The sequence below is a fragment of the Rhodococcus maanshanensis NBRC 100610 genome (assembly GCF_001894865.1).
Taxonomy (GTDB): Bacteria; Actinomycetota; Actinomycetes; order Mycobacteriales; family Mycobacteriaceae; genus Rhodococcus_G; species Rhodococcus_G maanshanensis.
Genome location: NZ_BCXA01000025.1, coordinates 57672 through 115342 on the forward strand (window position 1 = coordinate 57672; position 57671 = coordinate 115342).

The 57671-nt window shown below is 66.5% G+C and carries 37 protein-coding genes (2 of these 37 cut by a window edge); 17 read left to right on the plus strand and 20 right to left on the minus strand.

What is annotated here, in order from left to right:
- Positions 1–3327, minus strand: the beginning of a protein-coding gene (locus RM1_RS13365) for a non-ribosomal peptide synthetase (protein WP_072751834.1). It extends 18585 nt beyond the left edge of the window; only the first 3327 of its 21912 coding nucleotides appear in the window; its start codon is at positions 3325–3327; its stop codon lies beyond the left edge, outside the window.
- A gap of 270 nt (positions 3328–3597) precedes the next feature.
- On the opposite strand from RM1_RS13365, the gene RM1_RS13370 reads away from it, so the two are divergent.
- From RM1_RS13370 to RM1_RS13400, 7 genes are all read left to right on the plus strand, one after another.
- A complete protein-coding gene (locus RM1_RS13370) occupies positions 3598–4077 on the plus strand; it encodes a nucleoside deaminase (protein WP_245816296.1) in 480 nt (159 codons plus the stop codon).
- Between the two features lie 141 nt (positions 4078–4218).
- Positions 4219–5691, plus strand: coding sequence for a wax ester/triacylglycerol synthase domain-containing protein (locus RM1_RS13375; protein WP_072751837.1), 1473 nt, complete (start codon positions 4219–4221; stop codon positions 5689–5691).
- A complete protein-coding gene (locus tag RM1_RS13380; RefSeq protein WP_072751839.1) occupies positions 5688–7979 on the plus strand; it encodes a glycerol-3-phosphate 1-O-acyltransferase in 2292 nt (763 codons plus the stop codon). Before RM1_RS13375 ends, RM1_RS13380 begins: the two co-directional genes overlap by 4 nt.
- Entirely contained in the window at positions 7976–9409 is a 1434-nt protein-coding gene (locus tag RM1_RS13385; RefSeq protein WP_072751841.1) for an HAD-IB family hydrolase, read from the plus strand. The genes RM1_RS13380 and RM1_RS13385 overlap by 4 nt, the downstream gene beginning before the upstream one ends.
- 150 nt (positions 9410–9559) lie before the next feature.
- Positions 9560–10558 carry an alpha/beta hydrolase gene (locus tag RM1_RS13390; RefSeq protein ID WP_072751843.1) on the plus strand — a complete coding sequence of 333 codons (999 nt, stop codon included), beginning with the start codon at positions 9560–9562 and terminating at the stop codon, positions 10556–10558.
- A 147-nt stretch (positions 10559–10705) separates the two neighbouring features.
- Positions 10706–11848 (plus strand): UDP-N-acetylglucosamine--N-acetylmuramyl-(pentapeptide) pyrophosphoryl-undecaprenol N-acetylglucosamine transferase, encoded by a 1143-nt coding sequence (locus tag RM1_RS13395; protein WP_072751845.1) that lies wholly within the window; start codon positions 10706–10708, stop codon positions 11846–11848.
- 26 nt (positions 11849–11874) lie between these two features.
- The gene (locus RM1_RS13400) at positions 11875–12858 is read left to right on the plus strand and encodes a GDP-mannose 4,6-dehydratase (RefSeq protein WP_218019702.1); all 984 of its coding nucleotides are present in this window, start codon (positions 11875–11877) and stop codon (positions 12856–12858) included.
- Between the two features lie 24 nt (positions 12859–12882).
- On the opposite strand, the gene RM1_RS27240 is transcribed toward RM1_RS13400, so the two are convergent.
- Together RM1_RS27240 and RM1_RS13410 are read right to left on the minus strand one after the other, a co-directional pair.
- On the minus strand, positions 12883–13359 hold the full coding sequence (locus tag RM1_RS27240; RefSeq protein ID WP_425528693.1) for a transposase: 477 nt from the start codon (positions 13357–13359) through the stop codon (positions 12883–12885).
- Positions 13272–14816: an HNH endonuclease signature motif containing protein gene (locus tag RM1_RS13410; RefSeq protein WP_072751850.1), complete on the minus strand. Its 1545-nt coding sequence runs from the start codon at positions 14814–14816 to the stop codon at positions 13272–13274. The genes RM1_RS27240 and RM1_RS13410 overlap by 88 nt, the downstream gene beginning before the upstream one ends.
- A gap of 111 nt (positions 14817–14927) precedes the next feature.
- Here RM1_RS13410 and RM1_RS13415 point away from each other — a divergent pair, with 111 nt between their 5' ends.
- Together RM1_RS13415 and RM1_RS13420 are read left to right on the plus strand one after the other, a co-directional pair.
- Positions 14928–15545, plus strand: a complete 618-nt coding sequence (locus RM1_RS13415; RefSeq protein ID WP_072751851.1) for a DUF4232 domain-containing protein — start codon at positions 14928–14930, stop codon at positions 15543–15545.
- 71 nt (positions 15546–15616) lie between these two features.
- Positions 15617–16987 (plus strand): FAD-binding oxidoreductase, encoded by a 1371-nt coding sequence (locus tag RM1_RS13420; RefSeq protein ID WP_072751853.1) that lies wholly within the window; start codon positions 15617–15619, stop codon positions 16985–16987.
- Between the two features lie 9 nt (positions 16988–16996).
- On the opposite strand, the gene RM1_RS13425 is transcribed toward RM1_RS13420, so the two are convergent.
- The 7 genes from RM1_RS13425 to RM1_RS13455 all read right to left on the minus strand — a co-directional run bounded on the left by RM1_RS13425 (position 16997) and on the right by RM1_RS13455 (position 21441).
- The gene (locus tag RM1_RS13425) at positions 16997–17374 is read right to left on the minus strand and encodes a hypothetical protein (protein WP_072751855.1); all 378 of its coding nucleotides are present in this window, start codon (positions 17372–17374) and stop codon (positions 16997–16999) included.
- Between the two features lie 24 nt (positions 17375–17398).
- The gene (locus tag RM1_RS13430; protein ID WP_245816298.1) at positions 17399–17935 is read right to left on the minus strand and encodes a DUF3558 domain-containing protein; all 537 of its coding nucleotides are present in this window, start codon (positions 17933–17935) and stop codon (positions 17399–17401) included.
- Between the two features lie 119 nt (positions 17936–18054).
- Complete coding sequence (locus RM1_RS13435) at positions 18055–18834, minus strand: hypothetical protein (RefSeq protein ID WP_072751857.1); 780 nt, start codon at positions 18832–18834, stop codon at positions 18055–18057.
- Between the two features lie 43 nt (positions 18835–18877).
- Positions 18878–20047: a hypothetical protein gene (locus tag RM1_RS26425; protein ID WP_072751859.1), complete on the minus strand. Its 1170-nt coding sequence runs from the start codon at positions 20045–20047 to the stop codon at positions 18878–18880.
- 3 nt (positions 20048–20050) lie between these two features.
- The gene (locus RM1_RS13445; RefSeq protein ID WP_072751861.1) at positions 20051–20332 is read right to left on the minus strand and encodes a hypothetical protein; all 282 of its coding nucleotides are present in this window, start codon (positions 20330–20332) and stop codon (positions 20051–20053) included.
- Between the two features lie 102 nt (positions 20333–20434).
- Complete coding sequence (locus RM1_RS13450) at positions 20435–20812, minus strand: hypothetical protein (protein ID WP_072751863.1); 378 nt, start codon at positions 20810–20812, stop codon at positions 20435–20437.
- 26 nt (positions 20813–20838) lie between these two features.
- The gene (locus RM1_RS13455; protein WP_083576711.1) at positions 20839–21441 is read right to left on the minus strand and encodes a DUF3558 family protein; all 603 of its coding nucleotides are present in this window, start codon (positions 21439–21441) and stop codon (positions 20839–20841) included.
- A gap of 119 nt (positions 21442–21560) precedes the next feature.
- Between RM1_RS13455 and RM1_RS13460 the strand changes: the two genes are divergently transcribed.
- On the plus strand, positions 21561–22619 hold the full coding sequence (locus RM1_RS13460) for a TY-Chap domain-containing protein (protein ID WP_072751867.1): 1059 nt from the start codon (positions 21561–21563) through the stop codon (positions 22617–22619).
- A 44-nt stretch (positions 22620–22663) separates the two neighbouring features.
- Complete coding sequence (locus RM1_RS13465) at positions 22664–23617, plus strand: RelA/SpoT-related domain-containing protein (RefSeq protein ID WP_072751869.1); 954 nt, start codon at positions 22664–22666, stop codon at positions 23615–23617.
- Positions 23618–23644: 27 nt separating this feature from the next.
- Here RM1_RS13465 and RM1_RS13470 read toward each other — a convergent pair whose 3' ends face one another.
- On the minus strand, positions 23645–24802 hold the full coding sequence (locus tag RM1_RS13470) for a patatin-like phospholipase family protein (RefSeq protein WP_072751918.1): 1158 nt from the start codon (positions 24800–24802) through the stop codon (positions 23645–23647).
- 139 nt (positions 24803–24941) lie between these two features.
- On the opposite strand from RM1_RS13470, the gene RM1_RS13475 reads away from it, so the two are divergent.
- A complete protein-coding gene (locus RM1_RS13475; protein WP_072751871.1) occupies positions 24942–28181 on the plus strand; it encodes a DEAD/DEAH box helicase in 3240 nt (1079 codons plus the stop codon).
- On the opposite strand, the gene RM1_RS13480 is transcribed toward RM1_RS13475, so the two are convergent.
- Positions 28178–28795: a TetR/AcrR family transcriptional regulator gene (locus RM1_RS13480; RefSeq protein ID WP_072751873.1), complete on the minus strand. Its 618-nt coding sequence runs from the start codon at positions 28793–28795 to the stop codon at positions 28178–28180. The two genes, RM1_RS13475 and RM1_RS13480, sit on opposite strands and share 4 nt — an antisense overlap.
- A 62-nt stretch (positions 28796–28857) precedes the next feature.
- Between RM1_RS13480 and RM1_RS13485 the strand changes: the two genes are divergently transcribed.
- Both RM1_RS13485 and RM1_RS13490 read left to right on the plus strand, forming a co-directional pair.
- Positions 28858–29793: an NAD-dependent epimerase/dehydratase family protein gene (locus tag RM1_RS13485; protein WP_072751875.1), complete on the plus strand. Its 936-nt coding sequence runs from the start codon at positions 28858–28860 to the stop codon at positions 29791–29793.
- Between the two features lie 65 nt (positions 29794–29858).
- A complete protein-coding gene (locus tag RM1_RS13490; RefSeq protein ID WP_072751877.1) occupies positions 29859–30140 on the plus strand; it encodes a GNAT family N-acetyltransferase in 282 nt (93 codons plus the stop codon).
- Between the two features lie 382 nt (positions 30141–30522).
- Here the strand turns inward: RM1_RS13490 and RM1_RS13495 are convergent, their stop codons facing one another.
- The 7 genes from RM1_RS13495 to drmD all read right to left on the minus strand — a co-directional run bounded on the left by RM1_RS13495 (position 30523) and on the right by drmD (position 47764).
- Positions 30523–32055, minus strand: a complete 1533-nt coding sequence (locus RM1_RS13495) for a UvrD-helicase domain-containing protein (RefSeq protein ID WP_072751879.1) — start codon at positions 32053–32055, stop codon at positions 30523–30525.
- A complete protein-coding gene (locus RM1_RS13500) occupies positions 32052–33638 on the minus strand; it encodes an ATP-dependent nuclease (protein ID WP_169922319.1) in 1587 nt (528 codons plus the stop codon). Before RM1_RS13500 ends, RM1_RS13495 begins: the two co-directional genes overlap by 4 nt.
- A 397-nt stretch (positions 33639–34035) precedes the next feature.
- On the minus strand, positions 34036–34743 hold the full coding sequence (gene drmC / locus RM1_RS13505) for a DISARM system phospholipase D-like protein DrmC (protein WP_072751883.1): 708 nt from the start codon (positions 34741–34743) through the stop codon (positions 34036–34038).
- Positions 34733–36799, minus strand: a complete 2067-nt coding sequence (gene drmB, locus RM1_RS13510; RefSeq protein ID WP_245816300.1) for a DUF1998 domain-containing protein — start codon at positions 36797–36799, stop codon at positions 34733–34735. The genes drmC and drmB overlap by 11 nt, the downstream gene beginning before the upstream one ends.
- Positions 36799–40512: a DISARM system helicase DrmA gene (gene drmA / locus RM1_RS13515; RefSeq protein WP_072751885.1), complete on the minus strand. Its 3714-nt coding sequence runs from the start codon at positions 40510–40512 to the stop codon at positions 36799–36801. The genes drmB and drmA overlap by 1 nt, the downstream gene beginning before the upstream one ends.
- Positions 40512–44600: an Eco57I restriction-modification methylase domain-containing protein gene (locus tag RM1_RS13520; RefSeq protein ID WP_072751887.1), complete on the minus strand. Its 4089-nt coding sequence runs from the start codon at positions 44598–44600 to the stop codon at positions 40512–40514. The genes drmA and RM1_RS13520 overlap by 1 nt, the downstream gene beginning before the upstream one ends.
- Complete coding sequence (gene drmD, locus RM1_RS13525; protein ID WP_072751889.1) at positions 44600–47764, minus strand: DISARM system SNF2-like helicase DrmD; 3165 nt, start codon at positions 47762–47764, stop codon at positions 44600–44602. Before drmD ends, RM1_RS13520 begins: the two co-directional genes overlap by 1 nt.
- Positions 47765–48346: 582 nt before the next feature.
- Between drmD and RM1_RS13535 the strand changes: the two genes are divergently transcribed.
- The 3 genes from RM1_RS13535 (at position 48347) to RM1_RS13545 (ending at position 53614) form a co-directional block, all read left to right on the plus strand.
- A complete protein-coding gene (locus RM1_RS13535; protein WP_072751893.1) occupies positions 48347–50437 on the plus strand; it encodes a UvrD-helicase domain-containing protein in 2091 nt (696 codons plus the stop codon).
- A gap of 39 nt (positions 50438–50476) precedes the next feature.
- The gene (locus RM1_RS13540; protein ID WP_072751895.1) at positions 50477–52732 is read left to right on the plus strand and encodes a GmrSD restriction endonuclease domain-containing protein; all 2256 of its coding nucleotides are present in this window, start codon (positions 50477–50479) and stop codon (positions 52730–52732) included.
- A 555-nt stretch (positions 52733–53287) separates the two neighbouring features.
- Positions 53288–53614 (plus strand): hypothetical protein, encoded by a 327-nt coding sequence (locus RM1_RS13545; RefSeq protein WP_072751897.1) that lies wholly within the window; start codon positions 53288–53290, stop codon positions 53612–53614.
- Between the two features lie 72 nt (positions 53615–53686).
- Here the strand turns inward: RM1_RS13545 and RM1_RS13550 are convergent, their stop codons facing one another.
- Positions 53687–57671: the 3' portion of a DUF3320 domain-containing protein gene (locus RM1_RS13550; protein WP_072751899.1), read on the minus strand. 1496 nt of this gene lie beyond the right edge of the window; only the last 3985 of its 5481 coding nucleotides appear in the window; its start codon lies off the right edge, out of view; it ends in the stop codon at positions 53687–53689.

Consider the following 57671-nt stretch of genomic DNA (forward strand, 5'->3'; position numbering starts at 1 on the left):
CAGCGCCCGGCCGAGCCGGTCGCCGTCGACCTGCTCGGGCAGGGTCAGCAGCACCGACTGGTAGAAGGCGTCGAAATCGCCGCGATCGAGGATCGAGGCCACGATCGGGGTCAGCGCGACGGTTCCGACTCCCCCGCCCTCGAGCTCGGTGAGCACGGGCGCTGGTGCCGCGGTCACCGGCACCGCGATCTTGGCGATCTCGGCAACGGTCTTGCGTTCGAACACTTCCCGCGCGGTGAAGCTCAGTCCCAGCGCACGGGCGCGGGCCACGATCTGCATCGCGATGATGCTGTCCGCGCCGACCGCGAACACCGACTCGTCCACGCTCAGCCGGTCCAGCCCGAGCGTCTCCTCTACGACGCCCGCGATGAGCCGCTCCGCGTCGGTGCTCGGCGCCCGGTACTGCTGGTCGCGCGAGCCGAAGACCGGCTCGGGCAGTGCCCGCCGATCGAGCTTGCCCGCCGAGGTGAGCGGCACCTGCTCGAGCGTCATCACCGCAGCGGGCACCATGTGCGCGGGCAGGAACTCGGCCAGCCGCGCGGTGACGGCGGCCGGGTCGATGTCGGTGCCCGGCTCGGGCCGCACGTAGGACACCAGGGCCGTACTGCCGCTGGCGGTCTCGTAGGCGATGGTCACGGCGAAGTCGATGCCGTCCTGGGCGAGCAGGGCGGCGTCGATCTCGCCGAGCTCGATGCGGAAGCCGCGGATCTTGACCTGGAAGTCGGACCGGCCGACGAAGTCGAGCTGGTGATCGGCGGTCCAGCGGACCTCGTCGCCGCTGCGGTACATCCGGGAGCCGGGCGCACCGAAGGGGTTGGCCACGAACCGGTCCGCGGTCAGCTCAGGGCGGCGGTGGTAGCCGCGGGCCAGCCCGGTGCCCGCCAGATAGAGCTCACCAACGACGCCGACCGGCACCGGCCGCAGCTTGCGGTCCAGCACCAGCGCCTCGGCCCCCTGGATCGGGCGGCCGATGGTGATCGGCGCGGCGCCGTCGAGGGGATCGCCGACCGTGATGACGATGGTGGTTTCCGTCGGGCCGTAGCTGTTGGTGAACCGGCAGACGTCCGCGAAACGCGCGACCAGGTCGGGGGTGCAGACGTCGCCGCCCACCACCACCGCCTCGAGGTGTTCGAGGCCCTTCGGGTCGACCGTGCTGAGCAGGGTCGGCGCCGACATGATGTGGGTGACCCGCTGCTCGCGCAGCAGTTCGGCGAGCTCGTCGCCGCCGAACATCTGCTCGGGCGCGACGACCATCGTCGCGCCTGCACTGAACGCCTGGATCATCTCGAAGACTGAGGCGTCGAAGCTGGCGGAGGAGAACCGCAGCACCCGCGAGGCGGCGGAGATCCGCAGCTCGTCCCTTGAGGCCGCGTCGAAGTCGACCAGCGCCGCGTGGGTGACCAGCACGCCCTTCGGCACGCCGGTGGAGCCGGAGGTGTAGATCATGTAGGCGGTGTTCTCCACCGCGAGCGGCGCCACTCGGTCGGCGTCGGAAATTCTTGCCGCCGAACGCGACTCGCACCGGCGCCGGACCGCGGTCTCGTCGAGAACGATCCAGTCGACGAAGTCCGGCAGCAGCGAGACCTGGTCGGCGCCGGTGAGTCCGAGCAGCACGCCCGAGTCGTCGAGCATGTGGCGGATCCGGTCGGCGGGCAGCTTCGGATCGATCGGGACGAAGGCCGCCCCGGTCTTCGCGACCGCCCAGCACGCGACCAGCGCGTCGGCCGAGCGCGAGAACGCCAGCGCGACAAAGGTCTCGGGCCCGGCGCCCGCGTCGATCAGCAACCGCGCCAACTGGTTCGACTTGGCCTCGAGCTCCCGGTAGCTGACCTCGGTCTCCGATGTCCAGATCGCGACGCCGTCCGGGCTGGCGGCCACGCCGGCGGTCAGCAGGTCCGGCAGCGTGCGGGCCGGCAGCGCCGCCGGGCCGCGGAACGGCACCAGCTCGGCGTACTCGTCCGGGTGCAGCACCTCGAGGGCCGTGACGGCAGCGTCGGGCTCGGCCGAGGCGAAGGCCGCGAAGAACTCGAGGAAGCGCGCGTGGTGCCCACGCAGCTCCTCCGCCGAGTACAGGTTGGGGTTGGCCTCGAAGTCGATGTGCGCGCGGCTGCCCGCGACGCTCGGGTAGATGTTGACCGAGATGTCCTCGACCGGCCCGGTGGTGAGCACGTTGAGGCGGCCGATCAGCTCGCCGAGCCGGATCTCGCTGTGGAACATCATGATGTTGATCGCGGGACCGAAGAAGCCGCGCCTTGCCCCGCCCGACCCGGCGTCACGCCTGATGTCCTCGTGCCGGTACCGCTGATGCCGCAGCGCGCCGGTCAGCTCGAGTGCGACCTCGCCGATCAGGTCGGCGGAGGTGGTGTCGTCGGCCACGGCCAGCCGCAGCGGCACGACATTGGAAACCATGCCGCCGGAGCGGCGGAGCTTGGCGGTGGTGCGCGCGGACACCGGCAGGCTCAGCGCGATGTCGTCCTCGCCCGTGAGCCGGGACAGGTAGGCGGCGACGGCAGCGACGGCGACCGTGGCCAGCGAGGCTCCGGGCTGACGCTCCGCGAGGCGCGCCACGGCGGCCTCGGCCGCGGCAGGCAGCGGACCGCTGACCACCAGCGAGGAGGAGCCGACGGGGCCGGTGCGGCCGGAGAGGCTGATCGCGGGCGGCAGGTCGCGCGCCCGCTCCGCCCAGTGCTCGCGGTCTTTCTCGAACCGGCTGGAGGCGCGGTACGTCGCCTCCTCGGCACTGATGTCGGGCAGCGCGCTGGCCTTGAGCTCGTCGGGCTCGCGGCCCTCGACGGCCGCGGTGTACCGCTCGGCGGCGCGGCCCATGAACGTCATCGCGCCGAAGCCGTCGAGCGCGATGTGGTGGATGCGGGAGTACCAGTAGTAGTGGTCGTCGGCGACGCGCAGGGTTGCCGACTCGATCAGCCGGTCCGAGAGCAGGTCCATCGGCGCGCTGTACTCGGCGCGCATCCAGGCCTCGGCCGCGGCGTGCGGATCCTCGGCACCGCGGAAGTCGACATGCGCCATCCGGTCACGGAGGGAATGGTCGATCTGCTGGAACGGCTCGGCGTCCACCTCGACGATGCGGAGCATGCCGGTGCCCATCTCGCGGGCGGCCGTCGCACCGGCATTCGCGAGGGCCTCGACGTCGAGGTCGCCGACGATCTCGACGTACTGTGCGATCGCGATCGGGACGTCCCCGAGCAGGTGCTGCGCAAACCAGATACCACGCTGAGCTGCAGAAAGAGGAAACAGCTCCCCCCTCGAGGCTGAGCGCTCCTCGGTGAATCCAGCGGTACCGTGACCCCCGACGGGTCCGCGTTCCAACGACAAAATCCGACCCCTCAATAGAGCAACAACTCGTGCAGGTTAGGCGATCCGGGTGTCGCCGCGCTGGCAGTTCGGATGAACGTCCGACCAATTCAGATGCCGAGCATGTTCGCCCGGGACCTCCCCGCGCTCACAAATTTCGACTTTTCCCGCATTCCCCCAGGTCACCGCGAGTGTGACGTACATCACATAGCGTTAAACATGTGGCCGACCGGACTGGAACGCGCGGGCGTTGACAGCGGTGCGCGCGTGCACTGAGGTGTGGACATGAACCGAACGACGACCGGGGCGATGCCGCGAGAGTTCGCCGCGAACCTGCTCGAGGTGGCGATCGCCGAGGCCGAAGCGGGGCTGGTCGCGGGCGGCATCCCGATCGGCGCGGCACTCTTCGACGCCGACGGCGCCCTGCTCGGCCGCGGCCACAACCGACGCGTCCAGGACGAGGACCCCTCGGTGCACGCCGAGACCGCCGCGTTCCGCGCCGCGGGCCGCCAGCGCGACTACCGCTCCACGATCATGGTGACCACGCTGTCGCCCTGCTGGTACTGCAGCGGCCTGGTGCGCCAGTTCGGCATCGGCACCCTCGTGGTGGGCGAGAGCGTCACGTTCACCGGCGGCCACGACTGGCTGGCCGAGCATGGCGTCCGGGTCGCGGTGCTCGACGACGCCCGGTGCGTCGAGATGATGACCCGCTTCATCCGGGAGCGACCCGCGCTCTGGAACGAGGACATCGGGGTCACCGAGTAGCCATCCGCCCCAGTGGTCACCGGGGCCCCGAAACCCTGTGCGTGCCCCACCCGACGGGTCCACACTGGCTTTGTGGGCGCTCCGCCGGGCTCCGCGCCTGGGATCGACGTCCACGGACTCGACGACCGAGGGAGTGCGGGCATGACCGACGGCGTTCCGCAGATACCACCGAGCGCGGTCGACGTCGACCTCTCCGCCGTCGCGGACGGCTGGGATCGGTCGATGTCCGACCTCGAGACCGGCATGTGGCGGATGGAGGAATCCCAGCCGCTCCTGCGCACGCCCATCGTCGCGGTCGACCTCCTCGACCGCCCGCCGGACTGGGACCGCCTGGTCCGGGCGCACGAGTGGGCCTCGCACATCGTGCCCCGCATCCGGATGCGCGCGGTGGAGCCCGCGTTCGGTCTCGGCAACCCGGTGTGGTCCGTTGACCCCGAGTTCGACCTCCACTATCACCTGCGGCGCATCCGGCTGCCGGAGCCGGCCGACTTCAACCACGCGCTGCGGATCTGCAGGCACCTGGGCACCGAGCCGTTCGACAAGGCGCGGCCGCCGTGGGTGGCGATGCTCATCGAGGGCCTCGACGACGGCCGCGCGGTATATGTCGTCAAGACGCACCACAGCATGACCGACGGCATGGGCGGCATCCGGATGATGACGCTGCTGCACAGCCGCAGGTCCGCGCCGAGCCCCAACAAGCCGGACCGGCTGCCCGCACCGCCCGAGCACCTGACCAACTTCGAGGCGCTCGGCCAGGACGTGCTGGAGGAGGTGCGCAAGACCCCCGGCCGGATCACCGGACTCATCGCGGGCGCGGCAAGGGCCGCGGTCGGCGCCGTGGCCGACCCGATCGGGACCGCGAGCGACGCCCTCGGCTACGCCAATTCGCTTCGCCGCATCGTCACCCCTCCCCCGGCGACGGGACTGCCGCTGCTGCGCGGCCGCGGGCTCGGTCGCTGGTTCGGCGTGCTCGAGGTGGGCCTGCCCGAGTTCAAGGCCGCCGCCCGCGCCGCGCACGGCTCGCTCAACGACGCGTACGTCGCCGCGCTGCTCGGCGGTTTCCGCCGCTACGCGCAGGCCCACGGTCAGCAGATCGGCCCGATCCCGATGGGCATGCCGGTGAACATGCGGCCCGCCTCCGACACCTCGGGCGGCAACCGGTTCGCGGCCGTCCGGTTCGCCGGGCCCGCCGCCGAGGCGGATCCGGTCGAGCGGATCAAGAAGGTGCGCGCCATCGTCCTCGGACTGCGCGAGGAACCGGCGATCGACGCGATCGACCTCGCCGCGCCGCTGCTCAAACGGCTGCCGAACTGGCTGCTAGCGGACTGGTACCTGTCCCAGTCCACCGGCCTGGACCTGCAGGCAAGCAACGTCGCGGGCGTCCCGGTCCCGGTGTATCTCGCCGGGGCCCGGATCGAGCGGATGTTCCCGTTCGGGCCCGCGCCCGGCTGCGCGGTGATGGCCACCCTGGTCTCGCACGTCGGCACCTGCTGCATCGGGGTCAACCTCGACACCGCCGCGGTCACCGCTCCGAAACTGTTCATGCGCTGCCTGCAGGAGAGCCTGGACGAGGTTGTCGCGCTGGCCGGCCCGACCGAAGGGACGCAACGATGACGAGCACGCACCACCCTCGGGTCTATCTCACCGAGACCGTGACGGCCGCCGAGGACGACGTGTTGCGGTCGTGGCTCAGCCGCCGCCCCACCGAGGCCGGGCAGGCCGCGACCGCGGTGCCGATCGGCGGCCAGTCGCTCGCCGAGCTCACCCGCAGGCAGGACGACCCGCTGCTCACCCCCGTGCGCGTGGTGTGGCTGCCACCGCCGGACAACGGGCACCGCCACGGGCTGCGGGACGCGCTGGCCCCGCGGGATCCGCTGCATCCGGGCCGCAGCGCACAGCGGCGGATGCTGCGCAGCGACCCGGCGCGCTGCCAGGTGATCGAGGGCGAGCCCGCCCCCCTGAGCGACCTCAAGCGCAGGCTCGACGAGAGCGGCGGCGGCTCGCTGCCGGAATACATCCGCAGGCAGGCCGCCCTCGCGCTGGAACGGGCCGAGCGCACCCTGCTCGGCAATCAGTACAAGGTGTCGCGATTCGTGGTCGAGGAGATCACCGACACCGCCCGCTTCCACGCAGGCGTCAGCGAACTGTCGCTGCGGCTGAACGTCCCGCTGGCGGAGGTCGACAAGCGGTCGAGAGAGGCGCTGGGCGAGATGGTGGCCGCGCAGAGCAGGCGCGCGATCGCCCTGTGGGATCGACTGGGCCGCTACTTCTCCCGCGCCTATCGCCTCGACGTGGACACCACGCGCTTCGAGGAGCTGCGCACGCTGAACCGGGAGCACTCGCTGGTGTTCCTGCCGAGTCACCGCTCGTACCTGGACCCGCTGGTGCTGCGGCCCGCACTGTTGGCGAACGACCTGCCGCTCAACCACGTGATGGGTGGGCTGAACGTCAGCTTCTGGCCGATCGGACCGATCAGCAGGCGCAGCGGCACCGTCTTCATCCGCCGCAAGTTCGACGGCGACGAGGTCTACAAGTGGAACCTGCGCGAGTACATGCGTTACCTGCTCACCAAACGGTTCAACCTCGAGTGGTACATCGAGGGCGGGCGCAGCCGCACCGGAAAGCTGCGGCCCCCGCGCTTCGGGCTGCTCACCTACCTGACCAAGGCCTACCAGTCCAGCGGGGTCTCGGACGTCTACCTGGTGCCGGTCTCGCTCACCTACGACGAGCTCTACGAGGTGAGCGCGATGGCCGCCGAGGCGCACGGCGAGGCGAAGACGAAGGAGAGCCTGCTCTGGATGGTCGGGTACGTGCGCGCCCAGGGCAAGCGGCACGGCGTCGCGCACGTGACCGTCGGCAGGCCGCTCTCGCTCGCCGAGTCGCTCAGCGGCGAGAAGGACCTGCGGCTGGCCATCCAGAAGACCGCGTTCGAGGTGTGCCATCGGATCAACGAGGTCACCCCGATCACGGTGTCGTCACTGATCATGCTCGCCGTCCTCGGCATCGAGGACCGCGCGCTCACCGTCGCCGAGCTGGCCTTCATCCTCACCCCGCTGGTCGACTACATCTCCGCCCGCTCGCTGCCGACCGCGGGCGGTGTGGACCTGCAGAACCCGCAGGTGTACCGCAAGGCCCTGGACACCCACGTGGAATCCGGTGTGCTGCAGCGCTTCGACAGGGGCGGCACCCGCGTCTACTACCTCGGCAAGGACCAGCACCTGGTGGCGGCGTTCTACCGCAACAACACCATCCACTTCTTCGTGGTCCGGGCGATCACCGAGCTGGTGCTCCGGGCCGGCATCGAGGAGGGGTACACCGACCTGGTGACCGAGGGCTGGATCGAGGCGAAACGGATCCGGGACCTGCTCAAGTTCGAGTTCTTCTTCAGCGATCGGGACACCTTCGAGCGCGACATGCGCCGGGAGATGACGCTGATCTACCCGTCGTGGGAGAGCAACCGCGACGATCCGAACCTGGCCGAGACCATGCTCGACCGGATTCGCCCCTACCTGGCGCACCGGGTCCTTCAACCGTTCCTGGAGGCCTACGGGGTGGTGGCCGATCAGCTGGTCCACACCCCGCTGTCCGGGAAGTTCGACGAGAAGCAGTTCACCACGACCTGTCTCGCGCTGGCCGAGCAGCGGCGGCTGCGCCAGCAGATCGCCAGCAGCGAGTCCATCTCGGGCGAGCTGTTCGGCACCGCGCTGAAGCTGGCGCGCAACCGCAACCTGCTCGAGCCCGCCGACGGAGATGCCGCAGGCGACCTGGCGCGCAGGCGGACGGCGTTCGCCGCCGAGATCCGCACCCTGGTCACCCGGATACGGCACATCCGCGGCCTCACCCAGGAGCGCCTCGACCAGTTCCGGGAGGCAGGCATCACGCCCGAGGAGCGTGATCTGTGAGCGATGTGGACGCGTTGCACAAAGCCATCGCCGCGGCCGAGCCCGGCCCGCGGACCCTCGCCGCATTCGACCTCGACGGCACCCTGATCAGCGGGTACTCCGCGAGCGTGGTGTATCGGGATCGTCTGCGCCGCTTCGACATCAGCCTCGCCGAGCTGCTGCGCACCACAGGGGCGGCGATCGACACCCAGTTCCGCGGCGCCGACGTCGGCGGGCTGATGCGGATCGGGGTCCAGTCCCTGGCCGGGCGGATGGACGACGAGCTGCGCGAGTGGGGCCAGCGGCTGTTCCGGCAGGAGATCGCCGGGATGATCTACCCGGAGGTCCGCGGGGTGCTCGCCGCGCACCGGAGCGCCGGGCACACCATCGTGATGGCCACCTCCGCCACCCCGTACCAGGCCCAGTGGGTGGCGGCGGACCTCGACATCACCGACGTGCTGTCGACGGAGCCGGAGGTGGTGGACGGAATGCTCACCGGCGAGCTGACGACGCCGCCGCTGTGGGGGCAGGCGAAGGCCGACGCGCTGCGTTCCTACGCCGAAAGGAAGGACGCCGATCTGTCCCGCAGCTTCGCGTATTCCAATGGCGGCGAGGATGTCCCGATGCTGGAGTCGGTGGGGCACCCGGTGGCGCTGAACCCGGACCGCAAGCTGACCGGGGTCGCCAAGCGGAAGGGCTGGCCTGCGGTGAACCTGCGCAAGCCGCAGCTCGGTGCCGACCCGCTGTCGGTGGTGCGGACCTCCACCGCGGTGGGCGCGCTGATGGCGACCGCCGTGGCAGGCGGCGCGGCCGGACTGGTCCTGCGCAACCGGCAGAGCGCCGCGAACCTCGTCGGGACGTTCGGTCCGGATCTAGCCCTGGCGATCTGCGGGATCTCGGTGAAGATCAACGGCAAGGACAACGCGTGGAGCGATCGGCCCGCGGTGTTCATGTTCAACCACACCAGTTCGCTGGACATGCTGATCGTCGGCGGCGTGATCCGCCGCGACGTGACCGGGGTCGCGAAGGTGGAGGCGTCCCACGATCCGCGGTTCGTGCCGATCGGTGCGCTGCTCGACGTCGCGTACATCGACCGGTCGGACAGCGAGAAGGCGAAGGCCGCGTTGGGGCCCGCCGTGGACAAGCTGAAGTCGGGCATCTCGATCGCGATCTCGCCGGAGGGGACGCGGACCCCGACGCCGCGCCTGGGCAGGTTCAAGAAGGGCGGCTTCCACCTGGCGATCCAGGCGGCGGTGCCGATCGTGCCGATCGTCATCCACAACGCGGGCGAGCTGATGTGGCGCAATTCACTTGTCGCACACCCGGGAACGGTGTACGTGGACGTGTTGGAGCCGGTCAGCACCGAGAACTGGACCGTTGAGACGCTGGACGAGCACATCGACGAGGTGCGGGCGTTGTTCGACGAATGCCTGCACGCCGGGCATCAGTAGGCCGCGCTCCTCCTTTCTTACGGAATTCTTACCGTTCGCTAATGATCCGTGCGTACCTTCGGTGCCCGATGCGGGTCGGGGCGGCACCACTCTCCACTGGGGCGGCCAGCTGCGCATCGGACCCGAACAGGATGGAATTACGTAGTTTTGATGTGCATTTCTCGACCTCAAACGCCCAATCGGCTCCTCCAACGCCTGCTCACCGTCACCGCATCGCTGCTCGCGTGCGTGATGCTCGCGGGCATCTCAGGGCAGGCGACCGCGGGGGCCGCGCCCCTCGCGCATCGCGCGCCATGGGGCGGATACGAGGAGGTGTGGGTCCCCTCGGAAATGGGCCCGATCAAGGTGCAGATCCAGTGGGCATCCCGCGGGGGCAACGCCGCGCTGTACCTGCTCGACGGCCTGCGGGCGCGAAACGACCGCAACGCGTGGACGTTCGAGACCAACGCGCTCGACCAGTTCCGCAACGACAACGTCACCCTGGTGATGCCGGTCGGTGGCGAATCCAGCTTCTACACCGACTGGATGGCTCCGTCGAACTTCAACGGACAGCAGACCACCTACAAGTGGGAGACGTTCCTGACCCGCGACCTCCCGAACTACCTCGAGACCCGCGGTGTCTCCCGTCACAACAACGGCGTCCTCGGCCTGTCGATGGGCGGATCCGCGGCGATGACGCTCGCCGCGCACCATCGCGACCAGTTCAAGTTCGCCGGCTCCCTGTCGGGCTACCTCAACCTGTCCGCGCCGGGCATGCGTGAGGCCATCCGCGTCTCGATGCTCGACGCCGGTCGCTACAACGTCGACTCCATGTGGGGCCCGCCCTGGTCGCCCCTGTGGCTGCGCAACGACCCGTTCGTCGTGGCTCCACAACTGGCCGGCCTGTCCTTGTATGTCTATGCGGCGAGCGGTCTTCCTGGTCCCTTCGATCAGCCGAACGCTCCCATCGAGTACTTCAACACGGCGACAGGCATGGGGCTGGAGGCATTGGCACTGGCCAACACCCGCGCCTTCGAATTCAAGTTGAACTCGTTGGGCATCCCGGCCACCTTCAGCTTCCCGGCCCACGGCACCCATTCGTGGCCGTACTGGTCCGCGGAACTGTGGAAGGCACGCCCCCAGATCCTGAACACATTGAACGCGTGGTGAGACCGTCCATTCGTTTCGAGAAGCGCCCGGTGGCATGGAAGTTCCATGCCACCGGGCGTTTTCGCTGCTCAACCCGGAGATGATGCCCGCGACCCGCCCGATTCGCGGTCTAACGGAGCTCTAATCTCGGTCACGCACAGTGTGGATATGACATTCGAACCGCGACCGGCGCTCCGCGTCGCCATCGGCGCGGGCGGCACCGGTGGACATATCTATCCGGGCCTTGCCGTCGCCGAGGCCCTGCGCGAACACGCCGATATTCAGATCGAATTCTTTGGCGCCAAAGGCAGACTGGAAGAGAAACTCGTGCCGGCGGCAGGTTACCGACTGCACACCGCCGAGGTCGACGGACTGACCGGAGTGCGCGGCAGTGGGAGGGCAGCAGCCCGACTCCGACGCGCCAGCGTGCACTGTGCACGGCAGATCCGTGAACTCGGTATCGATGTCGTCTTCGGCACCGGCGGATATCCGAGTCTGCCGATTGTGCTGGGCGCCCGCCTCGCGGGAATCCCGACACTGATCCATGAATCCAACGCCGTGCCGGGACGGGCAAACCGCCTGGGCGCGCTCTTGTCGTCCCGGGTGGCAGTGGCATTCCCGGAGACGACGCGGGCATTCACCCGCAACGAGGTTCGGGTGGTCGGCACACCGCTGATGCGGGAGATCGCGAGACTCGACAAGTGGGCGCTTCGCGATCAGGCACGCACCGTCTTCGGCGCGGAGCCGCGTCAGAAACTCGTCTTCGTGTGCGGCGGCAGCCTCGGATCTCGCCGGCTGACCGATACCGCGCTGTCGCTGGCGCGCGAATGGCGCGACCGCGACGACGTTCGTCTGGTCGTGAAGACGGGGCCCGAGCACTTCTCGGCGGCGTCGGCCGCGGTCGAAGACCTCGGCAACGTGCTGGTGCTGCCCTATCTGGACAGGATGGACCTGGTGTACGCGGGCGCCGATATCTTTGTCGGACGGGCAGGCGCGATCACGGTCGCCGAGCTATCCCATGTCGGCGTGCCCAGCGTCCTGGTGCCGTACCCGCACGCGCCCGGTGACCATCAGCGACACAACGCGCAGGCGCTCGTGACCCGCGGCGCCGCGAGGATGCTGGGAGACGGCGACCTGAGCCCGGCAAGCCTGGCGCGCTCGATTGACGACCTTCTCGGCGACACCACTGAGCGCGCGACGATCGCGGACACCGCCCATCCGAGACTGAACGATTCCGCACGAACAGTGGCGAACTGGCTGCGGCAACTCGGTGGCCACAAGTCCGCGGCATATGACGTCGTCAACGCATGAACCCATCGAACAAAAGAGGTGCAATCGTGAATGAATTCTGGTCCGGCAGAAAAGTCTTGGTCACCGGCGGTGAGGGCTTCATCGGCAGCAGCCTGGTCGAACAGTTGCTCGCGCAAGGCGCGCAGGTACGGGTGCTGGCGCATTACAAGCCCTATGCGTCGGCCGGCTTTCTTTCAGATCACCTCGACGATATCGAGATGATCGCGGGAGATGTTCGCGACAGCGGACAGGTGCTCGATGCCGCGGAGGGTATCGACACCATTCTCCACCTCGCGGCACTGATCGGAATTCCCTACAGCTACCAGGCTCCCCACACATATCTCCAGACGAATGTGCTGGGCACCCAGAACATCGTCGACGCCGCGCACCGACACGGGGTGCGACGGGTTGTTCACACGTCGACGAGCGAGGTGTATGGAACCGCGAGAGAAGTGCCGATTTCCGAGGCGCACCCGCTGCAACCCCAGTCGCCCTACTCCGCATCGAAAATCGCCGCGGACATGGTCGCGCTGTCGTACTTTCACTCTTTCGACACGCCGGTTTCGGTCTGCCGTCCGTTCAACACATTCGGCCCGCGGCAATCGACGCGCGCCGTGATTCCCGCGATCCTGCACCAGTTGCACTCCGGCGCGGACGAGATCGCCGTCGGCGCGCTGTCCCCGACCCGGGACTTCACCTACGTCGAGGACACCGCCCGTGGCTTCATGGCGATCGCGGAGTCCGAGCGGACGGTCGGCCAGACGCTGAATCTCGGCACCGGCAAGGAGATTTCGATCCGCGACCTGATCGACGTACTCATCGAGATCACGGGTTCCGCCGCATCCGTCACCGCGGAGGACTCCCGTCAACGTCCCGCAGGCAGCGAGGTCCACCGACTGGTGTCCGACAACAGGCGCGTGCGGGAACTGACGGGCTGGAGCCCGCAGGTCTCCCTGCGCGAGGGGCTCACCCGCACCTCGGAGTGGGTCGGGTCTCATCCGATCGCCGCCCCTCGCCGCTACAGTGTGTGAGCTGAGCCGATCACACACCCGAGGTCAGCCGGGATTGACGGCCGCGTTCCACGGGTTCCGGTGATATGCGTGTCGACCGTAAGGGCCGGTTCGGGCTGGTCGAGCTGGGACGGAACAAGCGTCGAGCCCGGCAAGGACGGCCTCGATCAGGTGTCGCCACGGTGCGTGCGCAGACCGTCTCAGGTGGGTTCCCCCGGCGTGTCGGACGATCCATCCCGCGATCGAGAACTGTCGCAGTCGTACCTTTTTCGGATCCCATCGCCGGGCTTCGGTCTCGGTGAGGGCGAGGGTCTGCATCCAGGCTGTCAACTCGACGGCGAGGGCGCCATCACTCCCCCGAACGCGCGGTGGGCACCGCTCCGACGCCTCCCGTTTCTGGGTGGTGTCGGGCGGTGCCCGGTGGTTTCGCCTTTTTACGCGGCGAAGGTGAGTTGGTTGCGCCGGTTGTGGGCCGGCATGGGTTGTCGGTGGGGGTCGACCCAGGCGGGTGGGGTGAACCAAGGATGGCCGTCGTCTTTGTTGATGGTGACGGTCCAGTCGCCGCGGTGGATGGTGGTGTGGTGGAAGCGGCAGAGCAGCACCAGGTTTGACAGGTTGGTGGGGCCGCCGTTGGACCAGTGCTGAATATGGTGGCCTTCGGTCCAGGCTGCGGGTCGGCCGCAGCCGGGGAAGGCGCAGCCGCAGTCGCGGGCGTTGAGTGCGCGGCGGAGTTTGCGGGGGATGAGCCGGGTGGTGCGTCCGACGTCGATGGGGTTGCCGTCGGGGTCCATGGTGATGGGGGTGATGTCGGCATCGCAGGAGATCTGTGCGGCGAGGTCGAGGGTGATCGGTCCGAGCCAGGGCATCCAAGCCGGTCCGCGCCGTCGACCCCGCTGCTGGTGTCCGCGTTCGTGATGGTTGTGCTCGTCAGTGGTGGCAGCAAGGTCGTCGGCGTCGACGAAGACGTTGATGTGGGGTCGTTCGCCGCCTTCGGTGGGGCCGTGTCCGGAGTCGAGGTGGGTGCGCACGATGTGGGTGAGGGCGTCGGCACGGCGTTGGGCGGGGCTGCGTTGGTCTCTGCCGGTTTGTCCATCGCGGTTGTCGGCGCCGGGGCGCGGTTTGGACAGGGCGGACAGCGCGGCGAGGAGGGCTTCGCCGGATGCGGCGTCGAGGTGTCCTTTGAGGTGGACGCGGCCGCCGAGTCCGGGTGATGCGTGGAACTCGTTGAGTTCGGTGTTTTCGGAGTCGGGGTTCTTCTTGTCTCCGTTGAGGATCAGGTCGAGTGCATTGGCGCGGCGGGCGAGGGTGGTGGAGTCTTCGGTGCGGGCGGCATAGAGGAGGTAGCGGGCGCAGGCCTGTGTTCGGGTGTCGTGAGGACCGAAGATGATCGAGTCGACATCGGGTTGATCACCGTCGTCACCGTCACGTTTGTCGCTGCCACTGCCGGTACCGTCGTCGCCACCATTGCAGTCAGTCCGGCCACCGTCGTCTTCGCCGCTTTGAACGGCGCCACTGCGGGCGTCGCCGTCGGCGGCGTCCGAGCCGGGGTCGCCATCGCCTTCAGTTGAAGCGTCGCCGGTACCATCCTCGGCGGCGGCCTTCGGGTCGGCCGGGGATTCGCCGTCGGGCACCTTGTTCAGGAGTTCGACGATCACCCGCACCTGGTCGTAATCGGCTTTCCCTGAGTCGAACTCGGCGGCCACCTCCGGGTGCTTGGCCAGCTCCCGCCCGAGCTTGACGATCCGGTTCGCCTGGCCGGGGGTCATGGTGGTCGCTCCCGCAAGCCAGTTGCCGGGCGAGGACGCCCCGACCCGCTCGGCCACGCACCGCTGATCGACCTGATGCATGAGACGGACCCGCAGTCCCTCGAGCTGCCGCATCCGCAATGACAACTCGGGAATCAGCCGCAAGAGGTCGGTGTCGGCGAGCTGCCATGCGGCCACATCCTGCGGCGCAGTGAGCATCTCGTCGAGTTCCATGTTCGGAGTTTACTAGAACATTCGTTCGATTCGCAGGGGTTTCGCTTCACCAATTGGAGGAATCAAGGCACTAGCATTTGTGATGTCCGAAGCCGAAGCGGAGGGGATGTCATGACCCGTAACCGGATAGCCGCCGTACTGCTCGCCACCACTGCGCTAACGCTGGCCGCGTGTAGCAACTCCGACACCGAGGGCAACCCGACGGCCGCACCCGCCACGACCACAACCCCCACCACCGAGGCACCGGCGGTGGAGACCACGGCAGCCGGTCCCCCGCCCCCGACCACCGCTCCGGACGACCCGAACACCTGCGCCGCCACCGAGCTGATGCTCACCGCGGGCCAGACCGAGGGCGCCGCGGGCTCGACGATCATCCCGCTGGTGTTCACCAACATCGGCGGCCGCACGTGCAAGCTCGACGGCTTCCCCGGCGTCTCCTACGTGGCCCAGGAGAACGGCCCCGAGGTCGGCGCACCGGCGACACGATCCGGCGCGGGCCAGGGCCCGGTGGAGCTGGCATCGGACGCCAAGGCGACCGCCCAGGTGCGGGCGATCCAGGTCGCCAACTACCCGCCGGAGCTGTGCGACCCGACGCCGGTCGCCGGCCTGCGGGTGTTCCCACCGAACGCGTACGCGTCGCTCTTCCTGCCGTTGCCGGGGACCGGGTGCGCGAAGACCGGGCCGGAGGTCAATCAGCTCGAGGTGACGGCGGTGGTCGCGGGCGGGTAGTTCGCGCACGCATCGCCCGCTGAGTCGGAGACATCCGATGAAGGCGGCCGGAGTCGGAGCATGATGGGGGCATGTCGACCGCCGATCTCGTCGAACTCGTCGCCGCCCTCCCCGACGGTGCCGTCCTCACCGACCCGGACCTGACCGAGGGCTACCGGCAGGACTGGGCCGCGGACCCGAACGCAGGCCACCCCATGGCCGTGGTCCGCGCGACCTGCACCGAGGACGTGCAGGCGGTGATGCGCTGGGCGACCGAGCACAGGGTTCCCGTGGTGCCACGCGGCGCCGGGTCCGGCCTGTCCGGCGGCTCGACCGCGGTCAGCGGCGGCATCGTGCTCACCACCGAGCGGATGCGCGAGATCAGCGTCGACCCGGTCACCCGGATCGCCGTGGCGCAGCCGGGCCTGTTCAACGCCGAGGTGAAGAAGGCCGCCGCCGAGCACGGGCTCTGGTATCCCCCGGACCCGTCCTCGTTCGAGATCTGTTCCATCGGCGGAAATGCCGCGACCAACGCGGGCGGCCTGTGCTGCGTGAAGTACGGCGTCACCACCGACTACATCCTCGGCATGCAGGTGGTGCTCGCCGACGGCACCGCGGTGCGGCTCGGCGGCCCGCGTCTCAAGGACGTCGCCGGGCTCTCGCTCACCAAGCTGTTCGTCGGCAGCGAGGGCACCCTCGGGGTCATCACCGAGCTGACGCTGCGGCTGATCCCCGCGCAGCCGCCAGCCTCGACCGTGGTGGCGTCGTTCGGTTCGGTGCAGGACGCGGCCGACGCGGTCCTCGCGATCTCCAGGAACCTGCGGCCCGCGATGCTCGAGTTCATGGACCACGCCAGCATCAACGCGGTCGAGGACTCCGTACATATGGGGCTCGACCGGAACGCGCGGGCGCTGCTGCTCGCGCAGTCCGATGCGCCGGGCGCGGTCGCCGCGGAGGAGATCGCGGCGATGGTCGCGGCCTGCGAAAAGCACGGCGCCACCGAGGTGTTCGCCACCGACGACCCCGCCGAGGGCGAGGCGTTCACGGTGGCCCGGCGTTCGGTGTTCCCTGCCGTGCAGGCGCTGGGCAGCCTGCTGCTCGAGGACGTCGGCGTGCCGATGGACGCGCTGCCCCGCCTGATCACCGGCGTAGAGGACATCGCGCGCGACTGCGACGTGCTGATCTGCGTGGTCGCGCACGCCGGCGACGGCAACACTCACCCGCTGATCGTGTTCGACCCCACCAATCCCGACGAGGCCGATCGGGCGCAGCGCGCATTCGGCCTGGTGATGGACCTGGCGATCGCGTTGGGCGGCACAATCACCGGCGAGCACGGGGTGGGTCGGCTCAAGCGGGACTGGCTGCCGTTCCAGCTCGGCGAGGACGTCATGGAGCTGAACCGGCGGATCAAGACCGCGCTGGACCCGGACGGAATCCTGAACCCGGGCGCGATGCTCAAGTAGGACGGCAGGTCAGAGCGGGGATCCGGCGCGGTCGATGCCGGCGCGGTTGCGTTCCTCCGAGGCCACGTACATGGCCTCAATCTTCTCGAAGGTCTGCTGCATCTCTTGGACCACGGCTATGTGGTCTGCAATTGCTTGGTCCATCGAGTAGTCGCCGCCAACAGCCTTCTTCCCGAACTTCGCGGCGAGGGCCACGCCGGACGGCAGATTGCCGAAACCGTCGATTCGCTCAAGCGCAATCGCATCGAACTGGATCTTGCGTAGTTGTCCGACGAACTCCGCACATCGCTGCGCACATCGCTGCGCAACCGTGCGCTCAAGGTACACGTGGCCCCCATCGATGGCTGCTCCCACAGCGCCCCAGTTCGCCCCTTCGCGCTCAGCCATTGTTGCTCCTGTTCATGTTCAGTACTAGCTCGGAATATGCGGCAGAAGCTGTCGAGCTGTCCTCGCGGCAACGGCGCATGGCTCTTCCACCACCTGCATTCCACCGAGGTAGGTGATCGTGATCATCACAGCGCCACCATTCGAACTGAGCGCGACGTCGCAGTGGCGCCGCTCTTTGTCCGTGACCTCGCGAAAGGTTGTGCCTTTACGGTCTCCGAGATCGATCGGACGAAACTCTTCAAACTTCGGGTTCGAATGGACGTCGTCCATCGTGTAGGTCGTGGCATACACCGCGAGCCCGTGATCTGGTCCAATCCACTTACAGACGTTCCATCCTGGCTGCTTGACCCCCGCGACATCTGGCGACTCCGTCACCGGATCCACACCAACGGCACGCAAGGTCTCCTCCGGGATGTCGTCGCATGGACTGAACACGGGCTCCCCGGCACCAGCCCCGACAGCCTCGGCCTCCCCCGCAACACTCTCCGAACCACACCCAACCAGCATCAACGCACCACAAGCCGCGCCCAACGCAATGAGACCCCGAAACTGCACCCTCACCCGACACTCCCCACTCCCGGCCGATAGATACCGGTCCACCCTAGATAGACGCAGCAACCTGCTCGCCGGTTCCGCAGGCCAGCGTTGCCCAGAACCCTCCCGGAGGCCCACCTCGCCGTCTAGGCCGCTTCCGGATAGTCGCGAGTCCGCGCGCGCCCGACCGCCGCCTCGGTGCCCAGCTCCGCTCTCGCGTCCGCATTGTTCGCATAGTGGGTGACGAGATGGAACATCAGCGCTTCGTCAATCGCGAACTTGCGACAGTCCACCTCGATCATGGGAACTGGTGGCAGTCGGTCGATTCTCCAAACCGAGGTCGTATAGCGGCGTTCCCATGCTGCGTTCGCATACCCGATGACCAGAACCATCCGATACCCGTTGTAGGCGGCTTTCGCTCCTGCCACCGCCTCCCACGGCAGATAGGACTCGAAGCTCCAGCCGCGATGGCGAATACCGTCACGCGTCAACTGGATGTAACCGGGGCGCAGAAGACGGGCTGAAACCACAACCAGAAAGGTCGCGAGAAAAATCCCGAACAACCCGAACACCATCGCGGCTCCGGGAACGAACGAGCTCGGCACCTTGAGATAGATCTCGATGGCGGCACCGAGGCTCAGTGCGGTCAAGCATGTCATCAACGCGACGAGCAGAACCCACACCCGCCGCGACTGCCGCAGCTCGGTCGCCGGAATACCCCCGACCGCGACCGTACGAATGTCACCATCGCGATGGTTCGAATCCCGAACCGCTACTCCAGTTGCCACAATTAGGAAGAACAAACATGCGATTCCGAGGGAGTACCGCAGAGCTGCGGGGAACCCTCCGGCCCAACCGGCCAGGCCGACGAGAACGGCGATCAAACCGAATCCGGTCATCATCGCCATCGCCAGCTTCTCGGTCATCGTGTAGCGGGCCGCGGGCCATTCGGATGGGACCTCCAAGGCCCTAGAAAACTGCATTCCACGCCCCCTTCGCCAGCCCACCGACAGCGGCTCCGGCGTCCGCGACGGCGTCAACCCCCGACTCCATGGCGTCATCAAGATCGTCAACGCCGTTCTGATACAACGAATCCACTGCTCCAGATGTGAACAATCCGGCGACCACCCCGACGCCGGCGCCGACCGCCGTGCCAACTCCGGGAACGACGGACCCCACCACTGCGCCCGCCCCTGCACCCGCAAGGAGAGAAGCCCCGAACCCCGCTGCACCTGAGACGACCGCCTGGCCCGCTGGCTTTCCGTTGTAAATGTCGTATGCGACACCTGCTGCGGCGAGCACTCCGCCTGCCTTGAGCCCAAGCTTGCTCGCGCTGGCTTCGGAGCGCGCCGCCGCCGCGGCCGCATCATCGGCCGTCTGGCTCATCAGCCGTGAGGTATCGAAGTCTCGATAGATCTGTGCGGCGGGGGTTCCTGCCGGTGCGGTTCGTGCGAGCTCGAGGTATTTGGACGCCTCTCCAGCAAAGAACTGCGAGTTCTTCAACAGCGCTGAGACATGCCGAGCCGCAAGAACCCCGGCGGCACCATTGACAAGATCCCCCACAACGAAGAACCACTTACTACTCAGGTCCGCCCAGACGTTCTTGACCGTTCTCACCGCGAACGCCCATAGCTCCCGCGCAGCGTCCACACCATGCTGGGCCGAGTCGTACGCCCGCATCAGGGCCTCGTGTCGCTCGACCGCTCCGACCGCGGCGGCGTGTGCGCTCAAGGCCTCCACCGTCGCGTCGGCTCCGCTCGGCGGCGGCCCCGGAGGAGCAGGCGCCGGTCCGGGTTCCTGGATCTGCTCGCCCATGACGGCCAGTCCGGCATCCCCAGCGGCATCACGGACAGCACGCATGTCCTGCTGTGCACGTTCAAGCTGGGCTGCGGCCTCGTCAAAGGCCAGGGCTTGGTCAGCTACCGCGGTCGCCAGTTCGTCGGCCTTGCCGGCGGAAACAGTTGCCCTGGCGCTGAACCCGTCACCGGCAGTGCCGTCCCATCCGGCGTCGGCGGTGTTTCGCGCTCGGTACAACTGATCGGCAGCCGAGACGACCATCGGGCCGAGACTGGTCCGCAGCCAGGCCGCCGCCGCACGAATACTCTCGGGATTCCCGTCAACGCGGGTGTCAATCGGCACCGGCTACTCCACCCATGCCGTGTTGAACCCGTCGGCGGTCGCCACGTCCTGTTCTCGATAACGGGCGTTCGCCTCGGCCACGGCTTCACTCGACGCGGCCAGGGCCACAACAAGTTGTCCGGCACTCTCACTCATCTGTGCCAAGATCCCCGTCAGAGCTGCCGTCGCGTCCCCAGCGTCAACGACTGTCGGTGCCGAGGCGCCGACCGAGTCGAGATCTGCAGCTGACCGGGCGAGCGATTCCACGATTCCGTCGAGTGCCTCAGAATCGACGAACAGCGTCATGCGCAGTCACCTGCCGGTGCCGCATTCAATACAACTACCGAGCCCACCATTGTCCCCTCCACATGCCAAACATCGCAGTCCCCCAGGCCCAAATCAGGCTGTTCAGAGTGCCGCCCCGGATACTGAGATTCCCCGTGCACCAGAATCATCCGACGCCGCATACATCGCCTCGATCTTCTCGAACACCCGCTGCATCTCTTGGACCACGGCGATGTGATCCGCGAGCGCCTGGTCCATCGAGTAGTCGCCGTCCACCGCCTTCTGCTTGAACTTGGCCGCGAGAGCGATACCCGACGGAAGGTAACCAAACCCATCAATCAGTCCAAGCCCCTGTGCGTTGACCTGGATCTGGCGAAGCTGGCCGGCGAACTCGGCGCAACGTTGCGCGCACCGCTGAGCCGTCCCGCGCTCGAGATACACCTGGCCTCCATCGACGGCGGCCCCGACCGCAGCCCAGTTCGACCCGTTTCCTTCAGACACTTGCTACCCCCTTCGCAACCTGGTGGCTAACTCGGAAGACGCGGCAGCAGCTGTTGCGTCGTCCGTACGGCAACGGCACATGGTTCCTCCACTACGGGCATCCCACCCAGATAGGAGATCGCGACCAACATCGCCCCGCCGTTCGAAGCGAATGCCACGTCGCACCGGCGTCGGTCCTTGTCCGCGACCTCTCGAAACGTGATGCCGCTCCGGTCACCGAGATCAATCGGATGAAACTCTTCAAAGTTCTTGTTCGACCGGACGTCGTCCATTGTGTAAGTCGTAGCAAACAGAGAAAGCGCGTGATCAGGCCCAATCCATTTGCAGATGTTCCATCCCGGCTGTTTGACATCGAGAATGTCCTGGGACTCAGTCGCAGGATCCATCCCCACCGCACGCAAGGCCTCATCCGGAATGTCATCGCAGGGACTGAACACCGGCTCCCCCGACCCGGCCCCGACAGCCTCGGCCTCCCCCGCAACACTCTCCGAACCACACCCGACCAGCATCAACGCAGCACAAGCCGCGCCCAACGCAACGAGACCGCGTGTTCGTACCCGCACCCGACACTCCCCACTCCCGGCCGATAGATACCGGTCCACCCTAGATAGACGCAGCAACCGGCCCATCGGTTCCACCGCACCACCGGATCGAGATCTCGCGACTCCGCTCGCCTCCCGGACTTCGTCGGACCCTCGCGATAGGTTTGCTGATGTCGGGGGTTCCACGACATGCGACAGGGGGAACGATGACCGAGAGTTTCGATGACAGGATCGAGCAGGCCTGGGCCGACTTCCAGGCGGTCCTCGCCGACCATGTCGCAGCCATGGTCGACGACGACCTCCTAGCGTTGGAGCTGGGCGAGGAGTCCTCGGTGGAGGGCTTCGTTCCGTGCGTGCAGTTCCTGGCGTGGGGCGGTGACCAGGTGCGATGCGAGGTCCCGTCCAACGCCTACCTCGACCCCCGGCACCGGCTGTCCCCCGCAGACGAGGCGCGGCTGGTCGAGCTGGGCTGGCACCGTCCGACCCGCGCACCCGAGGACGAGCCGGACGCGGGGTCGCCGGCGTTCTTCGTCGACAAAGCCGCGAACTGGGCCGATCAGCTCGCCGCGATGGCGATCACCGTGTTCCGCGAGACCTGGAGCGTCCCGCACCCGAGCTTCCTGCGGACTGAGGCGGTCGGCACCTTGGAGTCGCTCGAGTTCGAGCCGGATCTGCCGGACGAGGAGTCGTTCGCGCTGGACCTCGGCGCCGCGGTGGTGCCGCGCGACGACGAGCACCTCTACGAGCTGGTCGGGCTGACGCTGGCCCGCCTCTTCGACGAGCCGCCGGGCGACGACGACCACAACGACTTCATGCTCGCCCTGGGGCGGGTCATCGGGTTCGTCGGCCCGCACCTCGACGGCGGCGAGGTGCAGGTGCGGGTGCCGCTGGTGCGCGAGGTCAGCGACCGGACCCGGGCCAGCGAACTGATCGCCGACCTGAACCGCCGCTGGCCGCACCTGAAATTCACCCTGGCGACGGATCGGGTGGAGGCGTGGGCGGCAGTGCTCGCGAATCCGTATGTCCCGCAGCACCTCATCGACATGCTCGAGCAGCTGTTCTCGTTCGCGCAGACCGTGGACGACGAGTTCGCGGCGCGGTTCGGCGGACGGCTGGAGGGATTCCCGGAGCCCGACCCCGTGCCGATGGAGGTCGACCACGGGGAGCTCACCACCCCTCCCCCGGCGCCGGCCCCGAAGCCGCTTCGGCAGATGGAGCTGTTCACCGACCCCGGCGAGCAGTCCCTGTTCGACGAGCCGAGCTGACGGGCTCCCGCGCCCACCCGTACACCCTGAACCCGGATCGGATCATGCGCACCAAGAAGAAGTCGGACAACGTCGCGGCGCTGGTCAATCAGCTCTACAACGAGCGCGAGCGCGCCTGGGCCGCGGCGCTGGTCACCGCCCAGACGTTCCTCGACACCCTCGCCGACGACGTGCTCGAGGATCTGGACCGCGACCGGCTCAACGCCAAGACCGCCCGGATCAAGGATCGCGAGCGCACCGCCGACAAGGTTCGGCGCAGGATCGCCGAGGGACAGATGGCCCGGCCCACCACCACCGACGACATCGCCGACGCCATCCACGACCTGGTCGGGATCAAGGTGCTGTGCAAGACGCCGCGCGATCTCTCCGCGTTCACCGAGAAGCTGCTCGAGGCATGCACCTCGCCCGCCTGCTCGGTGCGCCTGGCCGTCCCGCCGCGGGACTACGTGGCCAATCCCAAGGACAGCGGATACCGCGCCTTTCACGCGGTCCTGATGATCAAGGTCGCCACCCACGAGGGCGACCTGGGCGTCAAGGTCGAAGTACAGGTGAAGACGCTGCTGCAGGACGCGTGGGGCGAGCTGACCCACGAGGACATGTACAAGCCGGGTAAGGCGCTCAAGCCCAACGAATTTCACCGAGACGTGGCGCGGCAGATGGCGCAGCTCCTGGACAACGTGGACACCATGGCCGACCTGCTCGCGGCCGAGCTCGACCGGCAGACGGCGCAGCTCGACGCCGATGCGGACGGCACGGCGCCGGACAGCTCGGAGGAGCCGACGGTGTACGCCCGGGTCACCCGGACCGGCCCGCGCTATGCCCTCGCCGTCACGCTCGACGGCCGGCAGGGACTGATCCCGGCGCGCTCGGTGCGCAGGCTCGTGGGGTCGAGCGCCCGGATCAACGTCAGCGACTACCTCGACGTCGGCGACATGGTCGACGTCCGGGTCGAGGAGACCGACACCGCGCTGTACTACCACCCCGTCGCCCTCGCCTGAGTCGGTGAGCAAGACCGGTGGCAACGCTCAGGAACCGGATTCCCTCCCGGAGAACTCCAACTCGACGGCACGCCCGAGGTCCGCTGCGGCTTGAGCGAAGGCGGGGTCGAAGAAGAGGAAACTGAGCAGATCGCCTCGGTCCGCCGCCTCGCCGCCGATCAGCCGGGCCAGCGCCCACAACGACGGGTTCTGCGTGCCGCGCAGGCAGGCGAATTTCTCACGGAAGACCTCGTCCGCGAGCGCGGCGATCTCACCTGCCCGGTCCAGCGAGGGACCGGCGAAAATGAAATCGATATGGCGAGCGATTTTCGGATAGGCGCGCGCAATCTCGTTGCGGCGTTCGATCGCGCGCAGATCCTCGATCATGCGGTCGGCCAGCATGGCGCGCATGGAGAGCGCCACAGCCCCGAACACGTCCGGCTTTCCGGTGTGTCTGGACTGCTCGGATGGAAACCCGGTCGGCCAGGTCCGAGGGTGCGTCGCGACGACGCCCAGCAGGTCCGTACCGAAATCGACAGCGGGCTTGACGGGCGTGTTCAGCAGCAGCCCGCCGTCGACGTACCAACCGGACCAGCGCCGCGGCTCCTTCACCTGCACCGGGTGGAAGAGTCCCGGCACGGCGGAGGAGGCGAGCACATGCTCGACGCCGAGCGTCGTCTCCACGTACGTGATGTTGCGGCGTGGATCGTACGGCGGAAGTTTCACCGAACAGTTCTTCTCCACGAACACGACCGTGCCCCGCGTCGCCACGGACGTCGCGGTCACCGCGACTGCATCGATCGTTCCTTCTCGTATGTTCTCGTGCAGCCTGCCCCACGGCAGCTGCTCCAATAGCGTCGTACGAAGTCGCTCTGTGTCCAACAGACTCGGCAGTCGTACCGGCATGCCGGCGAGTTGCCCCAGATAGCGCAGCCCGCTCCCGACGATGCTGCTCACCGGCTCGAAGACGTCGTCCAGCTTCAACGAACCCCACTGATGGACGACTTCTCCTGCCGCCGCCGAGAGTCCCAGGTCAAAGTAGCCGCCGAGCCCGACCACGTTCAGGGCGCCTGCGCTGGTGCCGATCAGGATCGAGGGCGGGGCGTTGTCCTCGGCCAACCGTTTCGCCAGCGTCGCCATCGCGCCTGCTTCGAACGCACCTCGTGCGCCCGCTCCCGCCACGACCAGTCCGATGCGTTCAGCCACGATCCGCCCCCATCGACGCACGCGTTTCGCCTCGTTGACTGACGGTACTCCCCGACGGCACACCGACACGAGGACGGCGAACAGGAGTTCGGGCGGGCGCGCGACCTGCACCGTCGCCCCCACCGACTACCGTCTAGCCATGCTCTCGCCCCTCGACCGCGACCACGCCATCTCCACCCTGGTGCGGGCGGTCGGGCAGACCACCTACGACCGGGGCGTCCGCTACGCCCGCGGCGGGTCGGTGCTGGAGCTGGACTGGCTGGCCGCGGAGCGGCGGGCGGTCGGGCTGGTCGACGGGACCGAGCTGTATCGGACGTCGGCCGTGTTCAGCCTGCGCGCCGAGCGGCTCGAGTTCGCGCGCGGCGAGTGCAGCTGCCCGGTCCGGCTGAACTGCAAGCACTCGGTCGCGCTGACGGTCGCCCTCCTCGACCAGCCGGACACCCGGGCCGTTGCGGCGCCGCCGTCCTGGGAGGACGTGCTCGGGGCCGCCCTCGGCGGCGGGGGCGACACCCGCCCCGGCGGGACCGTCCCGCTGGCGGTGCAGCTGACGCTGACCCCCGGCCCCCGCTCGCAGTTCTGGCGGCTGCACGCGCGGCTGGCCCGGCCCGGCAAGGCCGGCTGGGTCAACGCGAACATGGCCTGGGCGAATCTGCCGACCATGCACGAGGTGGACGCGCGGCACCGGGACCTGCTGACCGAGCTGCACACGGTGCACCAGATGGGCGGGCGCGGCAGGCGCAGCGGCTACGGGACCGCCGAGAAGGACCTCGACCTGACCACGATCGACAGTCCGCGGCTGTGGGCGCTGCTCGACGAGCTGGCGGCGGCGGGCGTCGCGCTGCTCTACAACCGCAAGGAGCTGGGCGCGCTGCCACGCCCCGGCACCGCCGAGCTGTGCGTCGACATCGACGAGTCCGGCGGCGACCTGGTGGTGACCCCGACCGTGCGCACCGACGACTCCGACCTGCCGGTGGCCGCGCTGGGTTTCCTCGGCGAGGACGCGCACGGGGTGATCTACCTGCGCCCGGGCTACCCGCGCGGTCCCTCGCCCGCGGAGTGGCCGTTCCGGATCGCTCGGCTGTCCGGGACGGCGCCGCGCGCGATGCAGGAGCTGGTGGCGGCGGAGGCCTCGATCACCGTGCCCGCGCGCGACGCGGACCGCTTCGCCACCGCCTACTACCCGCGGCTGAGCCGGGCCGCGAGCGTCCGCTCCACCGACGGCTCGTTCACCCCGCCCACGATCGAGGGCCCGGCGCTGTTGCTGCGTGTCGCCTACCTGCCCGGGCACCGGGCGCGGCTGCACTGGCAGTTCCGGTACGCGATCGGCGGCGCCGAGCGCACGGTGGAGCTGCGGCCGGGCGACGACGAGAACTTCCGCGACGTCGACCGGGAACGGGCGCTGCTCGACGGGCTCGACCTGCCGCTCGCGAAGTACCGGCTGCTCTCCCCCGCGGGCGCGCTGCTGCCGCGGGTGAGCCTGGAGGGCCTCGACACCGCCCGGCTCAGCACCGAACTGCTCCCCCAGCTGCTCGCCCGCGACGACCTGGAGGTCGTGGTCGAGGGCGAGGCCGCCCGGTACCGGGACGCGGGCGAGAGCCTGAGCATCGGGGTCGGCACCGACGCCACCGACGACGGCGACTGGTTCGACCTGTCGATCACCGTCCGCGTCGAGGACGCTCCGGTGCCGTTCCGCGACCTGTTCGCCGCCCTGAATGCCGGCCAGTCGCACCTACTGCTGCCCGACGGCGCCTACCTCTCGCTGGATCGGCCGGAGCTGCAGCGGCTGCGGGACCTGATCGCCGAGGCCCGCGGCCTGCACGAGCAGGACCCGAACGGGTTGCGGCTGAGCCGGTTCCAGGCGTCGCTGTGGGAGGAGTTCGCGGCGCTCGGGGTGGTCGAGCGGCAGGCCGCCCGGTGGCGCGAGCAGGTGCAGGGGCTGCTGGACGCGACCACCACGTCCACGCTGGAGGCGCCGGCGTCGCTGCGGGCCACGCTCCGGCCGTACCAGCTCGACGGCTTCCGCTGGCTGAGCTTCCTGTGGTCGAACGGGCTCGGCGGTATCCTCGCCGACGACATGGGCCTCGGCAAGACGGTGCAGTCGCTGGCGCTGATCTGCCAGGCGCGGGAGGCGAACCCGTCCGATCCGCCGGTGCTCATCGTGGCGCCGACGTCCGTGGTCGCGAACTGGGCGTCGGAGGCGGCGCGGTTCGCCCCGCACCTGCGGGTGGTCGCGGTGTCGGAGACCGGCACCAAACGCGGTGCGGCGCTGGCGCAGTCGATCGAGGGGGCGGACGTGGTGGTCACCTCGTACACCCTCGCCCGGCTCGACGACGACGAGTACTCGGCGCACCGCTGGTCGATGCTGCTGCTCGACGAGGCGCAGTTCGTCAAGAACCACCGCTCCAAGGCGTACCAGTGCATGCGCCGGATCGAGGCGCCGACGAAGATCGCGATCACCGGCACGCCGATGGAGAACAACCTGATGGAGCTGTGGTCGCTGCTCTCGATCAGCGCGCCCGGCCTGTTCCCGAACCCGACGAAATTCGGCGAGTACTACCGCAAGCCGATCGAATCCGGCGGCGACAGTGAGCTGCTCGGCCGGCTGCGCCGGCGGATCCGGCCGCTGATCCTGCGCCGCACCAAGGAACAGGTCGCCTCCGATCTGCCCGCCAAGCAGGAGCAGGTGCTGGAGGTGGAGCTGTCGCCGCGGCACCGCAAGCTCTACGACACCCACCTGCAGCGGGAGCGGCAGAAGATCCTCGGCCTGGTCGGGGAGGTCGACGCCAACCGGTTCACCATCCTGCAGTCGCTGACCCTGCTGCGCCGGCTGAGCCTGGACGCCTCGCTGATCGACGACACCCACGCGTCGGTCGCGTCGGCGAAGATCGATGCCCTGCTCGAGCAGCTGGCGGACGTGATCGACGGCGGGCACCGGGCGCTGGTGTTCAGCCAGTTCACCGGCTTCCTGGACCGGGTGCGTCAGCGGCTGGACGCCGAGGACATCGGCTACGCCTACCTCGATGGCCGCACCCGGGACCGCGCGAAGGTGTTGGGCGAGTTCAAGTCCGGCGACGCGCCGGTGTTCCTGATCAGCCTCAAGGCGGGCGGGTTCGGACTGAACCTCACCGAGGCCGACTACTGCTTCCTGCTCGACCCGTGGTGGAACCCGGCCTCCGAGGCGCAGGCCGTGGACCGCACCCACCGGATCGGGCAGACCAGGAACGTGATGGTGTACCGGCTGATCGCCAAGGACACCATCGAGGAGAAGGTGATGGCGCTGCAGGCCCGCAAGTCGGAGCTGTTCGCCAGCGTGGTGGACGAGGGCGGGGCGTTCAGCGCGGCCCTGTCCGCCGAGGACATCCGGGAACTGCTCGGCTAAATCCGGTTCCCGATGCCCGCGGCCGCGGCCAGCGCCCCGACCACCCAGCCGTCGTAGTCCGTTGCGCTCCAGCCCCGTTCGTCGATGAGCAGGGCGTGGGTCTCGGGGCTCTGCAGCGCCAGCCCGACGTCCACGCAGCGGTCCACGTCGAGGCCGTCGACCTTGCCGGCGAGCGCGGTCATCAGGTGCCGCAGCACGGTCTCGTGGTGCTCGCAGGTGGTCTGCCACAGCTGCGCCACCTCGGCGTCGGCCCCCGCGGCCGCGCGCACCGCCAGCAGCACCGGGGCCACCCGGTCCAGGATCAGCCGGGCCGCGTGCACCTGGATGCGCAGCTGCGCCATCGGGTCCGGCTCGGCGACCGCCGCGGCCACCCAGGGCCGGTCCAGCGTGGCGATCGGCTCGTCGTCGCCCGCGATCGAGACGTCGAGCAGAGCGGCGAGCACGCTGCGCTTGTTCCCGAACACGAAATACACGGTCTGCACCGCGACGCCCGCCTCGGTCGCGATCGCCTTGATGGTGGTCGACGCGTAGCCGGCGGTGGTGAACAGGGTGCGCGCGGCGGTGAGGATCTTCCGCCGCGCCGGTGTCTTGTCGTCCTCGATCGGTGTTGCCACGAACTGAAGTGTAGATCTAGAGTGATGCACTAGAGCTTCACTCTAGCGATTTGGGAGACGGCATGACCTCGGTACTGGTTCTCGGCGGCTACGGCGCGGTGGGTGCGCACGTGGTCAAACGGCTGCGGGCGGACGGGGCCGACGCGCTGGCCGCGGGCCGCGACCCCGCGCGGGCGGATCGGGTGGTCGACCTAACCGATCCCCGTTCGCTGGGGTCGGGGCTGGACGGGGTGTCCGCCGTGGTGAACTGCTCCGGGTCCGAGGAGCCCGCGGTCGCGGCGGCGGTCGCCGGGAACGGGATCCCGTTCGTCGACATCACCGCGACCTCCGGGTACGCGAAGCAGCTCGAGCGGGTCGACGGCCCGGTACTGCTCGGCGTGGGCATCGCGCCCGGGCTGAGCAGCCTGCTCGCCGCCGAGGCGGCGCGCGCGGGCGGGACTGTGGACGTGCTGATCGGGCTCGGCGCCGGCGAGGCGCACGGCCCGGCGGCGACGGCGTGGACGTACGGGCTGCTGGGCAAGCGCTTCGACGACCCGGACGGCTCGCGGGTGCGCAACTACACCCGGCCGACCAGGTTCGACCTCCCGGCCGAGGCGGGCTACCCGCGGTTCCCGGCGCTGCGCACGGACTTCGCCGACCAGCACCGGCTGACCGCGGACCTCGGCGTGCCGGTCCGCACCTACCTGCGGCTGGACTCCCGCCTCGCGACGCTCGGCCTGGCCGCACTGACCTGGGCGCCGCGGATCGCGGCCCTGATCCCGGCGGGCGGCATGCCCGGCGGCGACGGCTGGGTGATCGCGGCGCGAGGCGGCGACGGCCGGTCGTGGTGGGCCACCGGCCGCGTGCAGTCGCGGGCGACGGCGGAGGTCGCGGCGCAGGCGGTCCGGCGGATGCTGCAGAGCCCGATCACCGCGCCGACGTGGCTACACCAGGCGGCCTCGTTGGACGAGCTCCGGCCGGCGCTGGAGGCGGCCGGAATAGCGCTCGGGACCGGATAGTTGACCCTCCTAGTACCCCGCATGGGTAACGTGCGAGGCATCCTCCGACGAAAGGACCCGTCACCGTGGCGCACCGCATCGAGCACAAGCCGGCCGAAAACCGCTTCGAGATCCACGTCGACGACGCCCTCGCCGGATACGCGGACTACACCGTGATCGGCGGCGTCCGGGACTTCGACCACACCGTCACGGATCCCGCGTTCCGCGGGCAGGGGTTGGCCGGGAAGCTGGTCGCGGCGGCGCTGGACGCGACGCGGGCGGACGGGATCTCGATCGCGACGTCGTGCTCGTATGTGGAGAGGTTTGTCGAGCAGAATCCGGACTACAGGGACCTGCTGGCGGCGTAGCTACGGGTAGTCGTGGTTGCTGGCGATTGCCGTATCTAGACCGAGTTCGAGGCAGGCGTCCGGGACGTCGCTGTAATTGCTGGCGAGGTGCGGAGCACAGGATCGACGACGAACTCACGAGTGTCGATCTCATCAGCGGTGCGAGCGGCAATCAGTGAGTCATAAAGGGCGATTTGCAGTAACGGCGCTTCCACGCGACATTCGAGCGGCCGATCACCCTTCTCGCGAGCACTGGCGAACGGCACCTGCACCAGCTGCTGGAAGAAACTCGGAGGATCACGATCTTCGACTGCAAGAAGATGACTCCGACCAAACCTGCTGCTGGAACGACCCCGAGGTGAGCATCTGAATTCCCTCCAATTCGACATCTCACAGATGCTCCCTACGGCTCCGCAGCCACCGGATCGCCGAAATCAAGGGCGAAATCTCCCGCGAGACGGCCGCACAGGTACTTGGCGCGCGTGAGCGCGACATATACAACGCAGTCATCACCTTCCAGCTCCCGCAGACCGGCAGCCAGTAGTCGACTCTCATGTTCTGAGAACACAACTCCGACCCGGGGCCATTCTCCCCCCTTCGCCTGATGCACAGTCAGTCCCGGGATCAGGGACGGCTGCTGGAGCCGAATCGCAAGTGACCTCAGTTCCTCCACTCGTGCATTCTCGGCCGATTCCTTTAGTCGATTCGGCCGGCGCGGGGCCCCAAGAATCATCGCTGCACCCCGAAGCGCGTCGAGAACGTCCTTCGGGTCCCTTCCATTGCGGAGGTCTGCGAGTAACGGACGCATCACTGCGACTTGCTCCGCGATGAAGCGTTCTCGATCCAGCCGGAGCTGTGTGATCGCGGCTTCTCGTCCGTGTGAGTTCCGGCCGAGCTGCGCTTGAGTGAAAACATCGAGGAGAAGGTTGATCGCCGCATCCGTACTGTTGTTGACGTTCCTATACGCGAGGGGAAGAACGTTGTCCCCTGCTTTCCATAGGTCGCTCCACTGTCGAGCGAGCGCGACATCGATGTCATTGCTGCTGATACGCGGGATTGTTGCGGGCTTTCCGTCGCGAAGCGTGCGTGCCAGTACCGGCATTTGCTTACCCGAAAAGCGAAAGGACTCAGTCTGTTCGTAGCCAGCAAACGGGTCGGAAGTGCTCGTTAGTAATACAGCAACCTTCTCCGGCGTTGCCCCACGCCACCCGTACAGTGCTTGACGGGGGTCTCCGATGACGGTCACGCCAAGTCCAGCCTCAGCAGCAATAAGTGTGACAATAAGATCCAGTGATGCGGCATCATAGACCTCATCGATGATGAAATGGCGAAAGCTCCCCGCAAGCCAGTTGGCCACATAGTCGCGCAGCTCCGAGACCTCAAGTGCCTGAGTGAGCACTTCGCGGAGATCACCATGACTCACAATCCCCGCTCGAAGCAGTGCGTCGTGATACTCCTTGTTTCCGATCCCACCTCCAGGCACCGTGACCCTTCGGCCCTGGGAAACGACCTCGCGTTGGGAATTCAGACCGGCTTGCCGTCGGTAGTTCGATGGAGTCAACCAGCGATGACCGCTGTAACCACGATAATCATCCTTCACGTCCAGCTTCACGTGGCCATTCGGCCAGCTAATGAGGTTCGCGGACAGGAGAGCATCAAGCAGCAATGTGTGGAGCGTGTCGAGCGTCAGTACCCTGTGAGGAAAGGTGAGACATGTTGATCCCCAACGACCGGCAATCCGAGTAGCCAGTTCTGAAACTGCCGCCCTCGTGAAGCTCAAACCCAGAACACCCCGTCGATCCGAATGCTGGTAACGAAGGAATCCGAAGCGTTCCGCAGCCACTGTCGTCTTGCCACTCCCAGGCGCGGACACGATATTGACGAGCCGCTCCGGTGCAGCGGCAGCCATCACTTGCTCGTCTGTGAGGCGGATCATGACTCGCCGGTAGGAATGCCGGCTATGGGCGAACCATCCTCCGCAGATCCACCATCCTCACCACCGACCTCGTCCAGCACAGGAGGATCAGTCGGACCGTACAGCCAATTGAACATGTCCACTATGTGGCCGGGAACAGTGACAGCATCCAGGTTGCCCTCCACGACACGAGCTACCGCGAGTGCAAACTCACCCTTCTGCGATTTCGCGGTCCCACTGAAGAGTTCATCGACGAGTGCCACCGTCACAGGCTCCGATTGCGCCCGCCCAATATCAGCGAGAGCGATCGCGATCAAGTCCTCATTACTCGTGACCAGCGTGGGTTCGAGAGTTGGTCGTGACCAAAAGAACTGCGCCGATTTAGAGTCGAGCTTGGCATGCCACGCCGGAGGATTGGGTGAGGGGACAGGATCCCCCCGAAGGTCGGTGTCAGCCAGGCCTGCCACTCGTGTGACCAATTCGAATCCAGGTGTGGCCAGCAGACGGATTGGCCATTCCCCCACCTTATGGCCCACGGGAACGATCGCGAGCGCATCGATGAAGCCTCCCTTCCGGGCGTCCGCACCGGCCCAGGCTCTGCCGAGCACCCGAAGAAGTGCGGCTTCCGTGACGCCCTCGACCACCAGTACCCGACTGGCAAACAGAGAAGCGGATCTGCTCGCGTCGAGGTGAAGTCTGGTCTGCTGGAACATGAACTCCTTCTTCGAAGGCGGCAATGGCAGTGCGCCGACGTGTCTAGCAACTGTTGCGCCCTGCGTGTCTCGACGGACCACGACAAGTTCGTTCGGTTCGCACGCGGCCGCGAGCTCACCGGAGTGTGTAGTGACGATTACCTGGAGGTCTGGACGTTCCTTCACGACCCGACGCAGGTACCGAACCAGGCCGTACTGCAACTGTGGATGCAGGTGAGCTTCAGGTTCCTCGATTAAGACCGTCGCATGGAATAGTTCAGGGTAGAACGAGTCGTGGTCGGCCTCAGCAGAACTGGACGCCTCCAGTAGGCGCATCCGCGCATCAACTGCGGTATCGGACGAGCCACCCACCTGGACATGTTCATCGGGTGGATTCTGCGTGGAGTCCACTAAGACCCCGCCGGTCTTCTCATCGTCGCCTGCTGCCGCACCTGCACCCGTCGCACTCGGATCTGGAATACCAGCCAGGGTGACCGCGATGTGCAGGAGGTTGACATATCCCAGACTTGACGCCTCAAGGCGCATCGCGGAACCGCGGTCTGGGACTATGCCTAGCAATAGCTCGAATACGCGGGCTAGGTACGCATTATCGACCCTCTGTGTTCCGACAAACGCGTGGTGCTCGTGCACACCGCCACTGATGGTCTTCAGGTGCTCCGCGATCCGTCCTTCTACGTTTACCACTAGCTGATCCGCGGTGAGTTTCTCGAGCATTCCTTCAGCATTCGCGCGGAGAGCAGCGAGCCCTCCAGCGCTAGGTTGACGAAGGTGTTCGGCACGCAAGAGCTCCAGCAAGACCTGTGTGTCGCGGCGGGAAAGTTCATCCACCGGGTTCCTCAGCGCCGGAAGATAAATGAGCCGGATGTTGTCGTGGCCTTCGGTTGCACCCACTACAGAGCCAGGCCGAACCCGTCCAAGCGATCGTTCCAGCGGTCTTCCCCAGCTCGGTGCGGAGTAGCCGGTATTCAGCAGGGCTTGCCCAAGAGCCCCCTCATTGGCGGGGTCCGCCTCGTATCCGTACTCGACCCGCACAGCCCGCGGAGGCTCTCCAAGTACGGCTGCATCAACTGGGCGCGGCCTCGGAAACCGATGGCGGTGGGCGTGCACGATCGCCTCGTTGATTGTCGTCTTCCCTGCACCATTTGCGCCGAGCAGTAGCGAGAATCGCCCTCCAAACTCACATGTGAGTGGCGTTGACGCCGCAGCGCGATAACCCTCTACGTCCAGCCTCTTCAAATACATGAAGTAAGTCCCCTGTCGTACTGATCGATACCTGCCGCAACACGATCTAACTAACCAGTTCGTACAGACTCCCGTGCTTGCTCGCCATTGTCGCCTCGACTGATTCAGCGAGTGCAGAGTCGCGGACGAGAAGGCCGAACTCGATGTTGCGATTCTCGGCGCTGTAGGAGAAGTTGGCGCTGGTGATCAGCAGCACCTCGTGGTCAATGACGATGAATTTCGCATGGCTGACAATGCGTTTGCCGCCGGGCAGTTCGGCCGACTGGTAGACGGTTGCGCACGGGAGCTGCGCCTTGACCTTACGTGCGTCAGCTTTGGCTGCGTCGACGTATACGGTCACAACAACTCCGGGCTGTTCGGATGCTTCTTCGAGTACCGTCCACATCTGCGAGGTGGACTCGAAGTTGTAAGTGGCGCAAGTGATCGACTGTCGCGCAGCGCCGATCAGGCGATGGAACTCGCCCGTGAGGTGTCCGACCTTTGCCTCGTTACCGGGCATCGTCCAGACCGGCGTCAGGTCGCGGTGAACGATCTTCGCCCCAGCGATGGCACGCAGTACTGCCACGGACAGTTCCACATCGGCGTGCCCGATCCCGGCCGCACGAAGGAGTTTCGTAGCCTCCTCCCGGCGCGCCGCCCCGACCGAGCGCGCCGCATGGACAACGTGCTGGCCCGATTCGAGCAGCACGGCGAGCCCCACGGCCTCGGAGGCCGTGAGGTACTCGCCGAGTGCGCTGTACGGGTCAGAGGTCATCGACGCGCCCGAAGAACCCGGGCACAGACTCGCCCGTGGCCGTCGGGAGGTCCAGCAGGAACCGCCGATCGAGGAATCGGTTGGCCTTCTCGCACGACGTCTCCGAGGCGAAAGAACAGCAGTGACAGGCGGCGCCGTGGAGGAAGTCCTCCGGATCGCTCGGGGTTCGCGTGGCGCAGACCGGGTCCGAGGAGCACCGCGCGGCCCGGCGCAACGCCGACACCATCAGACCCTCCAGCCGGGTCGGCTCGGAAAGCGCGACCAGCCCGCCGAGGGTGCCCTCACTGTCGGAAGCGGTGGTGCAGATCAACAGACCTGCCGCCGCTTCTCGCTGCGGGGTCGCTGTCCAGCCGTAGATGCGCTCGCTGAGGCTGGCGGCACCGTAGCCACACTCCATCGCCATCGCCCGGATCAGGACGTGGGAAAGGGTGTGGAGCAGCCAGTAGCGCGGCGCGGGCAGCCTCTTGTCTGGATCGACCTGCTTGGCGGTCTCGGAGAATCGTCGCCGAAAGTTGCGCTTGTGCGCCGCCTGGTGGGCCATCCACAGGCTTGTTTCACGAATAGCACTCTCCCACTGGGCAACTGCTTCGAGGTCGAGCTGCAGGAATATCCCTTCGCCGCGGTCCTCGGTGGCGGGTACCCACGTCGGTTTGCCGTTGCGGGTGAGTTTGACGAGACGGCTGGCTAGATCGTTGACTCGATCCATCTCGTCGAGCCGCGTGAACCCAAGTACCGCGTTGACCTTCTTCATCTGGTTGACCGCGACAACACGGCTGATCTTGGGATTGAGCTTGGGTCCGCGCTGCATCTCGGTGACCATCAGCCCGCTGGAGTTTGTCTGCTGCGGGAATAGCGCCGGCTTCTGCAGGTACCGCCATTCCGGCACGAGCAGCTCGACGGGATCCCAGGCCGCCAGCTTCTCCTGCCGATCCTCCTCCGAGCCGGCCGGGGCGAGCACGTCGGCGATTGCAGTGACCAGATCCTCGTCGGTGACATCCGACATCTCGATGCCCTTGGCGCTGGCGAGAGCACGAATCACAGCGACTTGATCCCCGAACTGCTTGACCTGATCGAGACCCAGCTCGACGCGAAGCCTGTCCGCGAGCGCCTTCTTCTCTTCAGCTTCGGTGCGGGGCATGACGATGATCGACTGCGTGGACGCGAACCACAGGTTCGACGCGCCCATCATGATGAGGGCCGGACGGGCCCCACAATCGCTGTCGAAGGCACCGAGGTGTGGGTGCCGGCCGCGGCACTTCTGCGGGAGCTTATCGCGGCCAATCGATCCCTGCGCCTCGGCCATGCCGCGGGTGGCTCCGCACGAGGCGCAGGCGATGACCGATCCGACGCTCCTGCCGACATTGGCGTCGCGCATCTTCAGATCGGGAAGCTCGGCCTTGGCGCACTTGCCGCCGCGATGCACCCACAGCATGTAGGGGAACTCGTCGAGGTGCCCGTTCGTGCACGTCAGTAGGTGCTGTGCCGGGACCGCGGGGCTCTCACGCTTGCCAGCCGCGCCGACTGGTTTCGATCGACTACGGCCCGGGCAGCTCTTGTGGGTGAACTGCGCGAGGTCCGGCCGGAACGGATGAGTGTTGGTGTAGCTGAACCGAGGGAGCGGTCCGAGGTAGTCGCACCCGGTGCAGCGGAACCACTGGGGGAACACTCGTGCCGGTATCCCGAGGTCGGCGCCTTCCTTGGACATCGCGCCCTGCTTGGGTTGCCACGGGTACGGCCGGAGCGCGTCGACCTGCGGGCCCAGGTGTAGCCGGACCACGTTGACCAGTCGCGGCTCGAGAATGCTCGGGATGTGTTCGCGTCGCTTCCAGATCGGCACCCAGTCGTCGAGTCCTGCGGGCATGACGGAGAAGCCGGGCAGATCCATGATCGCGCCGGGACCGTAGGTGTACAGCAGCGACGAGGGGCGGGCCGAGCCCACCTTGGCCCGGTTCTTGACCACTCCTTCCTCGGCGTCCGCGAGGGGGTCGAGCACGTCGGTGGCGTCGTGGAGCATCCCGGCGGGAACCTCCATTTCGGTGGCGGCGGTGTCGGTCATCAGTTGTCCTCCCCAGACGGCAGAGCCCATGCCGGCGCATCGGCGGGTGTCCGCGCAAACAGCCGATCGGGAATCGGGCTGACCAGGACATTGATCTCCGGTTGGACCTCGCGCATCGAGTTCGCGATGATGAACGGTGTCTCCGCGGCCCCGCCGACCGACGCCTTGGCATTCTCCGGGCTGATGATTAGAGGCAGGTACTTGTCCCCCTCGCCTGTCCGCTCGTAGACGAGGGTCCTGCTCATGTCGGTTGCTCGCTTGGCGCGTTCGGTCCACCGGTCGATGCGGTTGACCAGGAGGTCGCTGGCGCGCTTGGTCGCATCGTCGGTCTGCGCGGCGGCGGCGATCCGCTTCTTGAGCCGCTCGGCCATAGTCTCGACCGCGGAACGCTGGTCCTTGATACGCCATGCGTCACGCTCGGGCGAGAGACCGTCGGATTGCGCGGCCTGGACGACCCGGGCCACGCTGACCAGCAGACCGTCGATCCCGCGAGCGAGCGACGTCGGCGAGTAGGGCGTGACCGACAGCGCTTCGACCTGGGCGTAGAAGGTCTCGTGGTAGTGCCGGAACTGTTCGAAGTGCGCGAGATCGCGAGGGCGTGCCCAGTTACCCAGGGACACAACGAGGCCGGGCCGATCGGACGGGTCGCGGCCGACACGGGAGGATGCCTGGATGTACTCGGCGGTGTTCTTCGGCTGCCCGACCACGAGCATCAGGCCGAGCCGCTGCACGTCGACACCGACCTGCAGCATCGAGGTTGCGAGCACCACGTCGAACGGCATCTCGGTGCGGCTCGGCACCTTCTTGCCCTTGTCCTGGGCGAGTCGCTCTCGGAACGCCTCGGTGGTGTCGTAGTCCGGGTCGAACTCGAGCCCGAGTCGGTCGAGTGTGCGGCCGATCTCCGCGGATGCGATACGCGAGGTCAGCTCGCCCAAGTGGAGCAGGCCGAACGAGGTTCCGAGCCGGGCCGGAAAACCAGAGCCCTTGCGGGGGCGCTTGACCCGGTTCTGGACGTCGTCGGCCATGTAGCGCGCCATGCCGGCCAGTTCCCGGGTGGCGTTGAAGTAGCCGACGAGCGTCATGTAGGGGTCGGCCGCGGCGCCGGCCTTGTCGAAGAGCAGCTGGCCGGAGGACAGCAGCACCTCGGATACACGAATCTCCGCACTGGACAGGCGCACACCCTGTGCGCTGACCCCGACGTAGCGGCGGCCGGGGTTCTCCCGGTCGATCGGGACCTCTTCGGAAAAGAATGTGTCGGCGACGTCGAGGACTTGGGGCGGGAAGATCTCGACCTGGCGGCCGTACAACCCGCGGACCTGTTCCTGGGCGTTGCGCACCGTCGCCGTCGACGCGACGATCAGCGGTTTGACGGGCTTGCCAGCCTTGGTTTCCCACGAGCACAAAGTCTCGACCGCTACTTCGAAGAGCCCGACGGAGGTACCCAGTGCGCCGGTGATGAGGTGCAGCTCGTCCTGGATGATGAGGTCCGGGGGCCGCAGGCGATCCACCGTGCGGACGGTGGCCCCGGGGTGCCCGGCCTTGCTCGCCGGATGGGACGTGGTGATGTCGCACTTGGTGTAGTCCGGGTGCACGTATCCGTGGCGTCCGCACCGGCGGCTGACGTATCCGAACAGGGCGGCGGCCTCGCCTTCCCGGGCGAGGCGCGCGAACTTGTCGACGGTGGCGATGACAAATGCCGGCGTCAGGCGGTAGATCTCCTCGTCGACCGTCAGCACCGGCAGTCCTTCGGATGCGGTGCCGCCCTTCGCGAACGGGCACCGCGCCAACTCGTCACCGCAGTACACATAGACGCGTCGCATCGTGGCGTCGGCCTTGACCTGTGCCGCGGTTATCGGTGTGCCGCACCACGGGCAACGCTGGATCTGCAGCACCGTGAGTCGGTGCGAGCCGTATTCGTGGGCCTTGGTGAGCTGCTCGTCTGCTTCTTCGAACCGCTTGGGGCTCACGTCCGTTCCGACCCACAGCCCGATCCGGAACGGTTCTGCGCCCCAGGTTGGTTCGTCCTCGACCCGGGCGAGCTCGGCGGCACACATCAGTGCGGTCGCGCGCTGGAACTGCTGGGCGGTCAGGAGCCGGAGCGTGTACCGCATCAGCACGGCCACGCCGTCGCGGCCGTCCAGAGGGCCTTCGGCAGATTCGACGACGCCCTGCCGGCGCCGGATGGCGAAGGTGTAGGCCGCCAGGCCGAGGTAGGCCTCGGTTTTGCCGCCACCGGTCGGGAAGAACAGCAACTCCACCCGCGCGTGGTGGTCGGCGCTGCGTAGCTGCGCGGCGGGATCGGTGAGCGCACCGAGCTGCATCAGGATGAATGCCAACTGGAATGGTCGCCACGACGCCGCGCCGGCGCCCCTCGCCGCAACATCGGCCTGCGCCTGCTCGATCGTCATCGCGGCGTCCGCGGCCCGCGCAGCTGCCACCTGAGACGCTATGCGCTGGTCACGCATCACGCGGTTCATGAACTGAAAGCACCGCAGCGCTTCCGGATCGGTCGCCACATGTTCCAGGCCTGCGGCCAAACGGCTATGTGCCTGCCGGGCCTCGAGGAGCGCGAGCTCTGCGGTTTCCTGGAGATGCTCGGGTAGACCATCGGCCGCATCGCCTTGTGCAGTGAGCCAGACTCCGTATCCCTTGACCAACGGTTCGAGGCCCGCACGTAGGGCGTCTGGTGTAACGGTCGACAGTGCGTCCATGGACAGCATTGCGTCGTGCACCGATCGCGCTCGCGTTTGGGGGGTCTCGGCTACCGGCAGCCAGGTCGTCGAGACCTCGGTGGCACGGCGTGCACCGTTCTTGACGACCCAATCTACCGAGCAGGTGCGTCCGATCGCGAACTCGAGGCGGTTGCGGTACTGGAGGTTGAGGCGACGGACCTCCTCGTCGTGTTCGGGCCACGCATACTCGAGTACGTCGCGGACGGGCAGGAACACCTCGGCGCCGCCTGCATCGACCCGCAGCTTGGTTTGGAACATCCACATGTTCACGGGGATGGGCATGGGGGTTTCGCGGTCGTTGCACAGCGCGATCTCCACCAGCACGCGCCCGAAGGCTGGGTCGTCGTAGCGGTCGATGCGCAGGCAAATGGACTCGCGCAGCGGGATCCCGGTGGTCTTACCGGGTACCAGGTCGGCGAGCCTGATCGTGCGCGGCTCTGCCGCGGGCGTGCGCTGGAAGTCGCGGATCGGACGCCCGGTCTTGGTGGTCTTCTCCGTCTCCACCGACTCGTAGGTGCCCCAGGATGCGGTGACTGTGAACGACTCGAGGTCCGCCGGCACCTGGAACCGCAATCCCATCGACGCCGGGATCATCAACCCCTGCTTGGGCGTTCGGTCCTCCAAGTCGTCGTCCTCGGCATCCGCCTCGGTTTCATCAGCCGGCTGGGATGGCACGCCGCGCTGCTCGTGCGCGGCGTCACCGTCGGTGCGAACCTCGACCAGCTCACCTCGTCCGCTCCCTTCTTCCGAACTATCGCTGGAAATGGCGGCACCGGTGAGCTTGAACGGCGCGATAAGCCCGACGAGGTACTGAGAGCGAGGGTTGAACGACAGGGTTTCATCGGGACCATGAATCGGGCCCAGAAGTTCGCGCTCCAAAATGTCAACGAGGTTCTCGCGCACCATGAACGACGTGCCGTCAGGCTCGTAGTTCAGCTCGTAGGACGCCTCTGTACCTTTGCCGGCTGTCACGTAGCTCATTACAGCAATGTCCCCTGTCCCTCTGACACAACCTTCGACTTGCGGCCCTTGAGAGAGCCTCTGTTGTCAGCCGCCTCGGCCGCGGCGCGGCGATGGTTCTCCTCAAGCAGGCGGTCAAGGATCTCCACTCGCGCCGCCGGGCTGACTGTCCAGCGCTCCATCTGGCGGTAAGTGTGGAAACCGTGGTCCAGAGGAACGTCGTCCCATCCGTACGCGGCCATGGCGGCCTCGTCGATCTCCACATGGATCTCACGTAAACGGTCGATGTCCTGATCGCGATGGATCGAGGAGTCGTTGACGAGATTGTAGAGTTTCGTCAGGCCCAGGTTGCGTCGGAACATGATCGCTCGACGCTCCTCTTCCAGGACGCGGCCGGCAATGTGGAGGCGGTCTGATGTCTCCGGGCGCGGCATAGAGCCGAACACGAGATCAGGCGTATATGTGGGGTCAGTTCGCATAGTCGTGCCGTATTTGATAGCCCACAACTGATGGGCGCTCGATGAAAGTACGGCCTGGACTGCATAGAAATCGGTAGCGAATACGACCACCTTTTCGTGGAAGACCTGCCCAGTTGGAACACGCAGCGGCATTACGGTTTTACTGACACGTGCGATGACCAACACCTCCGGCAATGCGGCAATCGCTTTTCTCATCGCCGGTCGCTTTTCGCCGTACTGCCACCACCGCTCGGGCAAGGGACGACGAAGCACGAACGACCCATCCGGTTTCACGCGCTGTCGCTCCGGTTTAACAGATTCAACTAACCGGCGGAAAGGAAGTGCGTACTGAGATGCTTCGCCTTCGGGGCGGTCGTTGAAGTCGATGACCCATCGGGAGGCGGAGGCGTCGGGTCGGGAGTTGAGGTCTTCGCCGTTAAGGTAGGGGAAGAGCACTTCGGCGTTGCGTGCATCGGCGGCTATCCACTCTTGCGCTTCGGCAGCGTCGAGCACGAACCCCATGCCGAGCACGATGCAGCCCTGGAACCCGATCCCCGCGTTCTCGGCGAGCCGGAGGGGGTTACCTTCGGTCCGCCCAGAGGGTTCGAGGAGAGTGCTCACTCGGCGTACCGGTAGCTCGTCCGCGACCCGTGGCACCTCATCAGGGACGGCTGCGAGGGTGCCCCACACGGCGGCGTACTCCAGATTCGCGCTCGCTGCCGGCCAGGGGCGGGACTGGATGGCGCGGGTGATAGTGAAACCACCGGCGACCATCCCGTCCAGGCCGACTTCTCGGGTGTCTCCCTGGGCGACCGTGTTCGTGGCGATCAGGCCGACGGTGCCGTTCTTCTGCAAGAGCGAGGTCGCACGGAGGAAGAAGTAGGCGACGAGGTCAGCGCTGCCTCGGCGGCCGGCAGCGATGCTGTTGACGAACCAGTCGCGCACAGGCGTGCCCATCGCGCCGGTGAGCTTTTGGCCACCGAGGAACGGCGGGTTGCCGACGATGGCGTCGAAGCCGCCGTTGTCGATCACAACGTCGGGGGCCTCGATGATCCAGTGCAGCGGTTCCCAGCGCTCGTAGTCGGTCTCGACCGTCGGGGTAAGTCCCACGTCGACGAGCGTGTCGAGAAACGTGCTATCGGACGCACCCTTGTCCGGATACGCTGCGCGAGCAGCGACCCGAAGGTTCTCGTAGGCTTCGTCGAGTGCGCGGCCGGGCTTCCCGCCCAGCGGTAGCCCGGCGGCCACAACACCGTCGGCGATCTTACGAAGGTCTGCTGTCACCCTGTGCAACTCACCGACCTGACGACGCTTGGCTGCGCTGGTACGTGCAGGGTCGTTCTCGTCGATCTCACTCAGTAGGTGGCGTCGAAGTTCGATGGCTCGCTGGATGATCGCGTCGACGTCGATAATCTGACCATGGAACGTCTCGTCGCTTCTCGCCTTGGCTGGGTCGACATGGAGACGCCGCAATTGATCGAGCCGTGTAACACCTAGTAGCGAATTGCCAAGGAAGACCTTGTCGTCGACGAACGAGAACGGAAGGTCACGGTCGAGGGACACGAGCCAGAGCGAGAGCTTGCACATCTCGACGGCCATGTCGTTGATGTCCGCGCCATAGAGGCAGTTGGCGACAACCTGCCGCATGGCTCGGTTGTAGAGACCGGCACGAACAGCGTTGCCCGGATCTTCGCTGGTCCATGCCTCGACGAGGCGTTCGGCGAGATAGCGCGCCGCAGCAACGAGGAAGGCACCGGAGCCGCAGGCGATGTCTGCGACTTTCAGGTTCAAGAGTTCGTCGGAGGATTTGAGCTTCCACTCCTGATCGTCGGCACTCTCGTGCGGGCCAGGCGCGTAGCAGAGCGGCTGGAGTGTGTGGCGGACAACTTCCTCGGCCAGTGACTTCGGCGTGTAATGAGCGCCGGCATTTTTCCGGGACGGTGTCTCCTTCACCAAGAGCCCGCCGGCGAGCACGACAAAGGGATGCTTGCGCAGGTCGAGACGGATGAGGCCGAGCCACGGCTTCACTCGGTCGCGAAGATCGAGGTTGTCTCCGACGGCTTGTGTGAGCGCACTGACCACGCCGGGTTCGACTTCCGCATCAATCGCCTTGGCGATTGCGGCAGCCGATTGCGGCGTGGCCGACGGCTGGTCCTCCCCCGTGAAGGACCGAATCGCTGCGGCGAGCTTCTTGGGGTCAGTATGCTCGGCCGCGAGAGCTTCGAGCACCGCGAGTGGAATCTCAGGTTCCTCGCCAAGTTTGCCCTTCAGCCCGACGACTACGTCGCCGGCAACGGCCGCACTGTAGCCCAGCAATCCTTCGTAGATATAGCCGATCTGCTCGACATCGATGTCGCGGAAGGAGATCCGCCGTGCTTCACCCTTGATTTCGGCGATCTGCACCGAGCGAAGCACATGGAGCATGACTCGGTCCGAGACAGTGATCGCGAGGCTGCCCTGCTCGTTCGCGTCAGCCAGGAACGGGAACCGGGCGGGGTCGAACAGCGACCCGCCGTACGCCGGCATACGCATGTTCTCGAACGTGGCTCCGTTGTAGAGAGCTGCGCTGGTCGCCAGCAGACGATGCCACGTCAACGATGTCGAGTCGAGGGCTTCCTCGCTCTCGTCACTCTCGCGTCCAACGAGTCGCGCAAGCTCGCGAGAGATGCCATAGCCCTGCTCGAACAACTCGCCCGTCGGCAGCAGCCCCCGTTCCTCCGCGAACAGTAGGAACACCACGCGCATCATCACGGTGACGGCGGCCTCGTACGTGTCATGTGTGCGCGTGGGAAGCGGGTCGGGCAGACCACGCCGTCCAGCGTCCGCGGCGGATTCCGAGAACGACTGAATGAGTAGTTCGACGGCACGACGGACCTGCGCGCCGAGCGCTTCGGTGATCTCCTCGGCGGCAGCCACAGATTCCTCGAAGAGGACCGGGAGTCGCTCCGAAAGTTCGCCACCAATGATGTGCTGACGCCCGATCAGGGTGAGGAACGCGTCGCGGGTGCGTGGTTCCTCGATCCAGGTGAGAGCGTCCACTATGCCGGAGGCGGCCATGCTGCCTTCACTTGCGTAGACGAGCCCCCACCAGCGTCCGTCCGTGACGACACCGATGTCACACTTGCTCTTACGCAGCAGTTCCTCGAGGCGGTCGACGGGTGTCGCGGCCCACAGATCACTCGGTGTCTGTCGTAGCGAGTCGACCGGGTCGACCACGTGAACCAACGCACCGATGCCATCCGCGCCACGGAGTGCTGCCTGTGCCGTCACGGTGACCGCTCGGTTCGGCGACTGCGCCTGCGCCTGCGCCCCAGGAACATCACCCCAGGACAGGGATTCGGACCACCCGGCAACGTCACGCAGGACGATCTCGATCCATTCGTCGCGGGCTGCCCGGTACGAATCGAGTACCGATTCGCTGTCAGGACTGCGGTCGAGCGCTTCCCACGCCGACTCGAACCACTTCCGCGCGTCGGTGAGGACATCGAATCGGCTCGGGTGCGTCTTCCTGAAGTCGGGAATGCCGTTGGGCCAGACTCGCTTCAGCGGCGGGATGGCAAGGAACGGCCCTTCGGTGTCGACCAGCTCGAGCCAACCGCGGTGCAGGTCGGCAGCGTTCGTCGTCGGCGTGCGCCGCGTCTGGCGTGCCATCAGTCCATCCATCCTTCAGCGTCGGTACGGGTCAGTGCAAAGACCACGGCAGCGGCGGTGGTGTGCGGCTTCACGTCCGCATACCGGTCGTTGATCGCGGCGATCTCGCGGGTCTCCTCATCGTCCAGTTCGTCCAAGCGACGCCTCATCGCCTCGATGTCGCGGCGACGTTGACGCTGTTGATCATCGGACCAGAGCATCATCTGGGCCTGCTCGTCATCGGTTGCGACCGCTCTGAGTGAGTCGTGCAGATTGGCACGGAAATCCGCGAAGATTTCGCGGGCACGTTGCACGTCTGCTGCATGACGCTTCGCGAGCTGCTCCATGACCAAGTCATGCCGACGGATGGCGCGAGCCCGTATCGACTCCTCCAACCGGGCGCGAAGTGGCGCATCGGGGGCGTTCCACATGTCGCATAGTTGGTCGCGTACACGACCGTCCGCGAGTCTCAGGTCATCGCCATCGAGCGCCGCGTCGAGCGCCGCCTCCGCCTTCTCCTCGGCCATTGCGCGGCGACCCTTCACACGCACGCCGGCGAGAAACACCTCTTCGTGAAGGCGCAGACCGCCACGACCCACGAGGACCATGCGGGTCACAGCCGCAACGAACGACTCGGGCAGGTCGTCGACGACCACCGCGGTGACGCGGTTGAGGGGCGAGTCGACGCTCCACAAAGACTGGCGCAGCAGGCGTTGGGACTTCTGCACGATCGGATGACCCAGGTGGACATACACCAGGTCGTTGCGATCCTTCCCGTCCGGGTCCTTGACGGCGTCGGGATCGAACGTGATCGGGCGCAGCACCCCAGGCTGCAACCGGGTGTCGAGTCCGTTGAGTGTGCCACGCCATCCGGCGGTGAGCGCCGGAACATCGAAGACCTCGGCGTCGGTGTCCTGCGCGAACTCGTAATTCGGCACGAGGGCCGACTGGTGATTGATCCGCAGCGCGGTGTCGACAACACGTCGCAGGTTCGCCGGGTCCAGATGCATCTCGGTACGCGAGGCGTCATAGCCCTGCTCGAGCTCGGTGAGTCGGGCATTGAGGGCCATACCGCCGGCGAGGGCGTTATTGATGACCTCGTTCGGGTCGACACTCTTGGCCTTGGTTCGGGACGGCGTCCGGCGGGCGAAGTGGTTCTGGATCTCGGCGCCGATCACCTCGTTGACCGATCCGAGATCCTGTTCGACGTTCGCCACCTTCTTTGCGATTCGTGCCATGAAGCCCGCGTCCGCAGCGTAGAGCGTGGACGACTCGTTGCCAGGTAGGAAGTGGAATACCTGCGGCTCCTCCGTCTGCCCGTACCGGTCGATGCGACCGATCCTCTGTTCCAAGCGAGAGGGGTTGAACGGGATGTCGAAGTTCACCAGCCGGTGGCAGTACGTCTGGAGGTCGATGCCCTCGCCCGCCGCGTCTGTTGCCAGCAGCACGCGGACCGGTTCCTTCGATGGATCCTCGGTGAACTGCGAGCGAATGTACTCACGTTCCGCGGTCTTCGTGGAGCCCTGAATCACGGCGAGCACGTCGGCGTAGCCACGCTGCGTCAGCACGCGGGTGAGCCAGTCGACGGTGTGCGCGTACTCGGTGAAAACGACTACGCGCTCGTTGGTCCAGTGCTTCCCGTCCGGGCGACAGACGGCGTCAAGTTCGGCGAGCAGCGCGTCGAGGCGGGAATCCGCCCGGCTCTCGAAGCCCAGACCCCATTCCATCAGAGTCTCCAGCTGGCCGGGCTCGGCGGCGCTGAGCGGGTCGGAGCCCTTAGACTCGCGGAGCCGCTCGGCCTCGTCCTGATCCCACAGGCCCTCCTCCTCGTCGGACTGGCCTTCACCGAAAACGTCGTCGTAGTCGTCCTCGGAGAGTCCACGCCCGGCCTTGGCGTCGAGGTAGTGGCCGAGCGTCATGCCGAACGCGAAGGGACTGGACAGGAAGCGCTTCTTGAGCAGCATCGCGACGATGTCGCCACCGGGCTTCGTGCCGTTGAGCTCCGCACTCTCTGTGACGATCTCATCGAGCAGGGCGAAACTCTCCTCCTCGTCCGCCCGCGGTACGAACGGCAGTGTGTTCACCTTCCGGGCCTTGAAGCCCTTCCCCACGAGGTCACTTTTAAGCCGTCGCACGGTGACGTCCCGAAGCGCCTTGGAATCGAGGAGAGCGCCGCGGGAGAACCGTCGCGGGTCGATCATCTCGAGCAGAGCGGTGAAGGACTCCGGATGCCCGTTGTGCGGGGTGGCGCTGAGGAACAGCCGGTGCTCGCACTGGTCGGCCAGCTGTCGTACCGCAGTCGTCCGTTGCGTGTCGACGGCGTAGCCGCGGCCACCTCCGATAGTGGAAGGACCCGACGGAGCGACGTGATGAGCCTCGTCGACGACGAGAAGATCGAAAGCAAAACGCTTGGCCGACTTCGGATTGCCGGCCTGCGCGTACAGGTCGCGGAGCAGGCGCTGCGCGCGCACCTGCGGCAGCCAGGCCATACTCACGATCACCCGCGGAAACATCAGGAACGGATTGGCATGCAACCCGTGGGTGCGGCGAACCTGCGCCATCAGCTCGCTGTTGACGATCGTGAATTCGAGGCCGAACTTGTCGCGCATCTCGTCCTGCCACTTCAGCGACAGGCTCGGCGGGCAGACGATCACCGCAGTCCGTGCCCGGTGCCGCAGGAGCAGCTCCTGAATGACCAGCCCAGCCTCGATCGTCTTACCCAGGCCCACGTCGTCGGCGAGCAGGAGGTTCGTGCGCGGCGCGCCGAGTGCGCGGCGCAGCGGCTCGAGCTGGTAGGCCTCGACGTTGACACCCGACCAGAACGGCGCCTGGTAGCGGTTGGGGTCCGCCGACGTCACCGCTCCCCAGCGCATCGCGTCCACGAAGCCGGCCAGCGTGGTCGGGTCGTCGAACGAATCCGCATGAATACGGTCCGGCAAGCCCTGTGCCGGGGTGACCGTGTGGCCGACCTCGAGCTCCCAGACGACCGAGAGTTTCTCGCCAAGCCGATCCTCGTCCAACGACTGGAGGTCTACAACGTGCGAAAGCCGCGCCACCGAGTCGTCGGCGGAGCTGCGCGGCAGCCCCTGCGGCTGGACGTTGGCCACGGCCCAGGTGGATCCTCGAACCTCGACCACCTGGCCGGACTCGGGTAGTGGTGGTGCGACCACCAGACCTCCGGTCACTGATCCTCCTCGTTTGAACGGTCTTCAGTAGTCGAACTCGGTCCGTCGCAGCGAACCCGAAACTCGACCTCGCGGGTCTCGAAATGCCGCAGCAGCGGCGCGCCGCCTAGCGTCTGATTGACGTGCGTGAAGCTCGGCTTTCCCTGGTCGAGATGCGAGGGCAAGACCTCGATCCACCGCCCGTCCTGCACAGCCGCGCTCCCCTGCTCACACATCGTCAAGTCGACCCAACCTAGTTGTTCAGTATCCCAAGAGGCGCCTTCTCAACGGCGAGTCGGGTCCGGCGTCGATCAATTGAATGACCTGGTAGTCAGCCGGCTCGCCGGCTGGTGTCCGACATCTGCTCAGTCGTTCGGCTTCGCCATCGTCACCCCACACATGGCCGTCGCAGGACGGCACCCCGCGTCCGCCACCGGAGCCGCAGCCCCGAGCACGCTTTCCGCGATCTACCGGACGTGCACTCCCATTACCTCAAAGCCAATCCGATCTAGCCATGAGCTTGAATGCGGTCAACTGACGGCGGCCGTGGTGGGCTGGTAAAGATGACCGGAACATCTATCTCATACGCGGGGGAACAACCACATGCCGAAGCTCGGGGTAGACAGAGACTTCTTTCGAGAGTACGGCCGACTCGACAAGCCCCTGCAGGACCGAATCACCGAGGTCTTTGTCAAGTTCGAGGCAGCGACCCACACGGGGATACATCTAGAGAAGATCCGCGACGCCCGGAATCCTCGATTCCGCTCGATCCGCATCGATCAGTTCCACCGCGGAATCGTCCTTGCCCCCGAGACCGGTGACGCTTACACGCTGCTGACGGTCCTTCCGCATGACGACGCCTACACCTGGACCCGCAGACGGGATCTGTCCGTCAACCGCGCAACCGGTGGGATCGAGGTCCGGGACGAGTCCTGGATCGAGGAGAACCTGCCCGTACTGCAGGAGACCGCGCAGACGACGCCTGCCCGCCTGTTCGAGGGCATCAACGACAGTGACCTCATCCGACTCGGCATCGACGAGCAGACCCGGACCTTCGCCCGGACGCTCACGGACGAGGCCCAGCTCGAGGCCGCGCTGGGAATGCTCCCCGAAACCCAGGGGCAGGTCCTCATTGGGCTCGCGTCGGGCCTGACGCCGGACGAAGTGTGGTCCGACCTGGGCGCCGCAATCGTCGACAAGCCCTACGACACTGACGATCTCGACGCCGCGGTGGCCCGCAGCACCGACCGGATCGTGCTGGTGGACGGACCGGACGACCTGATGGCGATCTTCGCGCATCCGTTCGCGCTGTGGCGCATCTACCTGCACCCGACGCAGCAGGCCGTAGTCGACGCCGACTTCCGAGGCCCCGCTCGCGTAACCGGTGGGCCTGGCACCGGCAAGACAGTGGTCGCGCTGCACCGCGCATATCGACTCGCCCAGAAGCCCGACGCCTCCGTCCTTGTCACCACCTTCACCTCCACGCTCACCGATTCTCTGTTGGCCGGTGTCAAGTTGCTGTCCACGTCCGCAGAGGCTCTGGCCCGAATAGATGTCCAGCATGTCGACAAGCTGGCACATCGGGTGTTCCGCGACGAGCACGGCGCGCCGAACCTGCTCGCAGACTCCGAAGAAAATGGGTTGTGGGACTCGATCATCGACCGGCTCGACCTACCGTTCACCGCGGCATTCCTCTCCGCGGAATGGCGGAACGTAGCACTAGCGCAACGCGTGTCGACGGCTGCCGCGTATCTGTCCGCGAAGCGAACCGGGCGGGGTCGCCGCCTCGGCGCCAACCAGAAGGCGCAGGTCTGGCAAGCACTGTGGGAGTTCGAAAGTGCGCTACGCGAGCGGGGCCTGTGGACCCATGAAACCGTGTGCCGAGAGGCCACCCGCCTGCTCGAGGACTGCGACGACAAGCCCTACCGTCACGTCGTCGTCGACGAGGCGCAGGACCTCAGCCCCGAGCAGTGGCGGCTCATCCGGGCGGCCGCACCGGAGGGGCCTGACGACATGTTCATTGCGGGCGACACCCACCAGCGCATCTACGACAGCCGAGTCAGCCTGCGTGAGATCGGGATCAAGGTCACCGGCAGGTCCAGCCGCCTCAACCTGAACTACCGCACCACCGCCGAGATCCTCGGCTGGAGCCTGCAGCTGCTTGCGGGTGAACGCATCGACGACATGGACGGCCAACTCGACTCCATCGCCGGCTGCCGCTCCGCTGTGCACGGAATGCCGCCCACAGCCAAGGGTCTCGCCGCACAAAGCGACGAGATCGGCTACGTCGCCGACACCGTGCAAGCGTGGATCGACAGTGGCGTCACGCCCGGCGAGATCGGCATCGCCACCCGGGCGAAATGGCTCGGTAGCAAGGTGCAGGACGAACTGTTTCGCCGCGGCGTGCCGGTGAGATCGCTCGCGAAGGCCAAAGGCGACACCGACTCCGTCGCGATCGGGACAATGCACGCGATGAAGGGCCTCGAGTTCCGGTGTGTTGCGGTCACTGGTGTCAGCGCCCGGCAGGTCCCCGCGGCTGCCGCGATCACGGCCGTCGAGGACGATGCACAGACCCACCACCGCGACATGCAGCGCGAACGTTGCGTCCTGTTCGTCGCGTGTACTCGCGCACGGGAGGATCTGCTCGTGACCTGGAGCGAAGAACCGAGCCCGTTTCTTGTCCCCCTCGTGTGATAGATACCTACCAACGTCCCGGTAGTTGAAAGGCCCACCATGCCGAAGCTGTCCACCCTGCTCGACGAGATCGACTCGGGCACGGTACTACTTCCCGAGTTCCAGCGCGGCTACGTGTGGAACCGCGACCAGGTCCGTGGACTGATGCGCTCGCTGTACCTCGGGTACCCCGTCGGTGGGCTGCTGATGTGGGAGACGACATCAGACGGCGTGTCCGTGCGCGGATCCGTGGCCGCCGCCGGAATTCGACAGCTATTGCTCGACGGCCAGCAGCGCGTCACCTCGATGTACGGCGTGGTACGCGGTACTCCACCGCCCTTCTTCGAAGGTGACGCGACCGCCTTCACCGGGCTGTATTTCAACGTCGAGGACGAGATCTTCGAGTTCTTTGCGCCGACCAAGATGTCCGGCGACCCCACCTGGGTCAGCGTCACCGAGCTGTTCCAGAACGGGCCGATGGCGTACCTGACCCGGTTCACCTACCAGCCTGAGTCCAATACCACCTACCTGAACCGGCTCAATCAGCTCGCGCAGGTCAAGGAACGAGAGTTCAACCAGGAGAAGATCACCGGGGCCGGCAAGTCCGTCGACGAGGTTGTCGACATCTTCAACAAGGTCAACTCCGGCGGCACCAAGCTGTCCAAGGGCGACCTCGCGCTGGCGAAGTTGTGCGCCCAGTGGCCGGACGCGCGGACCGAAATGCGCGACGACCTGGACCGATGGAAGAAGGCTGGTTACGACTTCAGCCTGGACTGGTTGCTACGAAACGCCACCGCTGTGGCAACCGGTCGCGCGTTGTTCTCCGCACTCGACAAGGTATCGGCACCAGAGTTCGAGGAGGCCCTCACCTCCTCCGTCCAGTACGTGGGGACGTTCCTCAACGCGGTGTCCGGGCGCCTCGGCCTCGACCACGATCGAGTCCTCATGGGCCGATATGCGGCTCCTGTTGTCTCGTACCTGCTTTCACAGCACAGCGGCCGGTTTGACGACGCCGCACACCGCGACAAGGTGCTGTACTGGTACGTGCACACGGCTCTGTGGGGCAGGTTCAGCGGTTCAACCGAGACCTACCTTCAGCAGGACTACGAGACCGTCAAGCGCGCTGGCATCGACGGGCTCATCGCCGCGCTCGAACGCACCCGCGGCGGCAAGCTCGAAGTGTTGCCCGACGACTTCGAAGGTTCTACTCGGGGCGCCCGGTTTTATCCGCTGCTGTACCTCCTCACTAGGGTCAGTGGCGCCCGCGATTTCGGTAGCGGACTCGCCCTCAAGGCGGAGCTGCTCGGCAAGCTGTCGTCACTACAGATCCACCACATCTTCCCGAAGGCGCTGATGCGCGACCGTTACGACCGCGGTGAAATCAACGCTTTGGCGAACTTCTGCTTCCTGACGCAGGAAACCAACATTCAGATCGGAAAACGGGCGCCGGAGGAGTACCTGGCAGAGGTCGAGGCGAAGAACCCCGGCGTTCTTGCCTCGCAGTGGATCCCCACCGATCCCGAGCTGTGGAAGGTCGAGAACTATCTTGAGTTTCTCGCTGCCCGACGCGAACTGCTCGCCGAGGCCGCGCAGTCGTTCCTAGAGGGGCTACGTTCCGGCACGGGATCCCTCGACGAGCCTGGACTGCAGCGGGTCACGGTCGTCGCCGACGAGTCAGACGACCCGCGCACCGCACAGATTCGCGACATGATCACCGAGCTGCAACGGCTCGGCCTTGCAGCGCCGACCACCGACGCCGAGATCGCCGACCCGGTCAGCGGCCGCGTTCTCGCCGTCGCAGAGGCGTTCTGGGCGGACGGCCTACAGGTTGGGCAGGGCAATCCGGTGGTCCTGGAGCTCGATGCCGAAGACGCAGACTTGCCCCGGCTCGAGGAACTCGGATACGAGGTTTTCACGTCCGTCGACGCGCTCCTCGGTTACGTTGCTCGCCGCGGTGAGGCGGCGGCCGGTGGCGAACCCACTGACTCTGTTGTGGAAGAGTCCGGCAACGACGACGTACTCATCCTCGAGCTGGGCCGGCAGTTGTCCGATGGGTACGACCGGGCACGCCGCGAGGCCCGCTACAACGCCACCTACTTTCGCAGCATGCTCGCGGACATCGGGCCGCTGGCAACGGCGAAGAAGCTGCTCGCCTCGCCCACAGTGTCTGACGGGTTTGCTGACCTGTGGGAACGGGGACGCCTCGACCTCACTGTGGAAGCGCAGGTGCTCGATCCTCGGTTTGCGCCCCTCTTCAGCGAAGAGGAACTGGATGCGGCGCGGCGCCGCCTGAAGCAGTTCGATTACGCAGGATGACCCCATAGTTCGCTAACCATCAGACACAGACTGGCGGATCGCGGAGGTCAAGTCAGCGCTCACAATGGCCCGCGGGTTACTCGATCATCTCAAACGAGACGAAACCCCCGCCGTAAGCGACGCCGCCGATGAATACATGAGAACCATAGTCAATCAAGTCGAGGCCGCTGAGAATATTTCGAAATCACGCACGGAGCACCGCGACGCGATAAACGATCTAGTTACCAAATTCATCACTGCGCTACAGAATGCTCGGCTCGAATCAATGAATTCATTGACTCGACTTCGGATGGAACTAGCTACCACGAAGCCGCGGAGCGGGTTAAGAGAATCAATCACTCCGTGATAACGATCAGAAACCCTGGCCTGACATCGAGGAGACACTTGTCGACCCACACGACCTGAAGCGCATCAAGAAACAAGTCAAGGCGATCAAGAAAGCCGCGAAGTCATGCGAAGGCTACCGTGACTGTTTGATGTAGCCTCCAGCAGATACACCCAATCGAAAAATGCCATCCTACACAGATGGCACCTAAACCAAAACAGAGGACCGAAATGAGTGTAGATCTTCGACTTATTAAGGAACGATACGACTACAAAGCCGATGAGGATGGCGATGTCAGCTACGACGATGGCCTGGAACGCCCCCACCTTGGCCCGGTCATGTACGGGTACGGCATTACGAAAGGCGGGGTTCTCACGGTTACCATAAATGCGCTCACCACAAACAAGAAGAGAATATCATTCACCGATACCGAGTACGGCCCAATGGCTTGGGCATCGGTCTTTGGAACTGAACAATCCGAGATCGATTCGATGAGTGACGAAGATTTCATGGACCATCTTGAGACAGCGCAACTCAGGCTCGAAAAGCGAACATAGTAGGAACTGCTGATCCGGAGGTTGTCCGGGCGGTGTTGCAGCTACCTTCTCCCGCCCGGACGCCTATCGTCCTTACTCGAACACGATCGACAGCTCCCCATCCTCCGCCCGCGCGACATCGCCGGCGCCGACCAACCGCTCCACGGCAAGCTCGACCGTGAACCTGATGTCCTCGGTCGCCCGCTGCCATCCGAACAACCGCGCCACCTGCTGCGCGAGGGTATCCGCATCCATCGAGTGGGCATCCTTGATCAGGTGGGCGACGGCGAGATCCAGCTCCTCTTCCGGGATATGGGTCATCTTCCGCAGCGGCTGCCCGTCGACGGGTACGCGTACGACCGGCGCCGGCCGATCCGGCAGGCGGCACACCCCGTCAGCACCCGGAGCAACCGAACGACCCCTTATGTTGGCTGCCGCGAGCGAGCTATCGGCGCTCCGCTTGAGGACTGCGCCGAGGCGCTGAATTCCCCACTCCTGCTTGAACCGCTCGTACACGACATCGCGGTGCACGGGCGCTTCCGCCTCGATCACCTGAACGAAATACGCCCGCAGATCCTGTTGTCCCTCAGCGGTCTTGGGATCGCGATGCCAGCCTCGGGCCTCGCCAACCATTGTGTACTCGGTCGCCCACTCCGGCTTCGCGTCGAAATCGAAGTCCTTTACCTCGATCTGCGGTCGTTCGATCGCGCGCTCTGGCGACCGCGCTGCAACTCGATCCTCGGCGGAGATGGCGTTCTCGATCGCCTCTCGCAGCCGCTTCTCCTGCACGTCCCGGTCACGCCACCAACTCAAGCCCCAGATCCGGTGAATCTCCCAACCCAAATTCCGGAGCACCGCCTCGCGGAGGCGGTCCCGGTCCCGCGCGGTCTTCGACGAATGATAGGCGGCGCCATCGCATTCGATGCCGATCGCGTAGCTGCCCGGGCGGTCCGGATGGCGGACCGCCATGTCTATCCGATACCCCGCGACGCCGACCTGCGGCACGACCTCATAGCCCCAGCTGCGAATCCGATCGATCACCTGCTCCTCGAACGGGCTCTCGACGTCACCGAGACTCTCCTCCAGATCGAGCGCCAGCGCCTTCTGTCCACGCTCCGCGAAGTCGAGGTAGTTCTTCAGGTGGCGTACACCCTCGTTTGTCGTCGCTGACATCTCCGCAGCGCGGAATGACGAGACGACCTCGACGCGCTTACGGGCACGGGTGATGGCGACGTTGAGACGACGCCAACCCCCCTCCCTGTTGAGCGGGCCAAAGTTCATGGTGAACTTGCCGTTCTCGTCTGGCCCGTAGCCGAGCGAGAACACGATCACATCGCGCTCATCACCCTGCACGTTCTCAAGGCTTTTGACGAAGAAGCCATCGAGGCGGTCGTGGTCACCAAGGAGGGCAGCGAGCCGCGGGTGCGCCTCGGACTGGCGCTCCATCTCGGCCATCACCGCATCGGCCTGAGCCGTAGAGAAAGTCACCACACCGATGGATTCCTCGGGATGGCTCTCGGCGAAGTACCGCACCCGCTCGACCACCTTCACCGCCTCGGCGGGGTTGTCTCGGGTCGTGCCGCGCCTATATGTGCCGTTCACGCGGAACAGCTCCACGCCCAGGTTTGGTGCATCAAAGACCGCACTCGGAAAGGTGAACAGCTTGCCGTCATAGAAGCGGTAGTTCGAGTAGGTGATGAGGTCCTCGTGCCGGCTGCGGTAGTGCCAATTCAATGGCAGCGAAGTCAGCCCACCGGCGCCCTTGGCGAGATCGAGCACCGACTGGAACACGTCAACCTCGTCATCCTCCTCGTCCGCGGCATCGTCTGACACGGCGAAAAAGTCGGTCGGGGGAAGCTGCTTCTGGTCGCCGGCCACGATGAGCTGGCTTCCCCGGTACACGCAGTTAACCGCATCAGACGGCAACACCTGCGACGCCTCGTCGAAGATCACCACGTCAAATCGGACCGTTGGCGGGAGGTACTGCGAGACCGACAGCGGACTCATCATGAAGCAGGGCTTAAGCTCCTGAACCAGCGAGCCGGCCTCCTCCATCAGCTGCCGAACCGGCTTGTGGCGTGTCTTCTTCTGCGCTTCCCGCGTGATGACCTGTGCGGGCTTGCTGGTGAGCGACTTAGGCGCCCGCGCATTGCACATGTCAATAACCCGTGCGTGCGCGTCTGCGACCAGGGCACGGTCGAGGTCCTTGAATTCGGCCACGGCCGTATCTCTGTTGTCCGCGTTGTAGCCCTGCAGCCGACTATCGGTGCGAACCGCCTCGTCGACCCAGGACTCCAACGCTGCATACTCGAGAGACTGCCCTACGGCCTCCGGTGACCGCCGGTCCTTCGCCAGCTCCGCGAGCACGTCGCCGAACCCCTGCTGGTGCGCCCACTCGCGAAGGCGGGTGAATTCGCACCAATTCTCGATGTCAGGCACCGCGGACTGCTCCATCTCGGCAAGCAGTTCGGCCGCGGCATCGATGTCGTCGTTGAGGTCCACCGCCAACTCCGTATGGCGTCCCGTCGAGAAGTGGCCTAACAGCTCGTCGCGCACCGTCTCCCAGTTCCGGTTTACGTCGTCGAGTTCGGCTGCGGGGATGGTGACAAAACCAAGCTTCGCAGCGGCAGCGGGCCGGATCGGAACTCCAACCGAGGCGCGGACATCCTCGGCCCACTCCAATTGTCGGGCGACAAAGTCAAAGTCCGTGGACATGCCGAGTTCGATGTCGCCGAACAACTCCTGGTCGCCCACAGCTGCAGCCTGCAGTTGCGCTCGGCTCTCCCGCACGCTGCGTGCATCCTTGATCAGCGAGATGGCGTCGGATAGGCGCACCTCCCGCTGCGCCACCAGACAAATCTGACCGAGCGAATCCCGGACCGGAGTCAGACGCTCAACCGCACCGAGTGCCCACCCGGTCAGCTCCTCGATCGAGCGGTTGCGGGCTGCCGCCCCGTCGAGGTGCTCCGAGAACGACGAAGCAAACCGCGTCCACTGTTCCACCGCCGGACCGAGGCGCTGTGCAACCAGGACCAGCGCCGGATCCGGGGCGCCGCCGTTGGCCAGTTGACGCGTCAGCCTTGCCCCGTCGACGTCGATCCCGGCGAGGTTTGCCGCCCTGCGCGCGTTATCCAGCGCCAGACGCAGGCTGGCGAAGTCGGTTGCCAGCCCCTGGTAGGAAGCGCCCAGCTTTGGTGCGTGGGACTGTTCACCGACACCGAGCTCCTGGACGGCGTGCTGCCAGCTGGCTGCTTCCTCGAGCCGGGCGATGAGCGCCTTGTCGACCTTCCCGGTCACCGTCACGGCGCGGAGCGCCTTCCGGTCCTCGCGCGCGGACTTCGAGAACTTCCCGAATCCCTTGTGCACATCCCGGAATCGCAACGCGAGCGAGCCGATGTCCAGTTCGAGCGCGGCCGGCGTGAAGTGCTCGCGCATCGCGTCCTGGCGGCGACGGGCGTGGTCGACCATCTTGTCCATCGCATCGATCGACTCGGCGATCTGGTTCTGCAGCGCGGCATTGAGCCAATGCCCCTCGGGCCGTTCAACCACAGCGCCGAGCGCCGCGAGTTCGGCCAGCTCTCCGGCACGAGCGGCGGTCATGCTCGTCGATGGGACACCGAGCAGATCAGCCAGCTGCACCGCATCGGCGAGGATCGGTCCGAGCTGAGTCGGCACCTCCCGCAGTCGACGCTGAAGCTCGTCGACCGTACCCGGCACCGCGGCACCTGTGAGCAGCGGGTCCTTCGCCCCTGCGGCGAGTGCGTCCAGCCAGCCCTCGTCCAGGTCGTCCCACCGCTGCCCGGCCAGGCGTTCCAGGTTGCGCGACCGTTCGTCGATGTTCCGGACCGCCGACCGAGCCTCCTCAAGCCGGGTTCGGGCGGGCGTCAGGCTAGGTCGCGAGAACCACACCACTGGGACCTCAAACGGGGCCTCGAGCAGTCGCAACAGCGACGAGCGTCGCGCGATGCCGTCCGCGTTCCTCGGGAGCCGCAGCCCCGTCGCCGCGTCGACGGTGTCCAACCTGACCCCAAGCGCCGACGCGACCTCCGCACCGCGGTTCGCGGTTCGTTTGAATTCG

Coding starts and splice junctions, on each gene's coding strand:
- RM1_RS13535 (WP_072751893.1), top strand. CDS start 48,347: ATGCCGAAGCTCGGGGTAGACAGAGACTTCTTTCGAGAGTACGGCCGA.
- RM1_RS13545 (WP_072751897.1), top strand. CDS start 53,288: ATGAGTGTAGATCTTCGACTTATTAAGGAACGATACGACTACAAAGCC.
- RM1_RS13445 (WP_072751861.1), bottom strand. CDS start 20,332: ATGACGCTGTTCGTCGATTCTGAGGCACTCGACGGAATCGTGGAATCG.
- drmA (WP_072751885.1), bottom strand. CDS start 40,512: ATGAGCTACGTGACAGCCGGCAAAGGTACAGAGGCGTCCTACGAGCTG.
- RM1_RS13395 (WP_072751845.1), top strand. CDS start 10,706: ATGACATTCGAACCGCGACCGGCGCTCCGCGTCGCCATCGGCGCGGGC.
- RM1_RS13540 (WP_072751895.1), top strand. CDS start 50,477: ATGCCGAAGCTGTCCACCCTGCTCGACGAGATCGACTCGGGCACGGTA.
- RM1_RS13485 (WP_072751875.1), top strand. CDS start 28,858: ATGACCTCGGTACTGGTTCTCGGCGGCTACGGCGCGGTGGGTGCGCAC.
- RM1_RS13465 (WP_072751869.1), top strand. CDS start 22,664: ATGCGCACCAAGAAGAAGTCGGACAACGTCGCGGCGCTGGTCAATCAG.
- RM1_RS13420 (WP_072751853.1), top strand. CDS start 15,617: ATGTCGACCGCCGATCTCGTCGAACTCGTCGCCGCCCTCCCCGACGGT.
- RM1_RS13370 (WP_245816296.1), top strand. CDS start 3,598: ATGAACCGAACGACGACCGGGGCGATGCCGCGAGAGTTCGCCGCGAAC.
- drmB (WP_245816300.1), bottom strand. CDS start 36,799: ATGACCGACACCGCCGCCACCGAAATGGAGGTTCCCGCCGGGATGCTC.
- RM1_RS13520 (WP_072751887.1), bottom strand. CDS start 44,600: ATGGCACGCCAGACGCGGCGCACGCCGACGACGAACGCTGCCGACCTG.
- RM1_RS13390 (WP_072751843.1), top strand. CDS start 9,560: ATGTGCATTTCTCGACCTCAAACGCCCAATCGGCTCCTCCAACGCCTG.
- RM1_RS13455 (WP_083576711.1), bottom strand. CDS start 21,441: ATGGGCCGGTTGCTGCGTCTATCTAGGGTGGACCGGTATCTATCGGCC.
- drmC (WP_072751883.1), bottom strand. CDS start 34,743: ATGACCTCTGACCCGTACAGCGCACTCGGCGAGTACCTCACGGCCTCC.
- RM1_RS13475 (WP_072751871.1), top strand. CDS start 24,942: ATGCTCTCGCCCCTCGACCGCGACCACGCCATCTCCACCCTGGTGCGG.
- RM1_RS13495 (WP_072751879.1), bottom strand. CDS start 32,055: ATGATCCGCCTCACAGACGAGCAAGTGATGGCTGCCGCTGCACCGGAG.
- RM1_RS13380 (WP_072751839.1), top strand. CDS start 5,688: ATGACGAGCACGCACCACCCTCGGGTCTATCTCACCGAGACCGTGACG.
- RM1_RS13425 (WP_072751855.1), bottom strand. CDS start 17,374: ATGGCTGAGCGCGAAGGGGCGAACTGGGGCGCTGTGGGAGCAGCCATC.
- RM1_RS13410 (WP_072751850.1), bottom strand. CDS start 14,816: ATGGAACTCGACGAGATGCTCACTGCGCCGCAGGATGTGGCCGCATGG.
- RM1_RS13415 (WP_072751851.1), top strand. CDS start 14,928: ATGACCCGTAACCGGATAGCCGCCGTACTGCTCGCCACCACTGCGCTA.
- RM1_RS13435 (WP_072751857.1), bottom strand. CDS start 18,834: ATGACCGAGAAGCTGGCGATGGCGATGATGACCGGATTCGGTTTGATC.
- RM1_RS13375 (WP_072751837.1), top strand. CDS start 4,219: ATGACCGACGGCGTTCCGCAGATACCACCGAGCGCGGTCGACGTCGAC.
- RM1_RS13460 (WP_072751867.1), top strand. CDS start 21,561: ATGACCGAGAGTTTCGATGACAGGATCGAGCAGGCCTGGGCCGACTTC.